The organism is Bradyrhizobium sp. UFLA05-109, assembly GCF_054185165.1.
Window position 1 is genome coordinate 56,803 of record NZ_JBBIAR010000026.1, and the last position, 57,671, is coordinate 114,473.

Genomic DNA, 57,671 nt, shown 5'->3' on the forward strand with positions numbered 1-57,671 from the left:
ATGCGCGCGGGCATCTCCAGCGCCGCCATGCCGGTATAGTGCATGGCCGCGACGCCGCCGCCGACGATGGCACCGCCGAGGAGAATCCAGGGCCTGCGCGTCGATGATACCGCGATGCTCAGGCCCACGAAGGTCACGGAGATCGCGAAGACCAGCGACAGGACCGTCACCGGAATGTTGTAGGCCGCGCCGGCGCCTGGGCCGTAAGCCAGCATCGCGATGAAATGCGTCGCCCAGATGCCGCAACCGCTGACGACGGCGTCGAGCGCAAGCCAGACCAAACGCGCAGAGCCCTGTGTGGCGCGCGCCCGATGAAACAGGCTGATCGCCGCGGCGCTGGCGAGCAGGCAGACCGCGCCGCCCAGCGCGACCAGGCGCCAGTCATGCTGATCTGTCAGGCAATAAAGAACTTGGTACATTTGGCAGGTCCATTTTCGGCACCTGCACTAAAGGGGGTGAGAGGTGGACAGTCGGTAACCGGCTACATCCCGGTTCGGCTCATGGTGAACGAAAGCTGTGAGCGCAGGGCAGCATACTCAGGGTTAACCATCGGCTGGCGCGCTATGCCAGATCGCCGTCGCGGCCAGCAGCAGGACCGCTGCCGCGATGATCAGCGACGCGTGCAGGCCGGTCATAAAGTTCCCCGCAACCAGCGAGCCGAACAGCGCAACCCCGAGCACGCTGCCGGTCTGCCGGGTCGCATTGAGCACGCCGGCCGCGATGCCCGAGCGGGCCTTCTCGACGCTGCCGAGCAGCGTCGAAGTCAGGGGCGGCACCAAAAGGCCGAGACCGCCGCTGATCGCGATCATCTGCACGGCGATCGCCCAATAGCTCGTGTCAGGAGCCATGCCGATCATGGCGAGGCAGCCCAGCGCCGAGACGCACGCACCCACGATCATGGTCCTGCAAGCTCCAATGCGCTCGGAAATGCGCGGCGCCAGCAAGTTCACCGGCAGCACCGCGCCCATCATCGGGACGAAGGCAAGCCCGGTCCACCAGGCCGACAGCCCGTTGACCTCCTGGAAGTAGAGGCTCAGCACGAAGATCAGGCCGTAGATCGCAACGTTCACGAGCAGGCCCACGAGCGAGGTCAGCGCGAACATGCGGTGGCCAAACAGCGACAGCGGTAGCATCGGCTGCGCCGCGCGCTGCTCCCGCCAGACGAACAGCGTGGCGAGGACAGTGGCCACGACGAAGGCTGCGATCACGGCAGGATGCGCCCAGCCGATCGCGCCACCTTCGATGATCGCGCCGGCGAGCGCGCCCAGTGCACCGATCGCCGCGCACTGGCCGGGCAGATCGACCTCGCGCGCGAGCGAGCGCGGGGTCTCATCGGTATAGCGCCAGGTCAGCCAGAGGCCGACAAGGCCTATCGGCAGGTTGACCAGGAAAATCGCCCGCCAGCCAACCAGCGTGATCAGGCCGCCGCCGACGAACGGCCCCGCGGTCAAGGTGAGGCTGGCGCCTGCGGCCCAGACTGCGACAGCGCGGCCGCGCTGCTTCTCGTCCGGATAAGCGTGGTTGAGCAGCGCCAGCGAATTCGGCACCAGGATCGCCGCCGCCAATCCCTGGATCAACCGCGCGCCGATCAAGACGACGGCGTTCGGCGACAGCGCGCAGGCGAGCGAGGCCGCGGTGAAGAGGGCGAAACCCGCCATGAAGACGCGCTTGGCGCCGATGCGATCGCCGAGCGCGCCGGCGGTCAGGATGAAGGCGGCAAAGGCGATGGTGTAGGCGCTCACCACCCATTGCAGTTCGGCGACCCCGCCGCCAAGCGCGGTGCCCATCGCATGAAGCGCGGTGTTGACGATGGTGACGTCGAGCTGCACCACGCCATAGCCGAGACTCATCGCAGCGAGCGTCAGCGAGGTGCCAAGGCGCGCGCGCGGTGCGCTTCCCGAGGACCCATAGTCGATATTGGTGGCGATATTGGTGCGCATGTTGCCATCCCGATTGCAGCCCCATGCGAAGACTACATGGCCCAACCCCAAGCATGATTCGATAAAAGTCGAATTATGGATGCTGAACTATTCGCTTGAGGAACGAACTCGCCACCTCTCCGGTGTCATCGCCCGCGAAGGCGGGCGATCCAGTATTCCAGAGACGGTGACGAATACGTAGAGGCCGCGGCGTACTGGATCCCCCGCTTTCGCGGCGGATGACATCTTAGAAAAACGCGCACGACTATCGCGCCGCGCGTCTCAGGAAGCCCCACTCAGCTCGCAGCGCGCAGGTTCACCTTGGTCTCGGCGATCGAGGTCAGCTTCTTGTCGGTCGCCTTCTCCTCCTCGAGCGTCTTGGCGAGTACCGTCGCGCAATCGTTGCGGCCGAGCTGCTTGGCCCAGGCGATCAGACTGCCGTAGCGGACGATCTCGTAGTGCTCGGCGGCCTGCGCGGCGTTGATGAGGGCCGCATCGAGCACCGCCTTGTCGGCGACTTCGCCGGCAGTGTCATCGGCCTCCTCGATGATGCCGTCGATCGCCGGGCAATCGACCGCCTTCACCTCGACGCCGTGCATCTTGAACACCTCCTCCAGCCGTTTCACGTGCTGCTTGGTTTCCTCGAGGTGCGTCAAAAAGCCCTGCTTCAACTGCGGATCGGTCGCCTTATTTGCCATTTTCGGCAACGCCTTGGTGAGCTGCTGCTCGGCGTAATAGATGTCCTGCAATTGATGCACGAACAGGTCGTTCATGGTCTTGATGTCCTTGGTGAACAGTCCCATCGTTCCAATCCTTGCACATTCGGGAACAGAGCGGCGCCGGCCTGCATGTGCAGGCCGCTTTATGCGCGGTGTTCGGTTGCTGATGCACCGCTAACCGGCACGCATGAGGGACGTTCCGAAGAGATCGGACACCTTGCGCTGGAACAAGGCGAACCGCGCTGCGGTTTGGCAAAATACGGGCAATGATACGGCAATGCCGCGACTCGCAATCCTTAACGCGCCGCAATGTGTAGGACGTATGACAAAAAGGGCTGTCCCAGCGCAGAACCTTCCGTTGTCAAGGGCTGCACAAACCGCTGTTTTTGCCTTAAGGAACTAGGATATGCCTTGCGATCAGTGCCAACCTTCAGGCTGCGATCGCACTCGATTGGCTCGCAGCTCAATTGGCTCGCAGCTCAATTGGGTAGGCTGTATGGTTAAGTGTGCCCCGCCGGGAGGATGAATGCAGGACGTGCTGCCCGCGCTGAAACGCGGCTTCAAGAGATGGATCGGCTGGCGACGGCTCGGCATTGCCGCGAGCGTCATGATCATCGCCTTCGCGATCACCACGCTGGTGCGCACCCTCAAGGGCATCGACACCGGCGTCATCCTGACCGCGTTAACCGAGATTCCCCGCGGCAATATCGGCCTTGCGGCGCTCTGCGTCTTTTTCGCCTTCTGTACGCTGACCTTCTACGACTTCTTTGCACTGCGAACGATTGGCAAGAAACACGTCCCCTACCGCATCGCAGCGCTGTCCAGCTTCACCTCCTATTCGATCGGCCACAACATCGGCGCGACCGTGTTCACCGGCGGGGCGATCCGCTTCCGGATCTATTCGGACTACGGGCTCAACGCGATTGACGTCGCAAAAATCTGCTTCCTCTCTGGCCTCACCTTCTGGCTCGGTAACATCTTCGTGCTCTCGATCGGCATGGCGATCCACCCCGATGCCGCCTCTGCGATGGACCAGCTCCCCTCAGCGATCAACCGCCTGATCGCCCTTGGCGGCCTTGCCTCGATCGCCGCCTATCTCGTTTGGCTATCAATGGGAGAGAAGCGCCGGGAGCTCGGTCAGAAGGGCTGGAAGGTCGTGCTGCCGTCGGCGCCGCTGACGCTGGTACAGATCCTGATCGGCGTGGTCGATCTCGGCTTCTGCGCGATGGCGATGTACCTCCTGGTGCCGTCCACCCCGCCGATCGATTTCATGTCGCTGGCTGTGGTGTTCATCCTGGCGACGCTGCTCGGCTTTGCCAGCCACGCCCCCGGGAGCATCGGCGTGTTCGACGCCGCCATGCTGCTGGCGCTCCCCGAGTTCGGCCGCGAGCAGCTCCTGGCGACCCTCCTGGTCTTCCGCATCCTCTATTTCATGATCCCGTTCGGCCTCGCCATTTCCATCATGGGAGCGCGCGAGCTTTGGATGAACGTCGTGGAGCCCTGGCAGGAACGCCGCAGGCTGGCGGAAGCCTGCGCGCAGGCCAACCTGCCCAAGCAGGTGACGCAGATGGAGCGCGAACGATCGCTGCGGCAGGCCAGCAAGCGTTGAGACGGTGGGCGGCGGCACCCCTGGACGGCAAGAGCTAAACTGGTCAGACAAACGTCGAAGGCAGGTCGAGAAAGCCTCTCTTATTTCCGCCTCAACTTTGACGTTGAAAGCGCGGGCCATGATCCGAGCCAATCTCCGCACCTTCCTCGCCGGCGCCCTGCTTGTCGGGATATTCGGCGCTCTGCCGCCTGAACGCGCTGCCGCACAGGACGGCAGCTTGCAGATCACCTGGGAGGTGCGCAACCGCTTCCGGCTGTTCCGCGAGGAGCGCGACTTCCTGCTCCATGTCGAGAACGCTCGCAACCGCAGCATTCTCGCGACCGAGCAGTCGCTGGAGATGCAAAGCGAGGGCCGCGGCTGGGCCCGCAACATGGTCAACCGCCTCTGCATCGACCTCCAGGGCCGGGTCAACCAGCCCTGCACCCGCGACAACGTCAAAGAGAACTACATCACCCCGATCGACCACCCGGTGACCGTGCGCCTGACCGGCGCCGTGCCGGTCGGGGCCACCTGCGCCTGGTCGTTCGACGACGGCGACGGACCGCAGGCCTCGACCTTCGACTGCGCCGAACCGGTGAACCTGCGCGTTCGCTATGGCAAGCAGACGGTGGCGACCGTCGACGTCTCCTCGGGCTCCGACCCGACCCAGCGCATCCAGGCCGAGATCCAGGTCCGCGACATCTTCATTGCGGGCTTAGGCGACAGCATCGCCTCCGGCGAAGGCAATCCGGACCGCCCCATCGCGCTGTCCGACGACGGTTTCTGCTTCCGCTCATATCTCGGCACCTCCGGCGGACAGTACTACCGGCCGAGCCGCGCCGGTTTCAAGGGCGGGCGAGCCTGCGAGGCGCCGGACACGCTCGCCAACTGGCAGCGCTACAACGCACTCTGGTTCAACGCCGCCTGCCATCGCTCGCTCTACAGCTACCAGAGCCGCACCGCGCTCGCGCTAGCGGTCCGCTATCCCCACATCGCAGTGACCTATCTGCCGCTCGCCTGCACCGGCGCGAGCATCAGTGACGGGCTGCTCGGCTCGCAGCGTGCGCGCGAATGCCCGCCCGGCAAGAGCGGCACCTGCCAGACCAGCGTCAATGCGCAAGTGGCCGAGCTGCGCGAGGCGGTCGCTGCGGCCAAAAAACGCCAGCCGGACCGCAAGCTCGACCTCGTGCTGCTCTCGATCGGCGCCAACGACGTCTATTTCTCCGGGCTCGTCGCCGACGTGATCGTGGACACCGCGACCGAACGCGCGCTGTTCACGCGCTCCGGCGTGATGGCTAGTGTCGACGACTCACGCGATGCGCTCGCGCGCGAGCTGCCCAGGAATTTCGTCAGGTTGCGCGAGGCCCTGAAGCCGCTGGTCGACGGCGACCTCTCGCATGTCGTCTATGTCTCCTACGCCAATCCGGCGCTCGCAGACGGCGGCGTACCCTGTCGCGGCGGCCGCGCCGGCTTCGACATCCATCCGGCCTTCAACGCCGATCCGCAGCGGCTTGCCCGGGTCTCGACCTATGTCGACACCGAATTCCTGCCGCAGCTCAAGGGGCTCGCGACCTGCACGCAAGGCGCGCTGTGCCGCGATCCCGAATCCGACCGCATGACCTTCGTCGATACGCATCAGGGAGTGTTCGCCGACCACGGTTTCTGCGCGCATGCCGGCACCGATCCCGAATTCGACCGCACCTGCTTTGCGGAGAACGGCCAGAGTTTTAACCCCGACATCGTCACCGCCGCGAGCCAGCCGATGCTCTGCGGCCGCGGCGCCTCCGAATATCGCGCCTATCTGCCGCGTGCCCGCTGGATCCGCGATGCCAATGACAGCTATTTCGCGGCGATGACCTATCCGCAAGGATTGCCCGCCGCGAGCCAGCCGAACGACATTCACGACGCCGCCTGGGGCGTGCTCTCCGCCGTCTATGGCGGCGCCGTACACCCGTCCGCCGAAGGCCACGCCGCGATGGCGGACGCGGCCCTGCCTGCCGCAAGCACGGTGCTCGGCCTCGACGCCGTGCCGCCCGGCTTCACCCGCGGCCTGCTGGCACCGCTGCTGCCGGGCCTGCGCCAGTAGACCGCGCTGCAAGCACACTCTCGGTGTCATCGTCCGCGGAAGCGGACGATCCAGTATTCTAGAGGCCGCGGCGCACTGGATTCCCCGCTTCCGGGGGGAATGACAGCGGCCCGCGAAAGTGACGTTCTTCCCCCTGCCGTTCCATCAATCCAAAAACGGTATCAATCGATACTCCCTTCAACTTGGACACTTTCCTGCGCGCCCCTCTAGGAGTCCTCCCTGAGGAAACATTTATTCTGAGGAGGCGCGCGCATGAGCGCAGTGGTGTCCGCAGCGGACGTGAAGAGGTCTCGCGTCAGGCTGTTTATCGTGACCATGCTGTTCCTAGTCACCACGGTCAATTATGCCGACCGTGCCACGCTATCGATCGCCGGCCCCGCGCTTGCCAAGGAACTGCATCTCGATCCCATCGCCATGGGCTACATCTTCTCGGCCTTCGGATGGTCCTATGTGATCGCCCAGGTGCCGGGCGGCTGGCTGCTCGACCGCTACGGCTCGCGCATCGTCTATGCCTTCAGCATCATCGTCTGGTCGCTGTTCACGCTGATGCAGGGCTGGGTCGGCTTCCTCGGCGCCGGCACCGCGGTCGCCATGCTGTTCGCGCTGCGTTTCCTGGTCGGCATTGCGGAGGCGCCCTCCTTCCCCGCCAACGCCCGCATCGTCGCGGCCTGGTTCCCGGGCAATGAGCGCGGCACCGCGTCGGCCTTCTTCAATTCCGGGCAGTACTTTGCGACCGTGATCTTCGCGCCGCTGATGGGCTGGATCGCCCATGATTACGGCTGGCGCTACGTGTTCTTCGTGATGGGCGCGCTCGGCGTCATCATGGGCCTCGTTTGGATCAAGACCATCTACGGTCCGAAGGAACACCCCTCGATCAACGAGGCCGAGTTCGACTACATCAAGGAGGGCGGCGCGCTGGTCGATCTCGACGCGCCCAAGGACGACCTGAAGGATGAGCGCGCGCCGGACTCAGGCCCGAAATGGGACCACATCCGCCAGCTTCTCTCCAACCGCATGATGCTCGGCGTGTATCTCGGCCAGTACTGCATCAACACGCTGACCTATTTCTTCCTGACCTGGTTCCCCGTGTACCTCGTCAAGGAGCGCGGCCTGTCGATCCTGCAGGCGGGCTTCGTCGCGACGCTTCCGGCCTTGTGCGGCTTCGTCGGCGGCGTGCTCGGCGGCATCATCTCGGACGCGATCCTGCGCAAGACGGGCTCGCTGACCATGGCCCGCAAGATCCCGATCGTCGGCGGCATGCTGCTGTCAATGGCGATCATCGGCTGCAACTATGTCGACGGGCAGGCGCTGGTGGTCGGCTTCATGGCGCTCGCCTTCTTCGGCAAGGGCATCGGCGCGCTCGGCTGGGCGGTCGTCTCCGACACCTCGCCCAAGGAAGCCGGCGGCGTCTCCGGCGGCCTTTTCAACACCTTCGGCAACCTCTCCTCGATCACCACCCCGATCGTGATCGGCTACATCGTGGCCGCGACCGGCTCGTTCAACGGCGCCCTCGTCTTCGTCGGCGTCAACGCGCTGGTCGCCGCGATCGCCTACCTCGTCGTCGTCGGCCAGATCCAGCGGGTGGTGCTCAAGCGTTCCTCCTGAGCGCTCCGGCAAAATCGGAGCGGACCAGGCAACTTGCGGCGGCTTCAAGGCCGCCGTCTTTGTTTCGGAGGTCATCGATGCTAGAAGTGCCAAGGAAACGCCTTATCCATCCAAGGCAAGTATCGATGTTCGACCTCAACCAGCTCCGCTGCTTCGTGACCGTGGCGGAGGAATTGCACTTCGGCCGCGCCGCCGCGCGGCTCAACATGACCCAGCCTCCGCTGTCCCGGCAGATCCAGGTTCTGGAGCACATCATCGATGCGCCGCTGCTGGAGCGCACCAGCCGCTCGGTGCGGCTGACGCCGGCCGGGCGCAGCTTCCTGCCCGAAGCCCGCCGCATCCTGAAGCTCGCAGAGAGCGCCTCGCAGGTCGCACGCCGCATCGCGCTCGGCAAGACCGGCTCGCTCAAGATCGGTTTCACGGCCGCGGCCGCTTACGGCTTCCTGCCCGAACTCGTCGCCGCCTGCCGCGCAAAACTGCCCGAGGTCGATTTCTCGCTGAAGGAGATGGTCTCTGGCGACCAGTTCGAGGCGCTCGCTTCGGGCCAAATCGATGCCGGCCTGTTGCGGCCGCCGATCGCGCGGCCGGAGCTTGCCAGCCGCCGCGTCGTTGCCGAGCCCCTGCTCGCCGCGATCCCGAAAAAGCACCCGCTGGCGAACGCCGAGTCCGTCACCATCAAGGATTTCGACGACCAGCCCTTCGTAATGTATTCGCCCTATGAGAGCCGTTACTTCCACGACCTTCTGGTCGCGCTCTTCACCCGCGCCGACGTGCTGCCGCGTTATGTCCAGCATTTGAGCCAGATCCACTCGATCCTCGCCATGGTGCGCGGCGGGCTCGGGCTTGCCATCGTGCCGGCGGCGGCCGCGAGCCTGAAGATCTCCGACGTCCGCCTGCGGCCGCTCAAACTGCGCACGCGCGTTCCGGTCGAGCTCTTCATGGTCTGGCGGCGCGAGGACGAGAACCCGCTGCTGTCCGCGCTGGTGAAAATCGCGGGCGAATTGGCCGCTGCGGAGACCATGGAAGATTGATGCTGAATACGCATCATTCGATATAGGCTTTGGCTTGGACGCGCATCGAACGGTCTCTTAAGTAATGTCCCATGGACGCGCGCTTGTCGCGCATCCTCCAGGACATCGGACGCCACATCGCGCGTCCCCCAGAACATCCGGTGCGCAAGCCCGCGCGCCGCATTCAAAACCCAGAGGGAGCAGCGCCCGTGAGCAAGATGACCCCGCAGGAGATGGCCCAGAAGATCGGCTCCGGCCTCCTGTCCTTCCCCGTCACGCCGTTCAAGGCTGACTACTCCTTCGACGAGGCAACCTACCGAGCCAACATGGACTGGCTGTGCGGCTATGACGTCGCCGGCCTGTTCGCTGCCGGCGGCACCGGCGAATTCTTCTCGCTGACGCCGACCGAGGTTCCGCAAGTGGTCAAGGTCGCCGTCGACGAGACCAAGGGCCGCGTGCCCGTGCTGGCTGGCACCGGCTATGGCACTGCGACCGCGCGCGAGATCGCGATCGGCGCTGAAAAGGCCGGCGCCGACGGCCTGCTCCTGCTGCCGCCCTATCTCACCCATTCCGAGCAGGAGGGCCTCGCCGCCCACGTCGAGGCGGTCTGCGCCGCCGTGAAGATCGGCGTCATCGTCTACAACCGCGACAACGCCATCCTCCAGCCCGACACGCTCGCGCGCCTCGCCGAGCGCTGCCCGAACCTCGTCGGCTACAAGGACGGCATCGGCGACATCGAGCTGATGACCCGCGTCTACACCAAGCTCGGCGATCGCCTGACCTATATCGGCGGCCTGCCCACGGCCGAGACCTTTGCCCTGCCCTATCTCGACATGGGCGTGACGACCTACTCGTCGGCCGTGTTCAACTTCGTGCCGGAGTTCGCAACCAAGTTCTACGCCGCCGTGCGCAAGCGCGATCACGAGGCCATTCACGCGGGCCTGAAGAACTTCATCCTGCCGCTGATCACGATCCGCAACCGCAAGAAAGGCTATGCAGTCTCGATCATCAAGGCGGGCATGAAGGTGATCGGCCGCGACTCCGGTCCTGTCCGCCCGCCGCTCACCGACCTCACTGAGCAGGAGATCGCGGAACTCACTGCGCTCGTGCAAAAGCTGCCCGCCGCGCAATCGGCACAACAGGCGGCAGAATAACGAAACGAAAAAAGGGAGGAGCTGCCGATGGTCGAAGTTTCCGGCGCGCCAGTCGCCAGCGCGTCAGTCGCCGGCGCACCAATCGTCACGTCGATGCAGGTGATCCCGGTCGCCGGCCGCGACGGCATGCTCCTCAACTTGAGCGGCGCGCACGCGCCGTTCTTTACCCGCAACATCGTCATCCTCACCGACAACTCCGGTCACACCGGCGTCGGCGAGGTGCCGGGCGGCGAGAAGATCCGCAAGACGCTTGAAGACGCCCGCGACCTGGTGATCGGCAAGACCGTTGGCGCGCTGAACAACATCCTCGCCGACATCCGCACCGCCTTTGCCGACCGCGATGCCGGCGGCCGCGGCAAGCAGACATTTGACCTGCGTGTGATGATCCACGCTGTGACCGCGGTGGAATCCGCGCTGCTCGATCTGCTCGGCCAGCACCTCGGCTTGCCCGTCGCAGCCCTGCTCGGTGAAGGCCAGCAGCGCAAGAGCGTCGAGACGCTCGGCTATCTCTTCTTCGTCGGCGACCGCCGCAAGACGAGTCTCGCTTATGTCGAGGGCGAGACCGGCAAACCGGAATGGTTCAACCTGCGCCATCAGGAAGCGATGACGCCGGAGACCGTCGTTCGCCTCGCGGAAGCGACCCACGATCACTATGGCTTTGCCGATTTCAAGCTGAAGGGCGGCGTCTTGCGCGGCGAGCAGGAGATCGAGGCCGTCACTGCCATCGCCAAGCGTTTTCCCAATGCGCGCGTCACGCTCGATCCGAACGGCGCCTGGTCGCTCGATGAGGCTGTCAGCCTCTGCAAGGACATGCACGGCATCCTCGCCTATGCCGAGGACCCCTGCGGCGCCGAAGCCGGCTTCTCCGGCCGCGAGATCATGGCCGAGTTCCGCCGCGCCACCGGGCTGCCGACCGCGACCAACATGATCGCCACCGACTGGCGCCAGCTGTCTCACGCATTGAGACTCGGCGCGGTCGACATTCCCCTCGCCGACCCCCACTTCTGGACCATGCAAGGCTCGGTGCGCGTCGCCCAGACCTGCCGCGACAACGGCCTGACCTGGGGCTCGCACTCCAACAACCATTTTGACATCTCGCTCGCCATGTTCACCCATGTCGGCGCCGCGGCCCCCGGCAAAGTCACCGCGATCGACACCCACTGGATCTGGCAGGACGGCCAGGCGCTCACCAAGGAGCCGCTCCAGATCAAGGGCGGCAAGATCGCGATACCCGACAAACCGGGCCTGGGCATCGAAATCGACCGGGCAGCCATCGAAGCCGCGCATGGCCTTTACAAGCAGCATGGACTTGGTGCCCGGGATGACGCTATTGCCATGCAGTACCTGATCCCCGGCTGGACCTTCGACGACAAGCGTCCTTGCCTCGTGCGCTAAAAACTTCCCTGGAGGAAAAAGATGACTGCGATCCTGAAGAATTTCATTGGTGGTGAATGGGTCGACGGCTCCGGCATCACCAGGAACATCAACCCCTCCAACACCAACGACGTCGTCGGCGAATATGCCAAGGCCGACAAGGCGCAGACCGAGAAGGCGATCGCGGCTGCCAAGGCCGCGTTCCCGGCCTGGGCGCGCTCGACGCCGCAGGAGCGCTTTGACGCGCTGACCAAGATCTCGACCGAAATCCTCGCCCGCAAGGAAGAGCTCGGCCGCCTGCTCGCCCGCGAGGAAGGCAAGACCCTGCCCGAGGGCATTGGCGAGGTCGCCCGCGCCGGCCAGATCTTCGCGTTTTTCGCCGGCGAAGCGCTTCGCCTGATCGGCGAGAAGGGCGCCTCCGTGCGTCCCGGCCTCGAGGTCGAGATCACTCGCGAGCCGGTCGGCGTCATCGGCATGATCACGCCCTGGAACTTCCCGATCGCGATCCCGGCCTGGAAGATCGCGCCCGCTCTCTGCTACGGCAACACCGTGGTGTTCAAGCCGGCTGAGCTCGTGCCGGGCTCGGGCCATGCATTGTCCGAGATCATCACCCGCTCCGGCATTCCGGCCGGCGTGTTCAACCTCGTCGTCGGCTCCGGCTCCGTGGTCGGCCAGACCCTGCTCGATCATCCCGACGTCGCCGCGATCTCGTTCACAGGCTCGGTGCAGACAGGGCGCAAGATCGCGCAGGCCTGCGTGCTCTCGAACCCCATGAAGAAGTTCCAGCTCGAGATGGGCGGCAAGAATCCGCTGGTCGTGCTCGATGATGCGGACCTCAAGACCGCCGTCGAGGTCGCCGTCAACGGCGCCTATTTCTCGACCGGCCAGCGCTGCACGGCGTCCTCGCGCCTGATCGTCACCGAAGGCATCCACGACCGCTTCGTCGCGGCGATGGCCGAGCGCCTGAAGGGCCTGTCGGTGGACGACGCGCTCAAGGCCGGAGTGCATATCGGCCCCGTGGTCGATCAAAGCCAGCTCGACCAGGACCTGCGCTACATCAAGATCGGCCAGGACGAAGGCGCCAAGCTCGCCTGGGGTGGCGAGTTGCTCAAGCGCGAGACCCCGGGCCACTACCTCCAGCCGGCGCTGTTCACGGAGGCCAACAACAACATGCGCATCGCGCGTGAGGAAATCTTCGGACCGGTCGCCGCAGTCATCCGCGCCAAGAACTACGAGGAGGCACTGGCGATCTCCAACGACACCGAGTTCGGCCTCGCCTCCGGCATCTGCACCACCAGCCTGAAGTACGCCACGCATTACAAGCGCAACAGCGAGTCCGGCATGGTGATGGTCAACCTGCCGACCGCCGGCGTCGACTATCACGTGCCCTTCGGCGGCCGGAAGGGCTCGAGCTACGGAGCCCGCGAGCAGGGTTCGTACGCCCGCGAGTTCTACACCACGGTGAAGACCGGCTACACGTTCCCTGGCTGATAGGCCGATCATTGTAGGGTGGGTTAGCGTCAGCGTAACCCACCTCTTTACTATCCCGAGCCGAGAGAAGTGGTGGGTTACGCTTCGCTAACCCACCCTACAAATGCTGGAGCCCGCATGGACCAGTCAGTCGCAGCGAAAGAGCAGCCCCTCTACATCAAGCTCAACGAGCGCGACAATGTCGCGATCGTGGTCAATGATTTCGGGCTTCCCGCCGGCTCCCGCTTTGCCTGCGGGCTGACGCTGCGCGCCTTCGTGCCGCAAGGACACAAGACGGCACTGGTCGATATCGCGCAAGATGCGCCGATCATCCGCTATGGCGAGGTGATCGGCTATGCGCTCTCGCCGATCCTGGCCGGCGAATGGGTCGACGAAGCGCGCATCCGCATGCCGGAGGCGCCCGCGCTCGACAAGCTCGAAATCGCCACCGCCGTCCCCGCTCCGCTGCCGCCGCTCGAAGGCTTTACCTTCGAAGGCTATCGCAATCCGGACGGCTCGGTCGGCACCAAAAACATCCTCGGCATCTCCTCTTCCGTGCAATGCGTCAAGGGCACGATGGAATATGCGGTGAAGCGCATCCGCACCGAGCTGTTGCCGAAATATCCGAACGTCGACGACGTTGTTCCCCTTACCCACGCCTATGGTTGTGGCGTCGCGATCACCGCGCCCGACGCCGTCGTGCCGATCCGCACGCTGCAAAACCTCGCGCTCAACCCCAACTTCGGCGGCGAGATCCTCGTCGTCGGCCTCGGCTGCGAGAAGCTCGCGCCCGAGCGGCTCGTGCCCGAAGGCGTGAATGATGCCATCGTGCGCATGCAGGACGAGGCCTTCGACGGCTTCGGTGCGATCGTCGATGCGATCATGACGCAGGCCGAGGCGCGCCTGAAGATCCTCAACGCGCGCAAGCGCGAGACCTGCCCGGCCTCCGATCTCGTCATCGGCCTGCAATGCGGCGGCAGCGACGCCTTCTCCGGCGTCACTGCAAATCCAGCCGTCGGCTATGCCGCGGATCTGCTGGTGCGCGCTGGCGCCACAGTGATGTTCTCGGAAGTCACCGAGGTGCGCGACGCCATCCAGCTGCTCACCCGCCGCGCCATCAACGAGGACGTCGGCCGCGCGCTTGTGCGCGAGATGGCCTGGTACGACTCTTACCTCGCCCGCGGCGGCGCCGACCGCAGCGCCAACACCACGCCCGGCAACAAGAAGGGCGGCCTTGCCAACATCGTCGAGAAGTCGCTCGGTTCGATCGTCAAGTCCGGCTCGTCCGCCATCACCGGCGTGCTGTCGCCCGGTGAGAAGGCGACGCAGAAGGGCATGCTGTTCGCGGCGACGCCGGCCTCCGACTTCATCTGCGGCACGCTTCAGCTCGCCTCCGGGATGACGCTGCAAGTATTCACCACCGGCCGCGGCACGCCCTACGGCCTCGCCGCAGCCCCCGTGATCAAGGTTGCAACGCGCAGCGAGCTTGCACGGCGCTGGAAGGACCTGATCGACTTCGACGCAGGCCGCATCGCGACCGGCGAGAAGACCATCGAGGAAACCGGCTGGGACCTGTTCCGCCTGATCCTCGATGTCGCCAGCGGCCGCACCAAGCCTTGGTCGGATCGCTGGGGCATCCACAACGATCTCACGCTGTTCAATCCTGCGCCCGTGACGTGACACCGCCACGTCACGCCGGCGACAGGACAGCAACGATCAAGAGGACTCTGAATGTCCCGTATCACCACCTTGCGCACCATCCGCATCGACGAGCGGCCGAACCTGATCTGGGTCGAGGTCGAGACCGATGAAGGGCTAACCGGCCTCGGTGAGAGCTTTCGCGGCGCGCAGGCAGTCGAGGCCGCCGTGCATGAGCTTGCGGCGCCCCTGGTGCTCGGCCAGGACTCCCGGCGGATCGAGGCGATCTCCCGCCAGTTGCTGACGCCCTATCTCGGCTTTCACAGCGTCAGCGCAGAGGTTCGCGCGGCGAGCGCCATCGACATCGCGCTGTGGGACATCAAGGGTCAGCGCCACGGCATTCCCGTGCACGAAGCGCTCGGCGGCGCGAGCCGGCTCGAGATCCGTGCATACAACACCTGCGCCGGCTATGCCTACAACACCAAGAGCGCCAAGCGCCGAGAGATCGGCACTGAGGATACTGCGCTTGGCCCCTATGACGACCAGATCGCCTTCATGCGCGACGCCGGCGCGCTTGCCGAGAGCCTCGTGAGTGAAGGCTACGGCGCCATGAAGATCTGGCCGTTCGATCCCTTTGCCGCGAATGGTGGCCATTCGATCACGCTGAGCGACCTCAAGACCGGCCTCGAGCCATTCCGGAAAATCCGCGCTGCCGTCAGCGACCGCATCGACATCATGTGCGAGCTGCACAGCCTGTGGGGCATGCAGGCGGCGGAGCGCATCTGCCGCGGCCTCGAAGATTACGGCGTGTTCTGGGTTGAGGATCCCCTCTGCAAGATGGACGACGCGCAGGGTCTCGCCGATCTCAGGCGCCGGGTGAAGACGCCGATATGCGGCAGCGAGACGCTTGCGGGTGCTGCAAGCTTCCGCAACCTGCTTGCCGTGGATGCGCTCGACGTGGTGATGCTCGACATCGCCTGGTGCGGGGGCTTGAGCGAGGCGCGCAAGATCGCAGCACTTGCAGAGGCCTACAACAAGCCGGTCGCGCCGCACGATTGCACCGGCCCGGTTGCGCTGATGGCCGGTCTGCATCTCGCCGTCCATGCGCCGACCGCGATCTTCCAGGAGGTCGTACGCGCGACCCTGTCCACCTGGTATCGCGATCTCGTGACGGAGCTTCCCGCCGTCCGCGACGGCATGGTGTCGGCGCCGCGTCGTCCCGGCCTCGGGCTCGCGCTCAATCCGGACTTGCGCGGGAGGCCGGACGCGACGGTACGCGAGTCCAAACTCGGCGCGTAACCGGCTCGCGACCGTCGCCTGTCCACGCCCGACAACAAGTCGGGCGCAAGCAGCCGCTTCGGCGTAGTCCAGCCAAGCCGCACCAAGGCGCCGCGCCGCATGCAAAGACCTAAAATGCCTCGAGCCGTCGCACCTCCTTTTCTGCAACCTTCACCAGCGGCTTCACGGCCTGATCCTCCCGACCCAGCACCACGCCGGACGCAAAGGCCCTAGCTCGCCCATTCCGGGCCGGCGTCTTGAGCGCAGCGTCAACAGCCATGTCGCGATGCGCGACAAAGTCGTTGAGCGCGCCAAGTGCGTTCTGGATCTTCTTCAGATGCCGGGACAACCCGGAAATCTCCTTCCGCTCGTGTCTGGACGGAAACAGACTTTCAAAGAACTCGAGTGCATATCTGATCTTCTTGGCCCTGATGCGCAGCTTGTGCCGTTCCCGGGCGGACATCTCGTCGAGATGCCGCCCGTGCTTGCGCAGCTTCTTGATGCGACGATGCAGCAGCCTGGCGGCGAATTTGCAGATCGGCGCCTTAGCATCTTCTGACGCAATCGTTTGGTCAGCTTCGATCCATTGCAGCGTGTCGACCAGCAGAGATCGGTAGCGCTGCCCGTTGACGGCTTCTTTTGCGCGCGCGAAGGCGCGCTCGCGCCTGGCACAGAACTCTTTCTTGATGGCCTTGCCGCCCCTGCGCAGCAACACGTCGCGCGTAGCGGGCTCGATATTTTCGGTCACGAAGACATCGAGCTCACGCGCGGGCGCGAGTTCGTTGGTGAGCCACTTCAGTTCGTGCTTGATCCTGTTCGTGCCGGTTCCAGACAGGATGTTCGAGAACAACGAGATCGCCGCGCGCAGGCGGCGCAATCCCACCCGCATCTGGTGAATTCCTTCCGGATCGCCATTGCGGACGGCGTCGGCGTTGCCTGAAAAATGGCGCGCGGTCGCGCGAGCGATGATCCGGAAGGCCTCACCGACCTTCAGACCGGAATTCAAAGCGATGCTTTCGGCGGAAAGAACCGGATGTTCTTCGCCGCGCGCAAGAGCATAACCCCGGTCCGACTTCGATCGCAGATCGAGCTCGGCTTGCGATTTCCGTTCGATCGACCTTGCGACGCGAAACAAATCGACGAGCCGGCCGCTCTTGAGTTCCAGTTCAAGCTCCTCAACCGGGCTGGAGCGTTGCCCGGCGACGATACGTCCGCGATCGATGGCGAGCTCGATCTCACTTCTCCTGGTACGAAGTGGCAGCGTGATGCGGTGCACCGATGTCTCGAACACGGGTTTCAGCTTGCGACGCAACTTCTCGGATGCAAACGGCTCGAGCGGAGTACCCTGCGCCTTGCCGAGGTTCGGCGCACCGTTCTTGATCTCCGCCTCCCATTCACCGCGGCCGAACTGCGCACCGTTGGCCGACTTGACCGTCTGGACGTGCTTGTCACCGTCATCGCGCACGCGGAGCGTGAGGCCATGCCGTTTCAGCTTGCATTTTCTGGTATCGAAGTAGGTCGACACCAGATCGTTCTCGGATCGCGGTCCGATTCTGCCGCCAGCCAAGCGCCCGTTCGCCAACGCCTTGTAATGGCGCACGGGCACGCGGAACTTCAGTTCGGCCTCGACAGCCATGTTGCTCTCCCGAGTTGGCTGCAGACAACGCGCGAGACACGAGCGGGGTACCACACGATGAGAGGCCACTCCGGGCGCGTAATTCGCCGAGCGACGCTTAGTCGCATGCGACGGATCCGCGAAACAGTCCTGAAACACAAGCGCGAGGCATTTCCGGATCGCTTCGTCGCGCTGATATCTCGCAACCAAATATCGCCGCTCATGCTTCGCAGATTTGCGAACCTATTCCGACATCGTCGCGACCAACTCAGCGATTGCAATCTTCCAAGGAGATTTAGACATGCGGATTCTTTCGACGATTGCCGTCGCCGGCATGATGATTGCAAGCGGTGCAAACGCATTTGCTGGCGAGCTTCCCTCTTACGAAGTGAAGTCATTGCCGATTTCGGCTGTGCAGGTGCAGGTGCTCGGCGCTGCCGGCGTGCAGGAGCAGGCGGCGACGCCGGTGCTGGCCGTCGCAGGCATGCCCGCCTCCCCTGCGCAGATCGCAGTGCTGTCGCCGCGCGTCAAGGTGGTCGCGAGCGCGACCGCGACGAACGAGCAGCGTTAAGCAGCGCACCGTCATTCCGGGGCACGCGAAGCGCGAACCCGAAATCACGATCTGCGTGATTGTGAGCGCAGCGAAGCAATCCAGAGGCTTATCCGCCGATAGATTCCTGGATCGCTTCGCTGCGCTCGCAACGACAGGATTGGGCGCGTGCTATCCACGACTCCAACTGTCATCGCCCGCGAAAGCGGGCGATCCAGTATTCCAGAGACAGTGCGAGGATACGGAGAAGCCGCGGCGTACTGGATTCCCGCCGGAGCCTGTCATCGGGCTCGCCGAAGGCGAGACCCGGTGGCGGGGAATGACAGCGATGCGCGGAGAAAGGCCGGAAACCAGCGTCGCGTCGGCGCCCCTACTGCTTCACCGGCGCCATCATCGCGCCGCCCTTCTTCGCGACGGGCGCGGGCGGCTTTGCGGCGACGGCTTGCGCGGGGAGATATTTTGCCAAGATGGCAGGATCGACCTGCGCGAGGTAGGTGTCCGGCAGGCGCGTCCAGCTCTCGTCCTTGCCGAGCAACGAGATGCCGAGGTAGCCGCGCAGGGTGAGCGTCTGACCATCCGGGCTGACCTTCATGTTCGCCTTCCAGATGTTGCCGTCGCGCGGATTGAGCACGTTACCACCTTCGTACTTCAGGCCGTCGCGCTTCATGTCGCGCACGAACGACAGGCCGAGCACCGGCGCGTTCTTGCGATCATCCGTGCATTTGGTGCAGGCCTCGTTCGGGTCATCGGTCGGACGCGGGAAGGTCTTTGCGATCACGCCTTCGAAGACGCCGTTGTGGTCGATGAACAGAAACCAACCGACCTGCTTGCCGTCCTCGATCTTCTGCCAGAGGCCCGCAGCCGTCGGCTGCTGGGCCTGCGCTGCGACGGGCTGTGACATCGCAGTCGATAGCGCGAGGCCGAGCGCGACGAGCGAGAGCAGTCGGAAGCTGGAAAAGATATTCCGCATAATGATCACCTGGCTTACCCACGACTGGAATGGCCGCAGACTAAGGCTATTTCGCGAAGGGTTCCAGCACCAGAACATGGCATGTGCCCTCCCCGTTCCGGCCCGGATCAGTTGACTCCGAGCTTCTTTTGCAAGCTGGACGAAGACGTCGTGTACTGGAACACCAGCCGCTTCTCCGGATAGACGTAACGATGGGCTTTCTGCGCCATCAGCGCGCCCTCATGGAAACCGCACAGGATCAGCTTGATCTTGCCCGGATAGGTGTTGATGTCGCCGATCGCGAAGATGCCGGGCACGTTGGTCTCGAACGCGCTGGTCTCGACCGGCACCAGATTGTTCTCGAGCGCAATGCCCCAGTTCGCGACCGGGCCAAGCTTCATTGTGAGCCCGAAGAACGGCAGCATGGTGTCGCAGACGATCTCGGCGACGCTGTTGTCATTGCCCTTGATCGTCGCGCCGGCGAGCTTGCCGTCAGCGCCGGACAGCGCGGTGACCTGACCGAGTTTCAAATCCATCTTGCCTGCGGCCACCAGCGCGCGCATCTGCTCGACGCTGTGGGGGGCGGCGCGGAATTCGTCGCGACGGTGGAGCAGCGTGATGCCTTTGGCCAGCGGATGCAGATTGAGCGTCCAGTCGAGCGCGGAATCGCCGCCGCCGACGATCAGTATTTCCTTGTCGCGAAACTGCTCCATCTTGCGCACGGAGTAATGCACCGAGGTTCCTTCATAGGCCTCGATCCCCGGCACCGGCGGACGCTTGGGTTGGAACGAGCCGCCGCCGGCGGCGATCACCACCACCTTGCATTCGAACACCTTGCCGGCATCGGTGGTAACGCGAAACGCGGGATCGCCGATCTTCTCTAACGTCTCCACCATCTCACCGAGATGGAAGGTCGGATGGAACGGCTTGATCTGCTCCATCAACGCGTCCGTGAGGCCCTGCCCCGAGACGTGCGGAATGCCGGGTATGTCGTAGATCGGCTTCTCCGGGTAGAGCTCGGCGCACTGGCCGCCGACCTTGTCGAGGATGTCGACGAAATGCGCCTTCATGTCGAGAAGGCCAAGCTCGAAGGCGGCGAACAGACCGCAGGGGCCAGCGCCAATAATCAGCACATCGGTTTTGATCGCGTCGCTCATGTCGTCTCTTTATCGGTCGTTGTCGGTTGGACGGCGCCCGGCAGGCAACGGAAAAGGGCAGTTCCTGTCTAGCCAACGAGGACGGCCCAGGGAAGGCATAAAAGCATTGGCCGCCTGCTGGCAGGGCTACTTGCCGGGTCAGGATAACTGGGCTGTAACGGCGGAGGAGATGAGGGAGATCAACAGTGAACGCACCAAGCCGCCTGGATTCAGCGCCGTGCCTTGCGGATTTCCCCTATCGCCTCAGCGACAATGTGCGCTTCGGCGATCTCGATCCCAACCAGCACGTCAACAACGCGGTCTATGCCACCTATTTCGAGACCGGCCGCGTCACGCTGATGAAGGACCCGAAGATCGGGCTGACGCCGCCGGGGCTCGCCTGGATCATGGTCCGACTCGACATCCATTTCCGCGCCGAGCTGCACTGGCCGGGGACGATCGAGCTGGGGCTCGGCGTCGTGAAACTGGGACGGACGTCAGTGACCTTCGAGCAGGTCGTGTTCTCCGAAGGCAGATGCATTGCCTCCGCGATGTCGGTCGGCGTCCTCATCGAAGAGGCCTCGCGGCGGCCGACGCCGCTCACCGCCGAGGTCATCGAGAAGCTCAAGCCCTGGCACAAGCGCGGCATCGAGGTCGCGCCACCGAAGCTCGAGATTTAGAAGTCAGGCTTGCCGTTCCGGCGTCGACACCACGAGCCCGTCGAGCTCGTCGGACACCTTGATCTGGCAGGACAGGCGCGAGTTCGGGCGCACGTCGAAGCCGAAGTCGAGCATGTCCTCTTCCATCGGCGTCGGGCTGCCGACCTTCTCGCGCCAGGCTTCGTCCACATAGACGTGGCAAGTCGCGCAGGCGCAGGCGCCGCCGCACTCGGCCTCGATGCCCGGAATGGCATTGCGGATGGCGCCTTCCATCACGGTCGCGCCGTTCTCGACTTCTACCGTGCGGGTTTCGCCCTTGTGGTCGACATAGTGGATTTTGGCCATGTGTGCTCGTGCTGCCGGAGTCTTTGGAATGAGGGAGGGTCCGGGCTGTCCTATAACGGGTCGCTTGGCGCCGCGCCATAGCGTTTTCGAGCGAAGTGGAGACCGGTTCGCGTGAAGAAAACGCGTCAGAACAAGAGACTTGAGCCCGGTTCTGACCACGTCAGAACTGGACACTAGTGCGGTCGCCCAAGGGCAGTTTGCGGAATTGAGGGCCGGCCTCAGGCCCGGCGCAGCATCGTCTCGATCGCTTCGCGGGCGTCGGCCACGGCCTCCTTCAGCACGGCGAAGGCGCGGGTCGGGTTGTTGCCGGTCCGGATCGCGCATTCGAGCTCAGCGGCAGCATCCGCCACCACAAAGGCGCCGATCCCGCGTGCCGAGCCCTTCAGCTTGTGCGCCAGAGCGGATGCATCTGCGGGAAGCGCCGCCATCGCCGCGATCAGCCGGTTCGACTGCTCCGCGAACATCGCGAGCACCTCGGATTCGAGCTCTGCATCCCCGAGGGTCATGCGCGCGAGATGGTCGAGATCGAGGGGATGGTCGAGCGGAGCAAGCGGCGGCGAGGGCATCCAGTCCATCCGTTGCAGATCAGGCGTCATGGCGCAGGCCCCGGCATCGCTGGCAACGCGCCAGTCCGGCGGCGAAGCTTTTCGGCCCTCACCCAACCATGGAAATGGTTAACGGAACGTTAGTCCGGTTTTACCCAATTCCGCCCGCATGTTGCCGAAAAGTTGCCGCAATCTCTAGAGTTCCGTGGAAAATTCCATTTATTGCTAAGGCCTTACGGCCCGATCCTGTTAACGATGATTAAGATTGTCTTAATCGCGGCCATTTCATTCGCAGCGCTCTGCCAATAGGATGTTGCGGAAATTGGCGGACAAGCCGTCTCGGGTGGGGGACGGCAATGAATCCGCGTAAGCGGCATGAACCGGTCTGTGGGCTTGCGCAACACGCAGGCTGCGCGGGGTGACGTGTACTAGTAGCGAGGGCTCAGACTGAACATGGCGAATACTCCCAAGAAGGTCAAAGACCCCACGGAAGTCGCGCTTTCTGCAATCCAGGAAGCCCTGAACATCAGCGACACTGCCGCGGACACCAGTCGCGCCTCCGCGGTGCGCACGGACAACGCGCCTCCCCTGCCGCCACCGACGCCGCCCTCCTTCGACGAGCCGACCTTCGAGGCGCGCCCTGCCGCGACCGAGCGACCGGTGTTCGACCCGATCGAGGAGCCGCGCACGCCGCGCCGCGCCGCCAATGACGACCGCGAGACCATCGGTCAGCTCCTCCAGGCACTTCAGAAGGGCCGCCCTGCCCGCAGCGTCTACACCTTCGCAACTGTCTTCGCCGGCATCTGGCTTGCGGCCTGCGCCGCGCTGACCGTCGGCTTCCTGCCCTCGATCCATGCCGCCATGGGCCAGAGCGGTGGCGTGCTGGTCATCGCCGGCCTCGTCGCGATGTTCTTCGCGCCCATCATGCTCTTCTACTTCCTCGCGAGCCTCGTTTGGCGCGGCCAGGAAATGCGCATGATCGCGCAGGCCATGGCGCAGGTTGCGATCCGCTTCTCCGAGCCGGAGGGGTCGGCTTCGGATTCCATGGTCACCGTCGGCCAGGCCATCCGCCGCGAGGTCGCGGCGATGGGCGACGGCATCGAGCGCGCGATCGCGCGCGCAGGTGAGCTCGAGACGCTGGTCGCGAACGAAGTCGCCGCCCTCGAGCGCGCCTATAGCGACAACGAAGTCCGCATCCGCGCCCTGCTCCAGGACATCGCGCATCAGCGCGACAACCTGGTCGGCCAGGCCGAGCAGGTCCGCAGCGCCATTTCCGGCGTGCAGATCGACCTGCGCCACGACATCGCGCTGATCTCGGACGCGATCGCCTCGCGCGTCGACGAGGTCGCCAAGTCCATCACCGGCGCACTGGAAGAGCGCGGCGCGCACATCACGCAGGCGTTGAGCAATGCCGGCGACAACATGATTCTCGCACTCGGCGAGCGCGGCGGCGACCTGCTCGACCGCCTCGAGGAGGCCAGCAACGAGACCACGCGCGCGGTGCTCGACGCCAGCGAGCGGCTGACCACCAGCCTCAACTTCAAGACCGGTCACGTCCACGACGAGTTCGTCGACCTCGCCGACCGCGTCCACGAGATGCTGAACGAGCGCATCGATCGCATCACCGGCGAGTTCGAGCAGCGTTCGTCCGCGATCGTCGACGGCATCTCCGAGCGCACCGAGCAGGTCCACGACTCCCTGAAGAACTCCTCCGACTCGCTCCTGCTCGAGCTCGAGCTGCGCTCCAACGACCTCTCGGCCAAGATCGACGACGCAGGCCACAGGCTCGCCGGCCACATCATGACGAGCGGCGACAAGGCGAGCGAGGCGCTCGATGCCACCGTCAACACCCTGGTCGCCAAGGTCGTCAGCCAGACCGAGACTGCGCACGATTCTCTCTCCTTGCAGATGAGCGCATTCGACGAGCTGGTGAAGAACCAGGGCGCCGATCTCGTGGAGAGGTTCGCTCGCGACTCCGGCACGCTGGGCGCGCTGATCACCCGCCACATCTCCGAGTTCGACCGCACGGTGAAGACCTTCGGCGGCGAGATCGTCGAGCGCATGGGACAGCGCACGACGGATATCGCCGAGACGCTGAAGACCTATGTCGACAATTTCGACACCCGCCTCACCTCGAACGGCGGCGAGATCACCGCGGCGCTCGACCAGCGCCTGGTGCAGTTCGAAACCACGCTCGGCGAACGCGTCACAAATCTCGATGGTTCGCTCAACAGCAGGCTCGCCAACTTCGACGGTGTGATCGAAGGCCACATCAAGACCCTCGACGATCAGCTCGGCGGCCGGGTCGTCGCGCTGGAACAGTCGTTCGACACCCGCGCGAAGTCGGTCACCGAGACGATCGACAACCGCCTCGGCGTACTCTCGACGTCCTTGACCGATGGTGCATCGCAAGCGATCCAGTCGATCGACTCGCGCCTCACCCACCTCACGGCGTCGCTGACCGATGGCGCGACACAGGCGATCCAGTCGATCGACGCCCGCTTGACGCACCTGACTACGTCCCTCACGGGCGGCGCGGCGGAAGCGCTGCAGTCGATGGATACGCGCTTCACCGAACTCACGCTCTCGCTGACCAATACGGCGGCGCAGGCGGTGCAGTCGGTCGACTCGCGGCTCACGCTGCTGACCTCGACCCTGTCCGACGGTACGGCCCAGGCGATCGAAGCCGTCGACCGCCGCATCAGCGGCGTGACCGAGACGATCGACGGCCGCAGCTCGCTTCTCGCCAGCACGGTCGCTGCGCGCTTCCAGGAAATCCACCAGTCCATCGAGACCAAGGTCGGCTCGGTCGCCAACGATATCGACGTCCGCGTTGCCCAGTTCGAGGACCTGCTCGGCTCGCGGGTCGAGGCCGTGGCCGGCCGCATCGAGAGCAGCGGACGCCAGGCCAGCGACGACCTGATGTCGCGCGCGGAGATGATCTCCACCACCATCCGTTCGCATGTCGAGGACGCCGAGCGTTCGCTGACCAACCTCGTGGTCAACACCAGCGAGACCATCCAGACCGGTGCCCGGACGGCGCAGCAGTCGCTGATGACGGTGTCGTCCGACGTCAATGCACAGCTGAAGATGACCTCGTCCGACGTCAATGCGCAGCTCAAGCTGACCTCGTCCGAGGTCGAGCGCGCGCTGACCGCCGTCGGCACGGGCGCTGCGAACTCGATCCTGACCAGCGCCCGCGAGGCGCAGTCGACCCTGGTGTCCGCATCGGGCGAAGCCGCCAACCAGATCAGGTCCCTGTCGGCCGACGTCGAACGCACCCTGTCGGCGGCGGGCTCGGCCACCGCAGCTTCGATCCTGGCCGGCGCGCGCGAGGTGCAGACGTCCCTCATCACCGCCTCCTCGGATGCCGCCAACCACGTCAAGACGCTCACGGCCGACGTGCAGCGCTCGCTGTCGCTGGCGGGCAACTCGACGGCTGAAGCCATCACCGCCGGCGCACGCGACGCGCAGAGCACGCTGATCGCGGCCTCGACCGAGACGTCGAACCAGATCAAGGCGCTGTCCTCCGACGTGCAGCGCTCGCTCTCGATGGCCGGCACCTCGACGGCCGAGTCGATCACGGCCGGCGCGCGCGAGGCGCAAAACACCCTCGTCACCGCGTCCTCGGATGCGGCGAGCCAGGTGAAGTCGCTCGCGGCCGAAGTTCAGCGCTCGCTGTCGCAGGCTGGCCAGTCCACCGCGGAGACGATCACGACCAGCGCCCGTGACGCGCAGAGCACCCTTCTCGCGGTCTCGGCCGAGCAGACCGGCCAGGTCAAATCGCTCGCGGCCGAGATGCAGCGTTCGCTGGCCATGGCCGGCGGCGCCACCATCGAGGCGCTCACGGCCGGCGTCCGCGACGCGCAAGGAACGCTCGTCACCGCCTCCTCGGATGCGGCGAGCCAGATCAAGTCGCTCTCGTCCGACATCGAGCGGACGCTCACCGCAGTCGGCGCCGACACCGCGGCGGCGATCCTCAACAGCGCACGCGAGGCGCAGTCGTCGCTGACCGCGACGTCGGCGGATGCGGCAAGCCAGATTCGCGCGATCTCGACCGACATCGAGCGGGCGCTTGGCACGGCGACCTCGAACGCCACCAACGACATCCAGACCAGCGCGCTCAATGCGCAGAACGCGCTGATATCAGCCTCGAACGAGGCGAGCTCACGGGTCAAGTCGAGCTCCGCCGACGTCGAGCGCTCGGTGCTCGCCGCCAGCGGCTCGTTCGGCCAGGCCATGACGGCCAAGACCGACGAGATCGTGACCTATGTGCAGCAGCAGGCCGACCGGCTGGCGAACTTGATCGACGCCAAGCGCGGCACGCTGGTGGACGCGATCGGCTCGAAGACCAGCCAGCTCACGCTCGACATCGACCGCGTCACCTCCGACGCGCTGAAGTCGATCGAGACGCGCGGCCAGGCGTTCTCGCAGTCGATGTCGGGCAACGGCAACGAGGTTGCGCGCACCATCAACGCGGCGAGCGAAGTCGCGACCGGAGCGGTCAACAAGTCGCTCAGGGACCTCGAGCAGACCTCGCGCGCGGCGATCGACCAGTCGCGCCAGGTTTCGATCGCGGCGGTCACCGAGATGCAGGAAACCAGCAAGATCCTGCGCACCGACACCGTCGCCCTGTTCGAGCGCCTGCGCGAAGGCAACATCCTCCTCCAGGAGGTGCTGACCGGTGCCCACGACAACCTCAACTCGCTCGAGCGTGCGCTGGTGACCCGCGTCGCCGACTTCGTCTCGGCGATGAACGACGTCACCGCACGCAATGGCGCGGCGACGCAGAACCTCGAAGAGCAGCTCAGCGTCTTCAATACCAAGACCACGAAGGCGCTGGTCGACCTCGGCGAGCTCTCGACCCAGTTCGACGCGCACGGCAAGGCGCTGGTCGATGCCGCTGCCGTCGTCGAGCACAGCAACAAGAACACCACCGCCTCGCTCGCCGAGCGCAAGCAGGCGCTGGAATCGCTGGTCACCACGATCGACCTGCGTACCGCCGACCTCGACCAGCGGCTGTCGCGCTTCACCGGCCTGCTCGATGAATCGCTTGCCGCGGCCGAAGAGCGCGCCCGCGACATCGCGCGCGTCGTGGCGGAAACCGCCGGTGCGGGATCTGCCGCGATTACCCGCCAGTTCGAGGCAGTGCGCGTGGCTTCCGAAGAGGAGCACCGCCAGACCATCGATGCCATGCACGACATCTACCGCCAGACCACCGACGAGGCGGACACGATGTTCAAGCAGTCGGCCGAGAAGTTCGGCAACCTCGTCGCCAGCATGAAGCAGATGGCGTTCGAGATGCACAACGAGCTCGAGGCTACGCGCAACGAGCTGCGCCGCGGCGTGCTCGAGATGCCGCAGGAGGCCGCCGAGAGCACCGCGCAGATGCGCAAGGTGATCGTCGACCAGATCGAGGCGCTCGCCGAGCTCAACCGCATCGTCGCCCAGCACGGCCGTGGCCTCGACGTCACGACCGCGGGCCGCGCCTCGGTTGCGCGTCAGGAAGAACCGATGCTGGCGACCGCCGTCAGCCGCGGCACCGAAACGCGCGTGCGCGACACCGGCAGCGCGTCGACCCTGCCGCCGCCGGACCTCGGCGTGCCCGCCTCGCGCCGCACCGAAGCCCCTCCGGTCGCACCGGCCGGCAACGACCAGGGCCGCGACGGCTGGCTGTCGGATCTGTTGAACCGCGCCGATACCGGCCCGGCAGCTCCGACGGGCCGTGAGGCGCCGCGCGGCCGTCCGCAACAGTCGCCGCAAGCCCCGCAGAATGGCGGCAATCCGCTGGAGTCGCTGTCACTCGACATCAGCCGGCTGATGGACCGCAATCTCGCCGCCGAGATGTGGGACCGCTACCAGCGCGGTGAGAACAAGGCCTTCACCAAGCGCCTCTACACGCCCGCCGGCCAGAAGGCTTTTGACGAGGTCGCCCGCAAGTATCGCGCCGACCGCAACTTCAAGGGCACGGTCGACCGCTACATCGCGGAGTTCGAACGCCTCCTCGACGAAGTCGCCCGCGACGGCCGCGGCCCGCAGGAGCTGCGCAGCCACCTGACCTCGGAGACGGGCCTCGTCTACACCCTGCTCGCTCACTCGGCAGGACGGCTGGGGTAGGCGGTCATACTCGGGAATAGCAAAATGAAAACGGAGGCCTCACAGCCTCCGTTTTTGTTTTAGCCCGCCTGCCCGAACGACAGCCGCTCGGCCAGCACGGCCGCCTGGGTGCGCGAGCCAACCCCGAGCTTGCGCAAAATGGTCGAGACATGGCCCTTCACGGTCTGCTCGGCGATGTCGAGCTCCCCGGCGATCTGCTTGTTGAGCTTGCCCTCGACGATCATCGCCAGAATCCGCAGCTGCTGCGCCGAGAGCGAGGCCATCCGTGCAGCGAGCTCGATATCGGCGCTCTGGATCGAGCCTCTTCCTCCGACATTGGGCGGCATCCAGATCTCACCGGCGAGGATCCTGCTGATCGCCTCGGCCATCTCCGGCAGGCTGAGCGATTTCGGGATGTAGCCGGATGCGCCATAGGCGATGGCGCGGCGGATCGTGGCGGCGTCCTGCCGCGCCGAGATGATCGCGACCGGCACCGTCGGGAACTGCGCCGACAGGATGAACAACGCAGCAAATCCCTGAATGCCCGGCATCGTCAAATCCCAGAGAATCAGGTCGATCTCCTCCGACTGGGCCGACAGCACGCCGAGCGCTTCGTCGAGCGACTGGCTCGCGATGATCTCGAGATCAGGCAGAACGGTCGACAGCGCGCTGCGCAGCGCAGCCTGCACCAGCGGATGATCGTCGCCGATAAGGATGCGCGTGGTCATGCCGAGGAAGATCCCTGTCTGGTCGCGAACTGCCGGCTCAGCACCTCACCTCCGAGGAAGCGCCGGAGCGCGGCGGGCTTCACCGGCTTGAGGAGGAGCTCGCAGCCACGCGCCCTCGCCTCCTTGCGCACCGCCTCGCTGCGATCCCCGGTGACGACCAGCGCGCGGAAATCGAGATCCGCCTTCTGCCTGAGATCGTCGAGAAAGTCCAAGCCGCTGCGGGATTCATCGAGATGGTAGTCGAGCAGCACGACATCCGGCCTGCAATTCATCGCGGCGTCCATCGCTCTTGCGGCGTCGGCCGCGACGACCACGCGATGACCCCAGCCGGTCAGCAGCGCCGCAAGACCGTCGAGAATGGTCGCATCGTTATCGAGACACAGGATCGTCAGCGATCGCACCGTCATCGGCGGCGCAACGTCCGCAGGCTCGCGCTGAAGCGGCATCCCCGGCCCGCGCGCAAGCGGCACGGTGACGGCGAAGCAGGAGCCATGTCCCGGACGCGAGCGGACCTCGACCGCATGGCCAAGAAGGCGCGAGACGCGGTCGACGATTGCAAGACCAAGGCCCAAGCCTTTCTCCGATCCAGGCGCGAGCCGCTGGAACTCCTCAAAGATGCGCTTCTGGTCCTCCGAAGCGATGCCGACACCGGTATCCCACACCTCGATGCGCAGATCAGCGCCGCACCGCCGGCAGCCGAGGAGAATGCGCCCTTTCGGCGTATAGCGCAGCGCGTTCGACAGCAGGTTCTGCAGGATCCGGCGCAGCAGATGCGGATCGCTGCGCACGGCAAGCTTGCAATTGACGACGCGCAGAGCGAGGCCGCGTTCGCGCGCTAGGGCCGAGAACTCCACATTGAGCTGCACGAGAAGATCGGCGATCGGGAACTCCGTCGGCTCGGCGCGAACGGCACGGGAATCATAGGAGGAGATATCGAGCAGCGTATCGAGCACGTGCTCGGTCGAGCGCAATGCGGTGATCGCACTGCCGGCAAGGACGCGTTCCTTGTCGCCTGTGCCGGATTGCAGACTATCGTCGAGCGCTGACAGGAACAGCCGGGCCGCATTCAGCGGTTGCAGCAGATCGTGGCTCGCGGCCGCGAGGAAGCGCGTCTTGCCGAGATTGGCCTGCTCGGCCTCCGCCTTGGCCTGTTCGAGCGCCTCACGCAGCTCGAGATCCTCGTTGGCGCGGCGCAGGGCTTCCGCTGCGCGGTGTCGCTCGGTGACGTCGGTATAGGTCGAGACATAGCCGCCCTCGGCGATGCGATCGTAGACGATCTCGAGCACCGTGCCGTCGGGCCGCGTGCGCTCGTAGAGATAGGGCCATGTCTGCGCCGAGACGTCGCGATTGACCAGCAGCGCGGCGAATTCGGAGGCGGCATATTCGCCGCGGTCGACGTTGAAGCCGATCAGGTCCGCCAGCGGCAGGCCGACGCGCACGAGATCCGGCGGCAGGTCCAAGAGCTCGATGAAGCGGCCGTTCCAGGCCGTGATGTTGAAGTCGGCATCGAACGCGCAGATTCCCTGCGGCACGCTTTCCAGCGTGCTCTGCAACAGGCTGCGGTTGAAGCGCAAGGCCTCCGAAGCCTCATCCAGCATCGCCATCGCTGCGCGGCGCGACAGCGAGTGCCCCTCCAGCGAGGCCGCGATCACCACGCGCGCGGAGGCCGCGCCGATTGCGCCGGCAAGCAGGTTCTCGGTGAAGCGGATCGAATCGAGATCGACGAGGCCCGACGGATCGAGGCGTGGCCCACGGCCCGATCCGCGCGCCGCGAAATAGCCGTCGAAGGCGGACGCGCCGCGCTCGGCACCGACGAAGCGCAGCGCAAGTGCACGGAGATCATCGAGGCGGACCACTACGCGGGAGGACAGTTTTGGAATGGACTCGCGGACCACGCCGTCGGCAAACGCCGCCGCCTGGTTGCGCTCGACGGTGGATTGCCGTCCGAGCGCAGAGAACAGCAGGAAGCAGACGAGGTTGGCCCCGAGGCTCCAGAGCGTGGCATGCGAGATCGGATCAAGCCCTTCAAGACCAAACAGCGCATTGGGCCTCAGCGTAGCGATCTGCCACGGTCCTTGGCGAACGATCTCCTCGACTGCGGGCCAAAGCGGCGCAGCCGAGGGAAGCAGCAGCGTATAGGCCCAGATGCAAAATCCGACCGCGATCCCGATCGACGCGCCGGCCTTGTTGGCGCGTGGCCAGAACAGTCCGCCAACGAAGGCCGGCCCGAATTGCGCGACCGCGACGAAAGACAGAAGACCGATCACGGTCAGCGGGTAGGCCTGGTTGACCAGGCGATGCATGAGATAGGCGAGCAGCAGGATGCCGAGGATCGAGAGCCGGCGTACCGCCACCAGCACGGAAGCGACCGGCCGGCTCTGCGCGCGCAGGCCAAAGAACCGCGAGCGCAGCAGCATCGGCATGATGACGTCGTTGCACAGCATGGTGCTGAGCGCGACGGAGGTCATGATCACCATGCCGGTGGCCGCCGACAGCCCGCCCAGGAAAGCGATCAGACTGACGGCGTTCGCGCCCGCCGCGATCGGCAGCGAGATCACGTAGGTGTCCGGGTCCATCATCGCGCCGAACCTGCCGAGGCCGGCGGCAGCGATCGGCAGGATCAGCAGGCTGAACAGCGCGAGATAGGCCGGATAGAGCCACGCCGCCGTGCGCGAGTGGCCGGGCGCCTCGTTCTCGACGACCGCGACGTGAAACGCCTGTGGCAGGCACAAAAAGGCGATCGCCGAGATGATGATCGTCGAGGGCCACACCGGCTCCGTCGGGTCGAAGGTCAGGATCGTCGAAAGCTGCGGCTCCGACTGAAATTGCGACAGCAGTCCGCCCGGCCCGCCTGACAGGCCGAACAGCACGAACAGTGCGACGATCAGGAACGCGACCAGCTTGACGACGCTTTCGAACGCGATCGCAAGCATCAAGCCGCGATGATGCTCGCTGGCGTGGACATGCCGGACGCCGAACACGATCGCAAACAGCGCCATCGACGCCGCGACCCCGAACGCCGAGTCCTGCCAGAAGCGCAGCGCCTCGCCGCCGGCCCGCTCCGGCTGGAGGATCAGATAATCAAAGCTCTTGCCGACGGCTTTGAGCTGAAGCGCGATGTAAGGGAGCACGCCCAGCAGAGACGCGAGCGTCACGAATGCCGCAAGCACCTGGCTCTTGCCGTAGCGCGCGGCGATGAAGTCGGAGATCGAGGTGACGTTCTGCGCCTTGGCAATGCCGATCACCTTGGCGAGCAGCCTCTGGCCGAACAGCAGCACCAGCGTGGGGCCGACATAGATGGTGACGAAGTCCAGTCCCGTCGTCGCGGCACGACCGACCGAGCCGTAGAAGCTCCACGAGGTGTTGTAGACCGCAAGCGTCAGGCAGTAGCTGACTGCAGCGGCCCAGGATTTGGGCGAAACCAGCGGCCCACCTGCGCTCCGCCGATCGCCCCACCAGGCAATCAGAAACAGCGTGGTTACATAGCCGGCTGCGACCGTGAGAACGAACCACGCCTGCAAGGAATCCTCACTCGAGACAGTCGGATCCGCCCGCGACAGGCGGGTCCGGAGAGCGGGCGGATACTAGAGCGTTTTCAATCGCATGGAAGGTTTTTTCAACTCCGGAGAAAGACCGGCTAAGCCCTGCCAGAGGATCGGCGGCCGGGCGACCGGCCGCCGATCAGAGGACGTGTCAGGCAGCTTCCCGGGACAGCCGCCCCTGCGGCAGGCCCTTGAGCGCGAGGTTCACCACAACCGAGACCACGATGTTGAGGGCGAGCGCGAGCAGCCCGGTGTAGATCGCGACGGTGCCGGCGCCGAAGTCGATGCCGTGCAGCGGCTTCAGTCCGTCCGACCAGGCGAGCCACGATCCACCGGCAAGGCCAACGGCCCAACCGGTCAGGAGCGCCGTGCTCGAGAACCAGTTCAGGTAGAGCCCGAAGATCAGCGCCGGCAGCGTCTGGAGGATCCAGAGGCCGCCGAGCAGTTGCAAATCGAGCGCGAACTGCGTCGGCATCAGGAGGATGGCGAGCAGCGCCCCGACCTTCACCAGCATGGAGGTGATCTTGGCGACCTTCGCTTCACCCGCCGGCGTCACCTTCGGATCGACCCAGACCTTCCAGAAGTTGCGGGTGAACAGGTTGGCCGCGCCGATGCTCATGACGGCCGCCGGCACGAGTGCTCCGATCGCGATGGCTGCGAAGGCAAAGCCGGCGAACCAGCTCGGAAACAGCGTCTTGAACAGCGCCGGCACGACGTCGTTGTTGCTCGCAAGCTTGAGGCCTGCGGCGTGCCCCATATAGCCGAGCAACGCAAGCAGGCCGAGCAGCAGCGTGTAGGCAGGTAGCAGCATCGCATTCTTGCGAATGGTGTTGCCGCCGGACGACGCGAAGATGCCGGTCAGCGTGTGCGGGTACATGAAAGCAGCAAGCGCCGAGCCCAGCGCCAGCGAGGCATAAGGCACGATCTGCGCCGGCGACAACAGGACGCCGCCCGAGCCCTTTGCCGCAAAGGCCGCATCAGCCGCGGTGAAGATCGCGCCGTAACCGCCAAGCTTCGACGGCACGATCGCGATCGCGGCGATCACCACGATGTAGATCATGATGTCCTTGACGAAGGCGATCAGCGCCGGTGCGCGCAAGCCCGACGAATAGGTGTAGAGCGCGAGCACCAGGAAGGCGAGCACGAGCGGCACCTCGCCATGCAGCCCCAGCGCCTTAATCGCCACCTCCATGCCGATGAGCTGAAGCGCGATGTAGGGCATCGTCGCCAGCACGCCCGTTGCCGCGACGGCAAGCTCGAGCCCGCGCGATCCGTAAGCGCCGCGCACCACGTCGCCCGCGGTGACGTAGCCGCGATCCTTGGCGACCTTCCACAGCACCGGCATCACCGCGAAGACGAAAGGATAGACGATGATGGTGTAGGGCAGCGCGAAGAAGCCGTAGGCGCCGACCGCGTAGACCAGCGCCGGAACGGCGATCACCGTGTAGGCGGTGTAGAAGTCGCCGCCGACCAGGAACCAGGTGATCCAGGTCCCGAACTTGCGGCCGCCGAGGCCCCACTCGTCGAGATGGGCGAGCGTCTCGGGCTTGCGCCAGCGCGAGGCGACGAAGCCCATGCCGGTGACGAGGACGAACAATGCGAGGAAGACGGCGAACGCCGCGCTATCGACATCAGTCAACATGGCGCACGCTCCTGTAGACGATGAAGGTGAGGAGCGAGGTCAGCGGCACCCAGGCGAGCTGGTACCAGTAGAAGAACGGGAAGCCGAACAGATAGGGCTCCCGGATATTGTAGAACGGCACGATCATCAGCCCGATGAACGGCAACAGCAGCAACAGGCGTATCACGCTCTCTCCTCCCCTGTGAGTGACAACGACGCGCTTTGCTTGAGCGCGACTTGAGCGCGATGTAGCTGAGATCGGCCGCCGGCCCTCCCCCTACCTTGGCGCGGCCAGACCCCCGTACTTTCGTATCGCGGGACTAACTTCACAGGTGCCGGGAATGCACGAGCGCGCGCGACGGCGAGGCGGCGCGACGCTGGTCGTCGTGGTGCGACCGGTGATGAGTTGGCGGAGAGAGGCCGCTACTGCCGCTTCTGCCCCTGCGCTGCCTGAGCTGGCGCTGTGGCGCGCGCATTCGTAGGTGCTGGTGCGGGCTTCGGCGGCTCGGCCGGCGGCGGGGCCTGTTGCGCGCTGCTGTTGCTGGCGCCGAACAGGACGCGGGTCGGGTTGCGATCGAAATTGTTCACGGCGCGGCTGATGTCGCCGAGGGTACGGCGGCCGTCGGTCATCAGCGCGCCGGAGCGCTTGTCGAAATCATCCGCAAGTTCGCGGATCGACTTCACGGCCTGGAAGAGCTCACCACCATCCTTGCCGCCGGCGAGCGTGTTGAGGCCGAGCATGAGGTTGTCGGCCTTCAGCATGACGCCGTCGACCTTGGCCATGACCGCATCGACGCGCTCGGAATTGCGCGCGAGCGAGTTGGTGAACGTTTCGAGATTCTTGAGCGAGTTCTTTACCGACTCCTGGTTGTCGGCGACGAGCTTGTTGATGTTCTGGAGCGTGCCGCGGATCGCTTCCGTGACGTCCTGAAGCTTGTTCGGGTCGGCGGTGAGCGTCGGGATACCGTCCTCGTCGAGCGGCGGCGCCGGGGCCGCCTCATCGCCGCCCTTCAGCGAGATCGCGGCGACGCCGGTCAGGCCCTGGAATTCGAGGCCGACCAGGGTGTCCTTGCGGATCGGAGCATTGTTCTCGACCATGGCGAGTGCGACAACCCGACGCGGGTTGTCCAGCTTCACCGAGACCACTTCACCTACCCGGATACCATTGAAATTGACGCTGCCGCCGTTGCGCAGGCCCGCCGCCGGCCCCTCGAAGACGACGCGCAGCGGGCTGCGCTGCTTGGTGGTGTGCAGCGACTGGAACCACAGCACGAAGCCGATTGCCGCGGCGATCACCGCCAGCGTGAACGACCCGATCAGCACGTAATTCGCCCGCGTTTCCATCAAGTGCTCCGGATACTCAGCTCATGACCGCGCGGGCGCGCTTGCCATGGAAATATTGCCTCAGCCAGGGATGCTGCGAGGCCTGCATGTCGGCGATCGACCCTGCAGCAATGATCTTACCGTTCCCTAAAACGGCGATGCGGTCGCACGCCGTATAAAGGCTGTCGAGGTCGTGCGTTACCATGAAAACGGTCAGGCCCAAAGTGCGCTGGAGCGTCCTGACCAGCTCATCGAAATCGCCGGCACCGATCGGATCGAGGCCCGAGGTCGGCTCGTCCAGGAAGACGAGTTCGGGGTCGAGCGCCAGCGCACGGGCCAGCGCGACACGCTTGATCATGCCGCCCGACAGCTCCGACGGGAAGCGCTCGGCGACCTCCGGCTTCAGGCCCACCATGGCGAGCTTGGCCATGGTGATCTCGTCCATCAGGCGCTGCGAGACCTTCAGATATTCCCGCATCGGAAATTGGATGTTCTGCCGCACCGTCAGCGAGGAGAACAGCGCCCCCTGCTGAAACAGCACACCCCAGCGCCGTTCGACGCCGCGGCGCTGCGAGCTATTCGACGAATCCAGATCCACGCCGAACACTTCGATGCGGCCGGCGACCTTCGAGACGAGGCCGATGATGGTGCGCGTCAGCACCGACTTGCCGGCACCGGAGGGGCCGACGAAGCCGAGTATCTCGCCGCGCTTGACGTCGAGGTTCAGCCCGTCGAGCACGCGCGTCGCACCGAACTGCACGGTGATGTCGCGGACGCGGATGATGGGGTCTTGAATCTTGTCTTGATTCTCTTGCGCCATCATCACATCCCGATCGATGCAAAGAAGATCGCGAACACGCCATCCATGACGATCACGAAGAAGATGCCCTTCACGACCGACGAGGTCGTGTGCTGTCCGAGCGATTCCGCGCTGCCCTGCACCGCAAGGCCTTCGACGCAGGCGACGATGCCGATCACCGCTGCCATCACCGGCGCCTTGACGATGCCGACGATGAAATGATCGATCGAGATCGCATCGCGTAAGCGCAGCAGGAAGGCTTCGGGATCGACGCCGCCATAGAGCCAGGCGACGAGCCCGCCGCCGTAGAGTGCGGCCATCGCGCCGAGGAAGGCGAGGATCGGCAGCGCCAGCACCAGCGCCAGCATGCGCGGCAGCACCAGGACCTCGATCGGATCGAACCCCATGGTGCGCAGCGCGTCGATCTCCTCGCGCATCTTCATCGAGCCGAGCTCGGCGGTGTAGGCGCTGCCGGAGCGTCCGGCGATCATGATCGCGACCAAGAGCACGCCGATCTCGCGCAGCACCAGCACGCCCAGCATGTCGACGACGAAGATGTCGGCGCCGAACCTGCGGAAATGGAAGATGCCCTGCTGGGCGATGATGCAGCCGATCAGGAAGGTGATCAGCACGATGATCGGCACCGCGCGCCAGCAGACCTGCTCGAGATGATGCACGGTCGAGGTCAGGCGGAACGAGCGCGGACGGATCAGCACGCGACCGCTGGCCGCGAGCACCGCACCGAGCATGTCGACGAGATCGGTCACGGTCCCGGTGAGGCCGGCGACGGCGCGGCCGATCTGCTCCAGCATGCCGGTGATGGTGATGGCACCGGCCTCGACGACCGGCGTCGCCTTGACCCTCCGCACCTCGTCGACGAGGCTCGAATAATTTGCCGACAGGCCCGCGATCTGGGTCTCGACTGCGCCTTGCGTCAGGCTTCGGCGCAGCCGCTCGATCAGCCAGGCGCCGAAGGTGTCGAGCTTGGCGACTTCGGAGACGTCGATGAAGATGTTCGGCCGGCTGCCGGCGAGCTTCTCGGCATCAGCCACCATCCGCTCGAGGGCCGGCGCGAAGCTCGCGGTCCACGTTCCCGTGGCGCAAAGTGCCAGCGCGTTGCCCTTTGCAATCCGCTCCAGCTTTGGATCACCGTTCAAGATGTCCGCTCCCTTGCGAAAGGGTCGGATGAGAAGAGATGGTTGCGCACGCGCCCTTACCTTGAAGAAGGTATCCCCAACCAGCCATAGTTAGTTGCATCAGGTAACCAGCCGGTTCAGAAATTGCCAGAGTTCTAAATGACTTCCAGCAAACTTCCAATGTTGCGGGTGCGAATCGAGCGCTTCCCGATCGCCGGCCTCTTCACAATCAGCCGGGGCGCCAAGACGGAGGCCGTGACCGTCGTTGCCGAGGTGGGCCGGGGCGGCCTGACCGGCCGCGGCGAATGCGTGCCCTATGCGCGCTATGGGGAGACCCCGGAGGCGACGCTGAGGGCGATCCAGGCCATGCAGGAGGCGATCGGGGGCGGACTGGACCGGCGCGCCCTGCAAGCCGCGATGCCCTCCGGGGCGGCCCGCAACGCAGTGGATTGCGCCCTGATCGATCTGGAGGCCAAGGAGGCGGGCCTGCGGGCGTGGAACCTGCTCGACCGGCCGGTTCCGGGGGAGCGCACGACCGCCTACACGATCTCGCTGGGTTCCCCAGAGGCAATGGCGGAGGCGACCGCCAGGGCCGCGCACCGCTCGCTCCTGAAGATCAAGCTCGGCGGCGAAGGCGACCCTGAAAGGATCGCCGCAGTCCGGAAGGCAGCTCCCGAATCGGAACTGATCGTCGACGCCAACGAGGCCTGGACGTCAGCCAATCTGGAGCGGAACCTTTCCGCCTGCGCCGAGGTCGGCGTCATCCTGGTGGAGCAGCCGCTGCCGGCCGGCCAGGACGAGGCGCTGGCGCGCATCAAGCGGCCGCTCGCCGTCTGCGCCGACGAGAGCGTGCACGACCGCTCCTCGCTCGCGCCGCTGCGGGAGCGCTACGACGCCGTCAACATCAAGCTCGACAAGACCGGCGGCCTCACCGAGGCGCTCGCCATGGCCGATGCGGCGCAGGCGCTGGGCTTCGAGATCATGGTCGGCTGCATGGTCGCGACCTCGTTGTCGATGGCACCCGCAATGCTGGTGACGCCACAGGCGCGGTTCGTCGATCTCGACGGGCCGCTGCTGCTCGCGCGGGATCGCGATCACGGCCTGCGCTATGACGAGAGCCTCGTCTATCCGCCGGAGGCCTCGCTCTGGGGGTGAGCGAAGAGGCGATGCCGTGCGGTCCACATCAGCATCGCGCCCGTGCCGGCCATCGTAGCCATCAGGTAATAAAGCGCCTCGCCATAGCGCGCGTAGATCGCGCCCGAGATGATCGAGGTCGTCGAGCTCAACAACCCGCTGATTGCCGCGTAATAGCCCTGCCCGCGCGCCATCTGATGCGCTGGCACGTGACGCACCAGCAGGGTCATCACGCCAACCTGGGTGAGGCCGAAGCTCAATCCGTGCGCGAGCTGGACGATCGCAAGCACCGCGACCGGCGGCTCCTGCGCGGTAATCGACCAACGCGCCACTGCGCTCACGCCTCCGATCACGACCAGCAGCGCCGGATGCAGCGAAAGCCGCGGCGACACCGCAAAGACGATGATCTCCGCGAGCACGCCGAGCGCCCAAAGGCCGGCGATCGTCAGCCCGCCGAGCCCATGAGCCTGCCAGTTGATCGAGGCAAAGGTGTAGTAGGCGGTATGACTGCTCTGGATCAGCGCCGCCGAGGCGATGATCGCAAGGAAGCTCGCATCGCGCAGCAGGCGCTTGCCACCATGCGCGGTGGCGCTCTTTCGTCGCGTGTCGTCCAATGGCTGAAGCGAAAGGCCGGTGAAGGCCGTGATCACCGCAAGCGCGACGATGATCCAGATCAGTTCGCGCGCGGCGATGACGTCGACCAGAAGCCCACAGGCGAGCGCGCCTGCGATGAAGGCCACCGAGCCCCACAGCCGCAATGGCCCGTAGTCGAGCTTATAGCGGGCAACGCCGCGCAGCGCATAGGCGTCCGTCAGCGGCAGCTGCGGCGTCCAGAAGCAGCAGGTGACGATATAGAGCAGCAGCACCGGCAGGGGTTGATGCTGCGTGCCAGCCAGCGCGAAGCCGATCGCCGAGGCGAATGCGGTCAGGATCAGCGCGGCGCGCACGGCCTGATGCCGCTCGGCGATGCCGGTCACGAAGGGCAGTGTAGTGAAGCGCGTCACCGCAGGGACCGCGCTGATGATTCCGATCCAGGCCGGCTCGATGCCGACCGCCTTCAGCCACACCGTGAAGAAGGGCAGATGCGTGCCGAGGACGGCGAACGAGACGCTGTAGAACAGCGCCAGGCGCACGGCGAATCGCCGGCCTTGCGTTGCTGCGATGGGGATTTGTGATTCGCTCTTCATCAAACCAATTGCGATTCGGTCGATATCGTGGTGATCGTTACTGTAACGCGCACTGATTTGCGCGACGAGATTGCCATGGCCACAGAAGCATTCGCCCTCTCGCCTATGTCTGCCCGCGCGGCCGAGCCGAACGAGCAGGATTACGATGCGATCCGCGAGGCCTTCATGGAGACCGCGCGCGGCCGCTGGTTCCTCGGCGAATACGCCAAGCGCAACCGCAACGCCGATACGCGCATGGTGCTCGATGCGGTCGCGAAAATCGAGGAAACCCTTGCAGCGCAGCGCCAGCCTGTCGTCGAGGACCGGCTGCCCGAGGCGCTCGTGGCGATCCGCCGGGCGATTCGCGAGGCCGAGACGATCGCGATCGCGGCCGTCGATCCGGCCCTGCTCGAGACCAGCCTCGGGCCGATCCATCGCGGTGTACGCATCATCAGGGAGATCTCCTGGCGCTGGCGCGAGATCGGCGCCGATGGGCGAATCTGCGACCTGATTGATTCGCAGCTCGCGGCCATCGAAGCCGCCTGCGGTCAGACGTCGACGGTCGACCCCCGCACGGAGCTCAAGGCCGCTTTCGATCTGCTCAGGGACCACATCGAGCGCGTCGAAACGGGAGGCGCGGCGGCGCCTTCCCCCCCGCCTGCTCCGGCGCCCGAGATGCTCGCGATGGCGGACGCCGAAACGGCGATGTCGGCAAGCGAGCCACCCGCAGCGGAGATGCCGCACGAGGCCGTGGCCGTCGCCGGGTCCGGGACCACCGTTGCCGCGGGCGAGGTCGCCGACGAGGTGGCGATCAACGAGACGACGGACGTCGCCAGCGAGCACGAACCGGTCGAGGTCGCAGGAGGCCACGTCGCAGTCGGAGAGAGCGCTGCCGAGGCTGCCCCCATCGCGGAAGCCGTCGACGCGTTCGCGATCGATGCCGCAGCCGAGGCGGAAGACGAAGCGATTCTCGAGCGGATCGCGATGGAGATGGCTGCGCCCGATCCCGAGTTCGACGAGGCGACCGCCGAGCCTGTTGAAGTCGCAGCCCCTGTCGAGACGCCCGTCGCCGCCGCGTCGGTCTTGTCCGAGCCAGTCTTGCCAGAGCCAGCCTTGCAAGAGCCGGTTTCGCAAGAGCCAGACTTGCAAGAGCCAGACTTGCAAGAGCCGATCGCAGCCCAATCGATCGCACCAGTCGCGCCATTCGAGCCCACCGTCGCGATCATCGAACGTCCGGCGCCAGCAGAGGCCTTGGCAGCTCTGCATGCGACGCTGCAAGCCGCCTCGCAGATCTCGCCCCTTCCCATGCCCTCGCCGCTGGAGCCGTCGCTCGGCTCGACGATCCTTGCGAGCGGCATGCTGCAAAAGCCCCGCGCTGCCGCCAACGATCCGCTGGCGCCGATCCGCCGCATGACCCAGGCCGAGAAGATCGCGTTCTTCTCCTGAGGCGAGGTCGCTGCGAGCCCAATAACGAATTCAACGAATTCGAGGCACGCGCTTACCGCATTCTCGCTGTCGTCGCCCGGCTCGACCGGGCGATCCAGTATTCCAGAGGCGGTAGTGACAGGGCCGAGAAGCCGCGGGGTACTGGATGCCCCGCCTGCGCCTGCGCGGGGCATGACACCGAACGCGGGCTTCTCTGTAGTTGAAGGCGCGCCAGGTCAAGAAGCGGTTCCCAGCGTGACTCAGATCACGTTCGGCGCCATCGTGATCTGCATCACGTATCCCTCCCTTGAACGCGGTCTAGCGTCGCCGCAACCAATCTCTGTTCGAGATTAGTCGCTGGGAGCACGCTCATGTTCCGCTTGAAGTCTTTCCTGATTTGCGCGGGATTGCTCGGAAGCCTGTTCGGCTTCGCGTGCAGTCCTGTCTCCGCACAGACCGCCACGCAAGGCAATCCGGCACCGACTGCACTGCAAGGCCCGGAGCAGCGGGTCGCACTGGTGATCGGAAATTCGAACTACAAGAACGCCCCGCAGCTCGCCAACCCCGACAATGACGCGCAGTCGATGGCGCAATTCCTGAACTCGGCGGGGTTCGAGGTGATTTCCGCAACCGACCTGACCCAGAACGACATGCTGAGGGTCGTGCAGGACTTTTCTGCAAAGGTCGCCTCGCGCGGCCCCAACACGGTGGCGATGGTCTACTACGCCGGCCACGGCGTGCAGCTCGCCGGCGAGAACTATCTCGTGCCGGTGGATGCGAAAGTCTCGAACCCCACCGAGCTCGTCAACAACTCGGTCCGTCTCGTCGACGTGATGTCGACGCTGGAGACGATCCCGAGCCGCATGCGTATCGTCATTCTCGATGCCTGCCGCAACAATCCGTTCCCATCCCTGATCGATGCCAATCGCGGTCTTGCCATTGTCGATGCGCCGAACGGCTCGATCGTCGGCTATTCGACCGCGCCCGGTGCAGAAGCACTCGATGGCAAGGGCGATCACAGCCCCTACACCCAGGCCTTCCTGAACGTCGCGCGTGAACCAAATGTGCCGATCGAGCAGCTGTTCAAGCGGGTGCGGCTGGAGGTGAACCACACCACTGACGGCCAGCAGACGCCGTGGGAAAGCTCGTCGCTGACGAGCGACTTCTATTTCTTCGGTGACACCGCGGTTGCCGCCAACCGTGCGCCGATGAACGCGCCGGTCGTGCAGATGGCGTCCAATCTGCCGAGCCGCTCCGCGCAGCAGGCCTACGACTACGTGCTCTCCGAGGGCAATCCCGAGTACTATCAGGAGTTCGTCCGGATGTACCCGCATGACCCGCTGTGCGACCATATCCGTTGGTTGCTCGCCAACCTGCTGATGGCGGAAGCCTGGCACAAGGCCGTTCTCGCCAACTCGCCGATCGCCTACAAGAACTTCTACGACAGTTACGCCAAGAGCCCCTATGCGATGCCGGCATTGAAGCTCCAGATCGAGCCGAAGCAGATCCCGCTGATGCAGGCGACACATTTCCTCGCGCCGCAGACCATTGCGCCGACGCTGAAGCCCGGCAATCTCGGGCCGACCAAGTACACCCCGCTCATCCAGCAGGGCAATGGGGGCGCGCTGAACCACGGCAACAAGCCGATCGACAGCAACGCCACCGGCAAGCTCGGCACGCCGCCCTCCAACAACCAGCCGAACACCACGCCGTCACAGCTCCCGGGCAAGATCGTCACCCTGCCAGCGCCCACCAACAGCACGACCAACAACGGCACCGTGGGCAAGGTCGTGACGCTGCCGGCCACGACCGTGGGCAAGGGCGGTTCGAACGTCGACATAACGAACATCGACGTGAAAACCAACAAAGTCGAGACCCAGAACCAGCCGATCCGGACCGGCAACGGCAATCCCGGAATCGTCAAGCCCAGCACCAATCCGCCGAGCAACGTTCAGGGAGAGACCAACCGTCCGCAACTGAACACGGTGCCCAGCCGGTCGGTGATGAGCACCAACTTCAAGCCGCAATATGCCCAGACGATGAATCGGGCACCGGCGAACGTCGGCATGACTCGCCGCATCGGCTTCATGCACTGATCACTGCTGACTGCGACAACGGCGAAGGGCGAAGCAGCGATGCTCCGCCCTTTCCTATTTGCAGATCGAGACAGGCGAGCGTGGCGTCAGGCCACGAGCTCCGCGAACAGGTCGGCATCGACATTGCCGCCCGAGAGCACGATGACGACGTTCTTGCCGGCAATATCGAGGCGGCCTGCGAGCAGCGCGGCGAGGCCAACGGCGCCGCCGGGCTCGACCACCAGCTTCAGCTCGCGATAGGCAAACCCCACGGCCGCGCCGACCTCCGCATCGGAGGCGGTGACGCCGCGCGACAACAGTTTTCCGTTGATCGCGAAAGTCATCTCGCCGGGGATCAGTGCCATCAGCGCGTCGCAGATCGTGCGCCCGGCGGGCGCATGCGCCTCGCGGTGACCGACGGCAAGCGAGAGCTTGTGATCGTCGAATGCTTCGGGCTCGGCTACGACGAGCTGGGCCTGCGGATAGCGCGCTTTCACTGCGGTCGCTACGCCCGCGATCAAGCCGCCGCCGGAGGCCGGGGCAACCACGATGTCCGGCGCAATACCGAGCGCCGCCATGTCCTCGGCGATCTCGCGGCCCGCGGTGCCCTGCCCCGCGATGACGAAGGGATCGTCATAAGGCCTGACCAGCGTTGCGCCGCGCTTCTCGGCAATGCCGCGCGCGATCGCCTCGCGATCGTCACGGTCGCGATCGTACAGCACGACCTCGGCGCCGTAGGATTTGGTGCGCTCGCGCTTGGACAGCGGCGCATCCGACGGCATCACGATGGTCGCCTGCATGTCGAGGATCTTTGCCGCGGCCGCCACGCCTTGCGCATGATTGCCCGAGGAGAACGCCACCACGCCGCCGCTGCGCTTGTCCTGCGGTATAGAGGACACCTTGTTGAAGGCGCCACGGAACTTGAAGGAGCCGGTCCGCTGCAACATCTCCGGCTTCAGGAACACTTTTGCGCCGACGCGCTCGTTGAGCACGGGGAAGGACAAAAGCGGGGTGCGGATGGCGAAGGGCGCGATCACGCGCGCTGCGGCATCGATATCGGCGGGGCCGACCGGGAGGGGCTGTTCCGTCATGGGCAATTTGTATCCCGCCCCTTGACGGCTGGGAAGACACCGCCGCGTGAGGGCGTAGTCCTAGAGCATGATCCGGACCCGAAGGGCCGCGTTAGCGCTGTGAAGCGGTTTTCCCTCGCGACAAACGCGGAACGCGTTTGCGCGGAGATCATGCTCAAACAATAACCTAAAGCGCGATGACCATTCGTTCCAATCTCATCGCGCTTTAGGCGACGAAACGCGGCTGATCCGGCTCTTGGGCGTGCGGCAGCACGGCGCCGACGGCCCGGATGCTGTCGACGAAGGCGCGCGCCGATGCCTCCCAGGTATGGTTGGCGGCGAATTCGACGCAGTCCTGCCTCGAAATGTCGAGCGCCGCGAGGCAGGCGCTGCGCAGATCCTCGTCCAGCACCCCGACCGGCGCATCGCCAATCACGTCCCGCGGACCCTTCACCGGGAAGGCTGCCACCGGCAGGCCGCTCGCCAGCGCTTCGAGGAGCACGAGGCCAAACGTGTCGGTCCGGCTCGGAAACACGAACACGTCGGCCGCGGCATAGATTTCGGCCAGCGCCTCGCCGTGCTTTTCCCCCAAGAAGATTGCCTGGGGATAGGCCTGCTCCAGGCCGGCGCGCGCCGGACCGTCGCCGACGATCACCTTGGTGCCGGGCAGCTCGAGGTCGAGGAACGCCTGGAGATTCTTCTCCACCGCGACCCGGCCGACGCAGAGGAACACCGGCGCGGGGAAGCAGAGATCGATGGCGCGGGGATAGAACAGCTTGTTGTCGACACCGCGCGGCCACAGCACGACATTGTCGAAACCGCGCTCGCTGAGCTCGCGCGCCAGCGCCGGGGTAGCGGCCATCACGGCGCGGCTGGGCGCGTGAAAACGGCGCAGCGCCCGCCAGATCAGCGAGCCCGGAACCGGCACCCTGGCGCGGACATATTCGGGGAAGCGGGTGTGGAAGCTCGTCGTGAACGGCAGCTTGTGCTGCCGGCAATAGCGGCGGACCATGACGCCAATCGGCCCCTCGGTCGCGATATGGATGCTGTCGGGACGCGCCTCCTCGATCAGCTTCGCGATCCTCGCCGGCCGCGGCATCGCCAGGCGCACGTCGCGATAGCTCGGCATCGCGAAGGTACGGAACGATTGCGGGGTGAGGAAGGAGAACTCGACGTCCAGCGCCCTCGCAGCGTCAGCGAGCTTGGTCAGCGTCCGAACCACACCGTTGACTTGCGGGTGCCAGGCGTCGGTCGCGACCAGGATGCGCATCATGCGGCTCTTGCCGCGACCTGTGGAACGGCCGCAGGCTTCTGCAACTGATCCGCCCAGGTGATGATCTCGAAATGGCCGTCATCGTGCTCGACGAGCGCGGTGCAGCTCTCGACCCAGTCGCCACAATTCATGTAGCGGATGCCGTTCTCGTCGCGGATCACGGCATAGTGGATGTGGCCGCAGATCACGCCGTCGGCGTCGTGGCGCCGGGCTTCGGCGGACAGCGCCTGCTCGAACGCGCCGATATAGTTGACCGCGTTCTTGACCTTCTGCTTGGCCCATTGCGACAGCGACCAATAGGGCACGCCGAACATGCGGCGGAAGAAGTTGACGAAGCGATTCATCTGGATCGCGAAGTCGTAGGCCTTGTCGCCGAGATGAGCGAGCCAGCGCGCGTTCTGCACCACGAGGTCGAAGATGTCGCCGTGGATGACGAGGTAGCGCTTGCCGTCGACGCCGGTGTGCACGGTGTTCTCGACGACGTCGATGCCGCCGAAATGCGTGCCGTAATAGTTGCGCAGGAATTCGTCGTGATTGCCGGGCACGTAGATGACCTTGGCGCCCTTGCGCGCCTTGCGCAGCAGCTTTTGCACCAGGTCGTTATGCGATTGCGGCCAGTGCCAGCTCGATTTCAGCGCCCAGCCATCGACGATGTCGCCAACGAGATAAATCGTGTCGGCATCGTGGTAGCGCAGGAAGTCCAGCAGAAGGTCGGCTTGCGAGCCGCGGGCCCCGAGATGAACGTCGGAGATGAACAACGTGCGAAAGCGCCGCTCCGGGCTCTCGTCACTCACATCGTAACTTCCCATGCGCCAGCCTGTAACAATATCCCGTGACAGGGGGATGACCGATTGAACCTGTGAGGCACCCTCAGATACGAATCAAACCTTGCCTCGCCCCCTTCGCGGATATCAGCCGCATGCGACAATCAGGCGACATGGCGCGGCAGAGGCCTCCGCAAAACTCCGGGAACCCATAGGTTTATTGGTTAACGCCAGCGGCCGCCGCGCACTGCCGTCGCCATCGCGGCCGAGGTCAATAGAACTTGTGGAAATGATGGATCGGCCCATGGCCGTGACCGACGCTGAAGCGATCGGCAGCCGTAATCGCCGCGCTGATCCAGGCCTTGGCGTTGCGCACGGCCTGCTCGAGTGGCTCGCCCCGGGCGAGGCCCGCCGCAACCGCCGAGGATAGTGAGCAGCCGGTGCCATGGGTGTTTGGGGTCGCAACCCGCGGCGCGGCGAGCGCAATCACGCCGTCCGCGCTGACGAGATAGTCGATGCTCTCGGCGCCCTGCCCGTGCCCGCCCTTGATCAGCACCGCGCGACAACCAAGCGCGAGCAGGCGACGCCCCTGGCTCTCGATCTCGGCCTCGCTCTCCGCGACCTGCTCGTCCAGCAGTGCGGCAGCCTCGGGCAGGTTCGGCGTGATCACCGATGCGAGCGGCATGAGTTTTGTGCGCAACGCCTCGACGGCTTCTGCCGCCAGCAGCCGGTCGCCGGAGGTTGCGACCATCACGGGATCGAGCACGACATGCCGTGGCGACCATCGCGCGAGGCTGGAGGCGATTGCATCGATGCTGGCCGCCTGCGCCACCATGCCGATCTTGACCGCGCCGACATCGAGATCGGAGAACACCGCATCGATCTGCGCGGTCACGAACGCGGCGGGCACCGCATGAATGCCGGTCACGCCTTTGGTGTTTTGCGCGGTCAGAGCCGTGATCGCGGAGGCGCCATAGACGCCGAGCGCCGCAAACGTCTTCAGGTCGGCCTGGATGCCGGCGCCGCCGCTCGAATCGGAGCCCGCGATGGTGAGCGCTATGGGCGTCGTCATGGCGCGGCTTTCGGATGGATCGGGGGCATGGTCTGTCCTAACGCGCATACCCGGGGGTAGCAAGTTCGCTTGCTAAAGCCGGCCGATTTTGGCCTATTAGCCGCCAAATCATGCCTTCGGAGCAACCGCGATGGTTCCTTTCTTCGTCCAGATCAAATGCAAGCTCGGCCAGTCCTACACGGTCGCCAACGCGCTCGCCGAAGCCGAGATCGCCTCCGAGATCTATTCCACGGCGGGCCACTATGACCTCCTGGTGAAGTTCTATGTCGACAAGGACACCGACATCGGCCACTTCATCAACGAGAAGGTGCAGATCCTGCCGGGCATCCAGGACACCCTCACCATCATCACCTTCAAGGCGTTTGGCGGCCGCTAACTGTCCTGCTTCCGCTTCGGCGGCGGCTTGGGTCCCTCGACCGGCGGCAGCGATTTCAGATATTCGGCCATCGCGGTGCGGTCCTCGGGCGTGAGCCGCGCGAGATTCTTGATCACCGGCCGCATCGCGCCGGAGGCGCTGTCGCCCTCGGGCATGTCGCCGGTCTCGAGGAAGTCGGCGATGTCCTTCTCGCTCCAGTCGCCGATGCCCTTTTGCGTGATGTTCGGCACCCAGCCCTCACCGTCCGGACTGGGGCCACCGGCAAAGCGTTGCGACGTCATGAGGCCGCCGAGCAGATTGCGCGGGCTATGGCATTCGGCGCAGTGGCCAAAACTGTTCACGAGATAGGCGCCGCGATTCCATTTCGGCGAGCGCTGAGCAACCGCGACGAACGGCTTGCTGTCCATGAACAGCCATTTCCAGACGCCGACATTGCGGCGGATGTTGAAGGGAAACGGCAGATCGTGATCGCGCACCTTGCCCGGCACGGCGGGCAGCGTCTTCAGAAAGGCGAAGAGATCGCGGACATCGTCCACCTTCGCATGCGCGTAGGACGTATAGGGAAATGCCGGGAAGTAATGCGCGCCATCAGGCGAAACGCCTTTCATCACCGCATTGACGAAATCGGCCTCGCTCCAGCGTCCGATGCCGTCGGCCGAATCCTGCGAGATGTTGGGCGCGTAGAAGGTGCCGAACGGCGAGCCGATCGCAAGCCCGCCGCCGAGCCGCAGGCGGTCGGGCTGGCCCGGCACCGCATGGCAGGCCGAGCAGCCGCCGGCGTTGAACAGCTCCTCACCGTTGGCAAGATCGGGCGCGCGCGAGGCTGCAGGTAGCGCCATGGCGACCGGCGCCGTGAGCCACCAATAGAGCGCGAGGCCGAGACCGGCGGCAAGCAGCGCAGCAATGATCGTTCGTCGCAACATTCACGAAACCCATCGATGTCCGACGAACTTAAGGCTGCGGCTACCGCCGCTCCAGCCACGAATAATTTAGATGGTTTGAACGCTTGAGGGGAATAAATTCCAAGTCGCGCTGTTTGGACGTTTGCCACCTTTCGAGGTCAACAGGGAGAGAACCATGAACAAGCCCCTTTTTGCCACGCTCGCGCTGACGGCTGCCGTTGCGTTTGCCGGACCCGCCTGCGCGGAGAAACTGAAGGCGACGCTGGACGGCAAGGCCGAGGTGCCAGCGACGACCAGCAGCGGCACCGGCACGGCCGATCTCGACTATGACGCCGCCAGCAAGAAACTCTCCTGGACCGTCACTTATTCCGGGCTCTCGGGCCCCGCGACTGCCGCTCACTTCCACGGCCCTGCCGAAACCGGCAAGAATGCCGGCGTCGCGGTTGCGATCCCGAATGCGGCGTCGAGCCCCGTCAAGGGCGAAGCGACGCTCACCGACGCGCAAGCGGCCGATCTGCTCAGCGGCAAGTACTACGTCAACATCCACACTGCAGCGAACCCGGGCGGCGAGATCCGCGGCCAAGTGACGAAGTAAGCGCTGCGAAACGTTTCCGCACACAAGGCCGGACGCTCGCAGGAGCGCCCGGCCTTTTCAAGCCAGCGATCGAAGACATCGCGCGCCCGCTTCGATGGAGTCATGACGAGCCCTGCATGTATCGAACAGGGTTCTCCGGGTCCGACGTGAAGACGTCGGCAACTTCCGTGAACAGCAGTGACATCGCATTCTGCTTCAGATCATCGAACCTCTCGAAACTGAAATTGTTGCCGCCCATTCGTAATTCGCCGAGTCGTCCCGCATATCCGCTTACGATCGGCGCGCCCTGCCTGGTCACCGCCACGTACACGCTGATGTAGTTCTTCTGAAGAGCAACACCGATCACCGGCCATTCGGTGCTCTTCCCGGATTTGATCGCATAGCGAAATTTTCCATAGCCGATCATCTTCATCCGCATACCCGCCTCTCCCGCTGGTGTTCCCCTATGGAAAAACCGCTTGAGGGCCGGAGCAGCCTGAACGATCAGCCTGTGGAGGTTGACCAGGTCATGCTTTCGCTCCGGATCGAAATCGAGATAGGCCTGCAATGTGTCTGCCGTTACGCGGAACATGTGAGTCTCGACTGCTGTGGTTGAGCCAATACGCTGTCGGCGAATGGAGTTTTGCTCCACCCGAAGTTTGCCACGCGCCGACACCGCCTGCTTGATCGAAATTGATCACCACCAGACGCCGACGCGCAGCTTGCCTTGCCCATTGGAAATTCGATGGTTTGACCGGTGATTTCGGGTTATGGTCGTTGGTCGCACGCTTTGCGCAGGCGGCCGACTTTTTCGAACACGATGCAGAGTTCGCGCCGGGTTGCCGTTTGAATGGCTGAGCCAAGCGACGGCGCGTGACAAGGTCAGGTCATGGGCGTGTCGACCGATTTCCTCAACGGAGGCGGAAACATGGGCGCGCTGATGCGCGCTCACGATTGGTCGATGTCCCCGCTCGGTCTACCAGACCAATGGCCGGATACGCTCAAGTCAACAGTCGCAACTTGCCTCAATTCCCGCTTCCCAATGGTCGTCTGGTGGGGGCCGCAACTCATCATGCTGTACAACGATGCGTGGCAGCCGATCCTGGGCGAGACCAAGCATCCCCATGGCCTCGGCCGGCCGGGCGCGGACTCCTGGCCCGACACCTGGTCGATAGTCGGTCAGCAATTCGAAAGCGCCCTCAAAGGCGTCGCGAACTGGTCGGAAGACCTGCTGCTGGCGAGCGACCGCCACGGATACATGCAGGAATGCTATTTCACGTATTCACATAGTCCGCTGATCGATGCGACCGGCAAGATCGTCGGCGTCCTCACGGCCGTCGTTGAAACGACCGCGCGCATCCTGACCGAGCGCAGGATGCGCGTCCTGGGCGCGCTGTCCAAAGCAACGATCGAAGCAACGACGGGTGCCGTGCCGATCGAGGAGACCTGTCAGAATCTCCTGGATCTGCTCTGCTGCAACAATCCCGACATCCCGTTCGCCGTTCAATACAACGCCGACGAGAACGGGCACGCTCGACTCGTCGCCGCAAGCCAAATCGATTGCGCGCTGTTTCCGTCCTCGGTATCGGCCCTATCACCCGACGATGAATGGGGCATCGTCAACGTCCTCAATACGCGTACGCTGCGGATCATCGAGCGATCGCCCGAACCGCGGCCCGCGCTGCCAGGCGGCGCCTGGCCTGAGCCAACGACGCAACTCGTCGCATTGCCGCTTTTGCGCAAGAGCCCCGGTAACAACCTGGTAGGCGCGTTGCTCATCGGCGCCAATTCGCGCCTGCGTCTCGATTCAGAATATCTTGATTTCCTGATGCTGGTCGCCGCCGAACTTGCGGGATCGATATCGGCCCTCCAGAGCATCGAGACGGAACAGCGCTCCGCGCGAGCCAAGGAGCTTCTCGTGCGAGAATTGCAGCACCGAAGTCGCAATTTGCTCGCGGTGGTCCGGTCAATCTCGGAACGGACGCGTGCGGCGAGCACCTCGCTCGACGATTATGCAAGCGACTTCAATGGGCGCCTGGCCGCGCTTTCGCGGGTTCAGGGCCTTCTCTCCCGCGAGGCGTCGGAAGCGATTGGCCTTGATGAGCTCGTGCACATGGAAATGAATTCGCTGGGCGTGGCGGACTCCTCCGACGTCTCGATCGGCGGCCCGAACCTGGCCCTTCCCCGGGATTCCGTGCAGATGCTTTCGCTCGCTCTGCATGAACTGGGGACCAATTCCATCAAGCACGGTGTCCTCAATGGCTCCGGCGGCACCCTGGAGATCCGATGGCAGCTGGCAAGCACCGACAAGCCCGCTCTGCGTTTCGAATGGAGCGAACACAGACTCAAGCTCGCCGGACTGGTCGTATCGCATCGACATGGATTCGGCAGGACCCTGCTCGAACAGGGACTGCCCGGGCAGCTTGGGGCGACGACGCGGTTCGATTTGCGGCCCGAGGGCTTGCAGTGCGTTATCGAACTACCCGTTGAACCCGCAACGTGACGGCTGGGGAATAAGGCGAGCGATACCGATCCCACTCGCCCCACCTATCCCTCCGGGCTGCATGCGCAGCGTCAGCCACGCCGTGCGGCCTTGATCGCGGCGACGTCGATCTTCGTCATGCCCATCATCGCTTCGAATGCGCGCTTTGCTTCGGCACCGCCGGCCGCCAGCGCCTCCATCAGGACGCGCGGCGTGATTTGCCAGGAAATGCCCCACTTGTCCTTGCACCAGCCGCACGCGCTTTCCTGCCCGCCATTGCCGACGATGGCGTTCCAATAGCGGTCGGTCTCCTCCTGATCGTCGGTCGCGATCTGGAACGAGAAGGCTTCGTTATGTTTAAACATGGGACCGCCGTTGAGGCCGAGACAGGGCACGCCCGCGACCGTGAATTCGACCGTCAGCACATCACCCGCCTTGCCGGATGGGTAGTCACTGGGAGCGCGGCGGACAGCGCTCACTTTGCTGTCGGGGAACGTCTCGGCGTAGAAGCGGGCAGCAGCTTCGGCATCCTTGTCGTACCAGAGGCAAATCGTGTTCTTTGCCATTCGCAAGTCCTTTCAGTTCCACTCCAATCAGGTTCATTCCCCATCCCCGTCCGAGACAGGCAGTCTTGTCGATGCGCTCCAACCCTGTCCTTTGCCTAGCCATCATATCGTCGCAGCCAATGGCAATTTCTTGACTCGTCCCGCGTCAGCCATCAGATTTCGGACATACACTCGCGCGCGTTGCTCGAATCGAGCCGACGTCCACGGCTCTACCGAACGGGTGGTGTCGATCCATGAGCTTTATCATGCTGGCGACCAGGGGACTTGTGCGCGGGAAAGCTGGCGCGCTGCTCGCGCTTGTGTCGTCAGTCGTCGCGGCCGCGGCGCTTGTCTCGTCCTCCGGATCGGTCGTCGCACAAACCGACATGGAAAAGCAGGCTCAGTGCGAGCTGTCCTTCATCCGCGACACGCGATCGCCATTGGCGATCCAATACATTCGCTCCGCCTGCAACTGGCTCGCTCTCAACGGCGACTCCCTGTTGAACGAACGAAGCAAGGGCTACTATGCCTGCCTCGTGCAGCAGCTCTCGGGCGCCCAGGCCAATGAAGCCGCGGCCGCGATCATCTCGGCATGTCGCACCTCAAACCCGCTTTGACTCGCCGATCGCGCGCCTAGCGCATGATCCGGAAAAGTGTGGAGCGGTTTTCCCTCGCGACAAACGCGGAACGCGTTTGCGCGGAGATCATGCTCAAACAACAACCTGAAGCGCGATGACGATTCATCCTAATCTCATGCGCTTTTAGGCCGCGCTCAACGCCTGGGTGAGGTCCGCGATCAGATCCGAGGGATTTTCGATGCCGATCGAGAGCCGGATCGTGGAATCCAGAACGCCGATCTTCTTGCGGATATCGGCTGGAACGCCGGAATGGGTCATCGTCGCAGGCAGGCTGGCCAGCGATTCCGTTCCGCCCAAGCTCACCGCCAGCTTGAGGATTTGCAGCGCGTTCAAAAATTTCACGGCCGCTTCCTTGCCCCCAACGATGTCGAAGGAGAACGTCGATCCCGCGCCCAGGCACTGCCTTGCGAATACACGTCCGGCCGCCGAGGCCTCTTCGTGATGACCGAGGTAGTGAACCTTCGCCACCTTGGGGTGGTCGCGCAGGAAGTCCGCCACAAGGCGCGCGTTGCTGTCGGCTCTCTCCATGCGGATGCTCAGCGTCTCCAGGGAACGGCTGATCATCCAGCACGAATGCGGATCGAGTTGCGTGCCGATGGCGCCGCGCAGCGCCTTGATGCCCTTGATGACGGCCTTTGCGCCGAGCGCGGCGCCGGCGATGAGGTCGGAGTGACCACCGACATATTTGGTCAGCGAGTACAACGAAATATCCGCGCCGTGCTCGATCGGCCGCTGAAACACCGGTCCAAGCAGCGTGTTGTCGCACGCGATGATCGGCGTGTGGCCCTGGGCGTTCCCGATCGCGTCGGCAACGCGGCGGATCATCGCGATATCGACGAGGCCATTGGTCGGGTTGGCCGGGGTTTCGATGATGATCAAAGAAACACGGCCCTTGCGCATGGCCTCGTCGGAGGCCTGCTTGACCACGGCTTCGTCGATGCCATCGGCGAAGCCGACGGCGCCGATCGAGAGGCGCGCAAGCGTGTTCGTCAGCAGGGTTTCCGTCCCGCCATAGAGCGGCTGGGAGTGCAGAATGACGTCGCCCGGGCGGACGAAAGCGAGGATCGTCGTCGCGATCGCCGCCATGCCGGATGAGAACAGCGCACAGCTCTCGGTACGCTCATAGACCGATAGCCGGTCCTCGACGATCTCGCTGTTGGGATGATTGAACCGCGAATAGACCAGGCCCGCCCCCATCCCTTCCGGCGGCTCGCGCCGGCCAGAGACGAAATCGAAGAAGTCCTGCCCGTCCTCGGCCGTCCTGAACACGAAGGTCGAGGTCAAGAACACCGGCGGCTTGATCGCGCCTTCCGAGAGTTGCGGATCATAGCCATAGGTCAGCATCAAGGTTTCCGGATGCAGCATATGGTTGCCGATGTGGGTCTTGGACGGGAACGGTTTTGCCATGGCCTGTCTCGCTGTTCTCGATTCGGATCCTCGCCGTGCGTTGGAACCCTGCAAAGGAAAGGCGGTCAGGAGCTGGATGCGCCGGCATCCAACGACTCATCGTCAACGTCGCGGCGGCTGGCGATCAGGATAGCGCATACGCGACGCTATGGCAGCGATCGGTCAGGCGTGGCGGACAGATTTTCTCTGTTGGGTTTTCGTAGCCCGGATGAAGCGCAGCGTAATCCGGGACAAACCGAACGGCTCGCGCGTGCTCCCGGATTTCGCTGCGCTCCATCCGGGCTACAAGCTACGAGCTCTACCGGTCCGCAAGGGGCCGACCGGCTACTTCAGCTTCACGCGGTACGTGTCGTGGCAGTCGGTGCAGCGGTCGTTGATGCTGGTGTAGGCGGCCTTCAGGCTCGCGAGGTCCTTGACCTTGCCCTTGACGTCCGCGATCGCCTTCTGCACCGGTGGTATCTTGGAGTCGAAATCGGCCTTGTTCTGCCAGACTTTTGGCGACGCGCCGTAGGTCGCATTCACCACGTCCTGCTTGGGATTGACCTCGAAGGTCTTGGCGATCTTGGCGACATCGGCTTCGAGGTTCGTCAGCGCCTCATCGACGGCCTTCTGGTTGTAGTGAATGTCGCCCTTGGTCATCTTCAGGATGACGCCATACATGCTCTTGGCCTGCGAGCGCATCAGATTGTCCTGCTGAACGGCAATCTCCTGCTGCGCCATCACGGCGCCCGCACCCAGCAACAAGGTGCCCACGACAACAATCGTCCGTTTCATCTGGTCTTTCTCCGGGCTCGCAGACGTTTCACGAGCATGATCCGGAAAGGTGTGACGCAGTTTTCCGAAAAGATCATGCTCAAACAACAACCTAGGGCCGCCCACCCGTTCCACGGGAAACGCGGCCCATCCCCTGAATAGAACCCCGCCGCGGGGTTTTATTCCCGCGTGCGAAGATCACGCATTTAGAGGCTGTGACGACGGCGGTGCTCGTTGATCGCGATCCACACCCGCTCCGGGGTTGCCGGCATGTCGATGTGGTCGATCTTGTATTCGCGCCAGAGGCCGTCGACGATGGCATTGACGACCGCGGGGCACGAGCCGATCGCACCGGCCTCGCCCGCACCCTTCACCCCCAGCGGATTGGTCTTGCAGGGAACGTTGTGGGTCTCGAACACGAACGCCGGACCATCGGCCGCGCGCGGCAGCGCGTAGTCCATATAGGTGCCGGTGACGAGCTGGCCGTCCCCCGCGCCATAGACCACCTGCTCCATCAGGGCCTGGCCGATGCCCTGCATGGCGCCGCCATGCACCTGACCGGCAAGCAGCAGCGGATTGAGCGTCTTGCCGAAATCGTCGACGATCACGTAGTTGACGATCTTGATCACGCCGGTGGCCGGATCGATCTCGACCTCCGCCAGATGCGTACCGTTCGGATACGTGCCGTCGGCGCTTGCGAAGGTCGCACTGCCGTTCATCTTCGATGGGTCGGCGCCGGGGCGCTTGGCGAGATCGGCAAAGGAGATCGAGCGGTCGGTGCCGGCGATGCGGATCGCGCCGGCCGAAATCTCGAGGTCGCCTGCGCTGGCCTCCAGCGCCTGCGCCGCGATCTCCTTCAGCTTCTTGCCCAGCTCGCCCGTGGCACGCTCCACGCAGACGCCACCTGTGGGGATCGAGGCCGAGCCGCCGGTGCCGAGCCCGGTCGCGATCTCGTCGGTGTCACCCTGGTGGATATGCACGCGCTCCGGCGGTAGGCCAAACTGCTCGGCAACGATCTGGGCGTAAGCCGTCTGGTGACCCTGCCCGCTCGATTGCGTGCCGATCAGGACGGTGACGTCGCCATTGGGGTCGAGCCGCACGTTGGCCGTCTCTTCGCCCATCACGCCACAGATCTCGACATAGCTCGCGAGGCCAATGCCGCGGACCAGGCCCTGCTTCTTGGCCGCCTTGGCGCGCTTTCCGAACTCCTTCCACTCCGCGATCTCCATCGCGCGCTTGAGATGCGCGGCGAAGTCGCCGGAATCATAGACCTTTCCGGTGGCGGTCTTGTAAGGCAGCGCCTTCGGCTGGATGAAGTTCTTCCGACGAATGGCATCGGGCGTCATGTCGAGCTTGCGCGCGCAGGCATCGACGAGGCGCTCGATGACATAGGCCGCCTCGGGCCGGCCCGCGCCGCGATAGGCATCGACCGGCACGCTGTGGGTGAAGATGGTGCGCACGCGGCAGTGGAAAGCCTGGATGTCGTAGAGGCCCGGCAGCATGCCGGCGCCGCCGTGCGGGATATAGGGCCCGAAGGTCGACAGATACGCCCCCATGTCGCCCATGAGATCGCAGTCCATCGCGAGGAACTTGCCGTCCTCGGCCAGCGCCATCTTTGCGTTGGTGACGTTGTCGCGGCCCTGCGCATCGCCCACGAAATGCTCTGAGCGGTCGGCCGCCCATTTCACCGCCTTCTTCAGCTTTCGCGCGGCGACCGCCATCAGGGCGTATTCGCGATACGGAAACAGCTTTGTGCCGAAACCGCCGCCGACGTCGGGGCAGATCGCCCGCATCTTGTCGGTCGGAATGTTGAGCACGTTCTGGCAGAGGATGTCGCGCAGGCGGTGGCTACCCTGGCTGCCGACCGTCAGCGTCAGATGGTCGCGCTTGGCGTCGTATTCGCAGACGGCCGCACGCGTTTCCATGAAGCTTGCGACCACGCGCGGATTGACGATGGAGATTTCAGCGACCGCATGCGCTTTCGCAAAGGCGGCTTCGGTTGCGGCCTTGTCGCCGATCGAGACGTCGAACAGCACGTTGCCGGGCTTGTCCGGCCAGACCTGCGGCGCGCCCTGCTTCACGGCATTGACGACGCCGGTCACCGCCGGCTGCGGCGTCCACTTGACCTCGATCGCCTCGATCGCGTCGCGGGCCTGGTCGATGGTCTCGGCTACCACGAAGGCAATGGAATCGCCGACATGGCGCACCTCGTCCTTCGCAAGGATCGGGTAAGGCGGACCGGTGAACGGATCCGTTTCGAGATTGAACAGGCACGGCAGATTGCCGAGATCCCCGACGTCGTCGGCGGTCAGGATCAGCGCGACGCCGGGCAGCGCGCTGGCGCGGCTCACATCGATCGTATACTTGGCGTGCGCGTGCGGCGAGCGCAGCATCAGGCAGCGCAAGGCCGCGTGCGGCGCATAGTCGTCGGTGTAGCGGCCCTTGCCGCGGATCAGTACGTCATCCTCCTTGCGCAGCACGCTTTGGCCAACGCCGAACTTGATGGGAGCAGCCATTTTCTCTCCATGCCCTCATGGTTGTTTTGCCGCATATTGCAGCGGAACGGCGGGCAGCGCAAACGGCTTTAGCCATGCATGAAGGTCGCAGGCCGGGAAATGGCACCGCTCACCCGTCATAGCGGGAGTGCGCGAAAGGGCCCCGGCCCGCTCATTTCGCCTTGGAGGATGGGCGCAAAGGCTTCGGAGCGGCCACGATTGTTCGCCAAGCGCAATCCGCTCCCGACGCTTGATCCGTTACATCACACCACGGCCCCATAGATACCTCGTGCTATCTCTCAGCGTATCGATAGCTCGCTGACCGGTGATGTAGTCGACTTCAGCGCGCGTCAAGCCGATGTCCATCAGCTCCCTGTCACTCAGATCTTGCAAGGTGGTTCGTGAGCTCTGGCGTTGGCGCCGCTCCTGAAACGCACGCCAATATCGTTGAAGCAAGCCGAGGATGCTCCGCGTTGGTGCGATGGAAGGGGCGAGGCTGAGCTCTGCGGCATCGCGCCCGGTCTCGGACGTGATGTTCGTCTGTTGGGGTGGCATCGGATGCTCCTGCTGTTGTGCCGGCAGGGAGCGTGGCCAAACAAAAGGCCCCGTCCGATGCCGGCGGGGCCTGGTGAAAA

General features: G+C 64.8%; 46 protein-coding genes (1 of these 46 running past the window's edge). 19 read left to right on the plus strand and 27 right to left on the minus strand.

The features are described 5' to 3' along the window. The 3 genes from Q3C01_RS20255 to Q3C01_RS20265 form a co-directional block, all read right to left on the minus strand. A protein-coding gene (locus Q3C01_RS20255; RefSeq protein ID WP_458147072.1) for a putative bifunctional diguanylate cyclase/phosphodiesterase crosses the window boundary here: on the minus strand, positions 1 to 419 show its 5' portion. The gene continues 1,978 nt to the left of window position 1, outside the view; 419 of the gene's 2,397 nt are visible here — the first part of the coding sequence; it begins with the start codon at positions 417 to 419; the stop codon falls past the left edge of the window. A gap of 123 nt (positions 420 to 542) precedes the next feature. Continuing rightward, positions 543 to 1,940 (minus strand): MFS transporter, encoded by a 1,398-nt coding sequence (locus Q3C01_RS20260; RefSeq protein WP_458147073.1) that lies wholly within the window; start codon positions 1,938 to 1,940, stop codon positions 543 to 545. A 275-nt stretch (positions 1,941 to 2,215) separates the two neighbouring features. Continuing rightward, positions 2,216 to 2,722, minus strand: a complete 507-nt coding sequence (locus tag Q3C01_RS20265) for a YciE/YciF ferroxidase family protein (RefSeq protein WP_458147074.1) — start codon at positions 2,720 to 2,722, stop codon at positions 2,216 to 2,218. Positions 2,723 to 3,164: 442 nt separating this feature from the next. On the opposite strand from Q3C01_RS20265, the gene Q3C01_RS20270 reads away from it, so the two are divergent. The 9 genes from Q3C01_RS20270 to Q3C01_RS20310 all read left to right on the plus strand — a co-directional run bounded on the left by Q3C01_RS20270 (position 3,165) and on the right by Q3C01_RS20310 (position 15,862). Continuing rightward, entirely contained in the window at positions 3,165 to 4,247 is a 1,083-nt protein-coding gene (locus Q3C01_RS20270) for a lysylphosphatidylglycerol synthase transmembrane domain-containing protein (protein WP_458147075.1), read from the plus strand. Between the two features lie 118 nt (positions 4,248 to 4,365). Further along, positions 4,366 to 6,312 carry an SGNH/GDSL hydrolase family protein gene (locus Q3C01_RS20275; RefSeq protein ID WP_458147076.1) on the plus strand — a complete coding sequence of 649 codons (1,947 nt, stop codon included), beginning with the start codon at positions 4,366 to 4,368 and terminating at the stop codon, positions 6,310 to 6,312. A 252-nt stretch (positions 6,313 to 6,564) separates the two neighbouring features. Further along, complete coding sequence (locus Q3C01_RS20280; RefSeq protein WP_458147077.1) at positions 6,565 to 7,917, plus strand: MFS transporter; 1,353 nt, start codon at positions 6,565 to 6,567, stop codon at positions 7,915 to 7,917. Positions 7,918 to 8,042: 125 nt separating this feature from the next. Further along, the gene (locus Q3C01_RS20285; protein WP_458147078.1) at positions 8,043 to 8,948 is read left to right on the plus strand and encodes a LysR family transcriptional regulator; all 906 of its coding nucleotides are present in this window, start codon (positions 8,043 to 8,045) and stop codon (positions 8,946 to 8,948) included. A 188-nt stretch (positions 8,949 to 9,136) separates the two neighbouring features. Beyond that, positions 9,137 to 10,081 (plus strand): 5-dehydro-4-deoxyglucarate dehydratase, encoded by a 945-nt coding sequence (kdgD, locus tag Q3C01_RS20290; protein ID WP_458147079.1) that lies wholly within the window; start codon positions 9,137 to 9,139, stop codon positions 10,079 to 10,081. A gap of 27 nt (positions 10,082 to 10,108) precedes the next feature. Next, positions 10,109 to 11,476 carry a glucarate dehydratase gene (gudD, locus tag Q3C01_RS20295; RefSeq protein WP_458147080.1) on the plus strand — a complete coding sequence of 456 codons (1,368 nt, stop codon included), beginning with the start codon at positions 10,109 to 10,111 and terminating at the stop codon, positions 11,474 to 11,476. A 21-nt stretch (positions 11,477 to 11,497) separates the two neighbouring features. Continuing rightward, positions 11,498 to 12,946, plus strand: a complete 1,449-nt coding sequence (locus Q3C01_RS20300) for an aldehyde dehydrogenase family protein (protein WP_458147081.1) — start codon at positions 11,498 to 11,500, stop codon at positions 12,944 to 12,946. Positions 12,947 to 13,063: 117 nt separating this feature from the next. After that, on the plus strand, positions 13,064 to 14,605 hold the full coding sequence (gene garD / locus Q3C01_RS20305) for a galactarate dehydratase (protein WP_458147082.1): 1,542 nt from the start codon (positions 13,064 to 13,066) through the stop codon (positions 14,603 to 14,605). 51 nt (positions 14,606 to 14,656) lie between these two features. Further along, positions 14,657 to 15,862: a mandelate racemase/muconate lactonizing enzyme family protein gene (locus Q3C01_RS20310; protein ID WP_458147083.1), complete on the plus strand. Its 1,206-nt coding sequence runs from the start codon at positions 14,657 to 14,659 to the stop codon at positions 15,860 to 15,862. Positions 15,863 to 15,971: 109 nt separating this feature from the next. Here Q3C01_RS20310 and Q3C01_RS20315 read toward each other — a convergent pair whose 3' ends face one another. Next, entirely contained in the window at positions 15,972 to 17,477 is a 1,506-nt protein-coding gene (locus Q3C01_RS20315; RefSeq protein ID WP_458147084.1) for a CYTH and CHAD domain-containing protein, read from the minus strand. A gap of 280 nt (positions 17,478 to 17,757) precedes the next feature. Between Q3C01_RS20315 and Q3C01_RS20320 the strand changes: the two genes are divergently transcribed. After that, positions 17,758 to 18,027, plus strand: a complete 270-nt coding sequence (locus Q3C01_RS20320) for a hypothetical protein (protein WP_458147085.1) — start codon at positions 17,758 to 17,760, stop codon at positions 18,025 to 18,027. Between the two features lie 349 nt (positions 18,028 to 18,376). Here the strand turns inward: Q3C01_RS20320 and Q3C01_RS20325 are convergent, their stop codons facing one another. Next, positions 18,377 to 18,976, minus strand: coding sequence for a DUF2147 domain-containing protein (locus tag Q3C01_RS20325; protein WP_458147086.1), 600 nt, complete (start codon positions 18,974 to 18,976; stop codon positions 18,377 to 18,379). A gap of 107 nt (positions 18,977 to 19,083) precedes the next feature. Continuing rightward, complete coding sequence (locus Q3C01_RS20330; protein WP_458147087.1) at positions 19,084 to 20,112, minus strand: NAD(P)/FAD-dependent oxidoreductase; 1,029 nt, start codon at positions 20,110 to 20,112, stop codon at positions 19,084 to 19,086. 185 nt (positions 20,113 to 20,297) lie between these two features. Here Q3C01_RS20330 and Q3C01_RS20335 point away from each other — a divergent pair, with 185 nt between their 5' ends. Continuing rightward, positions 20,298 to 20,771: an acyl-CoA thioesterase gene (locus Q3C01_RS20335; RefSeq protein ID WP_458147088.1), complete on the plus strand. Its 474-nt coding sequence runs from the start codon at positions 20,298 to 20,300 to the stop codon at positions 20,769 to 20,771. A gap of 3 nt (positions 20,772 to 20,774) precedes the next feature. Here Q3C01_RS20335 and Q3C01_RS20340 read toward each other — a convergent pair whose 3' ends face one another. Both Q3C01_RS20340 and Q3C01_RS20345 read right to left on the minus strand, forming a co-directional pair. Further along, a complete protein-coding gene (locus Q3C01_RS20340) occupies positions 20,775 to 21,095 on the minus strand; it encodes a 2Fe-2S iron-sulfur cluster-binding protein (protein WP_027528626.1) in 321 nt (106 codons plus the stop codon). A gap of 218 nt (positions 21,096 to 21,313) precedes the next feature. Continuing rightward, positions 21,314 to 21,691: an Hpt domain-containing protein gene (locus Q3C01_RS20345; protein WP_458147089.1), complete on the minus strand. Its 378-nt coding sequence runs from the start codon at positions 21,689 to 21,691 to the stop codon at positions 21,314 to 21,316. A gap of 402 nt (positions 21,692 to 22,093) precedes the next feature. On the opposite strand from Q3C01_RS20345, the gene Q3C01_RS20350 reads away from it, so the two are divergent. Beyond that, positions 22,094 to 27,757 carry an apolipoprotein A-IV repeat region-like domain-containing protein gene (locus Q3C01_RS20350; protein ID WP_458147090.1) on the plus strand — a complete coding sequence of 1,888 codons (5,664 nt, stop codon included), beginning with the start codon at positions 22,094 to 22,096 and terminating at the stop codon, positions 27,755 to 27,757. A gap of 59 nt (positions 27,758 to 27,816) precedes the next feature. On the opposite strand, the gene Q3C01_RS20355 is transcribed toward Q3C01_RS20350, so the two are convergent. The 7 genes from Q3C01_RS20355 to Q3C01_RS20385 form a co-directional block, all read right to left on the minus strand. Beyond that, positions 27,817 to 28,464: a response regulator gene (locus tag Q3C01_RS20355; protein ID WP_458147091.1), complete on the minus strand. Its 648-nt coding sequence runs from the start codon at positions 28,462 to 28,464 to the stop codon at positions 27,817 to 27,819. Then, the gene (locus tag Q3C01_RS20360; protein WP_458147092.1) at positions 28,461 to 31,985 is read right to left on the minus strand and encodes a hybrid sensor histidine kinase/response regulator; all 3,525 of its coding nucleotides are present in this window, start codon (positions 31,983 to 31,985) and stop codon (positions 28,461 to 28,463) included. Before Q3C01_RS20360 ends, Q3C01_RS20355 begins: the two co-directional genes overlap by 4 nt. Before the next feature lie 172 nt (positions 31,986 to 32,157). Next, entirely contained in the window at positions 32,158 to 33,648 is a 1,491-nt protein-coding gene (gene mctP / locus Q3C01_RS20365) for a monocarboxylate uptake permease MctP (protein WP_458147093.1), read from the minus strand. Continuing rightward, on the minus strand, positions 33,638 to 33,814 hold the full coding sequence (locus Q3C01_RS20370; protein ID WP_458147094.1) for a DUF3311 domain-containing protein: 177 nt from the start codon (positions 33,812 to 33,814) through the stop codon (positions 33,638 to 33,640). The genes mctP and Q3C01_RS20370 overlap by 11 nt, the downstream gene beginning before the upstream one ends. A 236-nt stretch (positions 33,815 to 34,050) precedes the next feature. Then, on the minus strand, positions 34,051 to 34,971 hold the full coding sequence (locus tag Q3C01_RS20375) for an MlaD family protein (protein WP_458147095.1): 921 nt from the start codon (positions 34,969 to 34,971) through the stop codon (positions 34,051 to 34,053). Positions 34,972 to 34,987: 16 nt separating this feature from the next. Next, a complete protein-coding gene (locus Q3C01_RS20380; protein ID WP_458147096.1) occupies positions 34,988 to 35,770 on the minus strand; it encodes an ABC transporter ATP-binding protein in 783 nt (260 codons plus the stop codon). Between the two features lie 2 nt (positions 35,771 to 35,772). Then, positions 35,773 to 36,906, minus strand: a complete 1,134-nt coding sequence (locus Q3C01_RS20385) for an MlaE family ABC transporter permease (protein ID WP_458147097.1) — start codon at positions 36,904 to 36,906, stop codon at positions 35,773 to 35,775. Positions 36,907 to 37,044: 138 nt separating this feature from the next. On the opposite strand from Q3C01_RS20385, the gene dgcA reads away from it, so the two are divergent. Beyond that, on the plus strand, positions 37,045 to 38,040 hold the full coding sequence (dgcA, locus tag Q3C01_RS20390; RefSeq protein ID WP_458147098.1) for an N-acetyl-D-Glu racemase DgcA: 996 nt from the start codon (positions 37,045 to 37,047) through the stop codon (positions 38,038 to 38,040). Here the strand turns inward: dgcA and Q3C01_RS20395 are convergent. After that, positions 38,010 to 39,206, minus strand: a complete 1,197-nt coding sequence (locus Q3C01_RS20395) for an MFS transporter (RefSeq protein ID WP_458147099.1) — start codon at positions 39,204 to 39,206, stop codon at positions 38,010 to 38,012. The two genes, dgcA and Q3C01_RS20395, sit on opposite strands and share 31 nt — an antisense overlap. A 75-nt stretch (positions 39,207 to 39,281) precedes the next feature. Here Q3C01_RS20395 and Q3C01_RS20400 point away from each other — a divergent pair, with 75 nt between their 5' ends. Next, entirely contained in the window at positions 39,282 to 40,631 is a 1,350-nt protein-coding gene (locus Q3C01_RS20400; protein ID WP_458147100.1) for a hypothetical protein, read from the plus strand. A 350-nt stretch (positions 40,632 to 40,981) separates the two neighbouring features. Further along, positions 40,982 to 42,706, plus strand: coding sequence for a caspase family protein (locus Q3C01_RS20405; protein WP_458147101.1), 1,725 nt, complete (start codon positions 40,982 to 40,984; stop codon positions 42,704 to 42,706). An 86-nt stretch (positions 42,707 to 42,792) separates the two neighbouring features. Here Q3C01_RS20405 and Q3C01_RS20410 read toward each other — a convergent pair whose 3' ends face one another. The 4 genes from Q3C01_RS20410 to thiD all read right to left on the minus strand — a co-directional run bounded on the left by Q3C01_RS20410 (position 42,793) and on the right by thiD (position 46,864). Continuing rightward, positions 42,793 to 43,776 carry a threonine/serine dehydratase family protein gene (locus Q3C01_RS20410; protein WP_458147102.1) on the minus strand — a complete coding sequence of 328 codons (984 nt, stop codon included), beginning with the start codon at positions 43,774 to 43,776 and terminating at the stop codon, positions 42,793 to 42,795. A 205-nt stretch (positions 43,777 to 43,981) separates the two neighbouring features. Continuing rightward, a complete protein-coding gene (locus Q3C01_RS20415) occupies positions 43,982 to 45,025 on the minus strand; it encodes a glycosyltransferase family 4 protein (protein WP_458147116.1) in 1,044 nt (347 codons plus the stop codon). Continuing rightward, on the minus strand, positions 45,025 to 45,837 hold the full coding sequence (locus Q3C01_RS20420) for a UDP-2,3-diacylglucosamine diphosphatase (protein WP_449383358.1): 813 nt from the start codon (positions 45,835 to 45,837) through the stop codon (positions 45,025 to 45,027). The genes Q3C01_RS20415 and Q3C01_RS20420 overlap by 1 nt, the downstream gene beginning before the upstream one ends. Before the next feature lie 226 nt (positions 45,838 to 46,063). After that, positions 46,064 to 46,864 carry a bifunctional hydroxymethylpyrimidine kinase/phosphomethylpyrimidine kinase gene (thiD, locus tag Q3C01_RS20425; protein ID WP_458147103.1) on the minus strand — a complete coding sequence of 267 codons (801 nt, stop codon included), beginning with the start codon at positions 46,862 to 46,864 and terminating at the stop codon, positions 46,064 to 46,066. Positions 46,865 to 46,994: 130 nt separating this feature from the next. Between thiD and Q3C01_RS20430 the strand changes: the two genes are divergently transcribed. After that, positions 46,995 to 47,240 carry an Lrp/AsnC ligand binding domain-containing protein gene (locus Q3C01_RS20430; RefSeq protein WP_027528612.1) on the plus strand — a complete coding sequence of 82 codons (246 nt, stop codon included), beginning with the start codon at positions 46,995 to 46,997 and terminating at the stop codon, positions 47,238 to 47,240. On the opposite strand, the gene Q3C01_RS20435 is transcribed toward Q3C01_RS20430, so the two are convergent. Continuing rightward, positions 47,237 to 48,163: a c-type cytochrome gene (locus Q3C01_RS20435; RefSeq protein ID WP_458147104.1), complete on the minus strand. Its 927-nt coding sequence runs from the start codon at positions 48,161 to 48,163 to the stop codon at positions 47,237 to 47,239. The two genes, Q3C01_RS20430 and Q3C01_RS20435, sit on opposite strands and share 4 nt — an antisense overlap. A gap of 154 nt (positions 48,164 to 48,317) precedes the next feature. Between Q3C01_RS20435 and Q3C01_RS20440 the strand changes: the two genes are divergently transcribed. Beyond that, positions 48,318 to 48,737: a CHRD domain-containing protein gene (locus Q3C01_RS20440; RefSeq protein WP_458147105.1), complete on the plus strand. Its 420-nt coding sequence runs from the start codon at positions 48,318 to 48,320 to the stop codon at positions 48,735 to 48,737. Positions 48,738 to 48,837: 100 nt separating this feature from the next. On the opposite strand, the gene Q3C01_RS20445 is transcribed toward Q3C01_RS20440, so the two are convergent. Continuing rightward, positions 48,838 to 49,308 (minus strand): hypothetical protein, encoded by a 471-nt coding sequence (locus tag Q3C01_RS20445; protein ID WP_458147106.1) that lies wholly within the window; start codon positions 49,306 to 49,308, stop codon positions 48,838 to 48,840. Positions 49,309 to 49,644: 336 nt separating this feature from the next. Here Q3C01_RS20445 and Q3C01_RS20450 point away from each other — a divergent pair, with 336 nt between their 5' ends. After that, the gene (locus Q3C01_RS20450) at positions 49,645 to 51,219 is read left to right on the plus strand and encodes a PAS domain-containing sensor histidine kinase (RefSeq protein ID WP_458147107.1); all 1,575 of its coding nucleotides are present in this window, start codon (positions 49,645 to 49,647) and stop codon (positions 51,217 to 51,219) included. A 71-nt stretch (positions 51,220 to 51,290) separates the two neighbouring features. Here the strand turns inward: Q3C01_RS20450 and Q3C01_RS20455 are convergent, their stop codons facing one another. Then, complete coding sequence (locus Q3C01_RS20455) at positions 51,291 to 51,764, minus strand: VOC family protein (protein WP_458147108.1); 474 nt, start codon at positions 51,762 to 51,764, stop codon at positions 51,291 to 51,293. Positions 51,765 to 51,997: 233 nt separating this feature from the next. Here Q3C01_RS20455 and Q3C01_RS20460 point away from each other — a divergent pair, with 233 nt between their 5' ends. Further along, on the plus strand, positions 51,998 to 52,360 hold the full coding sequence (locus Q3C01_RS20460) for a VF_A0006 family four-cysteine protein (RefSeq protein ID WP_458147109.1): 363 nt from the start codon (positions 51,998 to 52,000) through the stop codon (positions 52,358 to 52,360). A 144-nt stretch (positions 52,361 to 52,504) separates the two neighbouring features. On the opposite strand, the gene Q3C01_RS20465 is transcribed toward Q3C01_RS20460, so the two are convergent. From Q3C01_RS20465 to Q3C01_RS20480, 4 genes are all read right to left on the minus strand, one after another. Next, positions 52,505 to 53,788 (minus strand): cystathionine gamma-synthase family protein, encoded by a 1,284-nt coding sequence (locus Q3C01_RS20465; protein ID WP_458147110.1) that lies wholly within the window; start codon positions 53,786 to 53,788, stop codon positions 52,505 to 52,507. Between the two features lie 324 nt (positions 53,789 to 54,112). Beyond that, positions 54,113 to 54,562, minus strand: coding sequence for a c-type cytochrome (locus Q3C01_RS20470; RefSeq protein WP_458147111.1), 450 nt, complete (start codon positions 54,560 to 54,562; stop codon positions 54,113 to 54,115). Between the two features lie 185 nt (positions 54,563 to 54,747). Continuing rightward, a complete protein-coding gene (locus Q3C01_RS20475; RefSeq protein WP_458147112.1) occupies positions 54,748 to 57,057 on the minus strand; it encodes a xanthine dehydrogenase family protein molybdopterin-binding subunit in 2,310 nt (769 codons plus the stop codon). A gap of 237 nt (positions 57,058 to 57,294) precedes the next feature. Further along, on the minus strand, positions 57,295 to 57,591 hold the full coding sequence (locus Q3C01_RS20480) for a DUF1127 domain-containing protein (RefSeq protein WP_458147113.1): 297 nt from the start codon (positions 57,589 to 57,591) through the stop codon (positions 57,295 to 57,297). Positions 57,592 to 57,671 lie beyond the last annotated feature (80 nt).

Coding starts and splice junctions, on each gene's coding strand:
- Q3C01_RS20260 (WP_458147073.1), bottom strand. CDS start 1,940: ATGCGCACCAATATCGCCACCAATATCGACTATGGGTCCTCGGGAAGC.
- Q3C01_RS20265 (WP_458147074.1), bottom strand. CDS start 2,722: ATGGGACTGTTCACCAAGGACATCAAGACCATGAACGACCTGTTCGTG.
- Q3C01_RS20270 (WP_458147075.1), top strand. CDS start 3,165: ATGCAGGACGTGCTGCCCGCGCTGAAACGCGGCTTCAAGAGATGGATC.
- Q3C01_RS20275 (WP_458147076.1), top strand. CDS start 4,366: ATGATCCGAGCCAATCTCCGCACCTTCCTCGCCGGCGCCCTGCTTGTC.
- Q3C01_RS20280 (WP_458147077.1), top strand. CDS start 6,565: ATGAGCGCAGTGGTGTCCGCAGCGGACGTGAAGAGGTCTCGCGTCAGG.
- Q3C01_RS20285 (WP_458147078.1), top strand. CDS start 8,043: ATGTTCGACCTCAACCAGCTCCGCTGCTTCGTGACCGTGGCGGAGGAA.
- gudD (WP_458147080.1), top strand. CDS start 10,109: ATGGTCGAAGTTTCCGGCGCGCCAGTCGCCAGCGCGTCAGTCGCCGGC.
- Q3C01_RS20300 (WP_458147081.1), top strand. CDS start 11,498: ATGACTGCGATCCTGAAGAATTTCATTGGTGGTGAATGGGTCGACGGC.
- garD (WP_458147082.1), top strand. CDS start 13,064: ATGGACCAGTCAGTCGCAGCGAAAGAGCAGCCCCTCTACATCAAGCTC.
- Q3C01_RS20310 (WP_458147083.1), top strand. CDS start 14,657: ATGTCCCGTATCACCACCTTGCGCACCATCCGCATCGACGAGCGGCCG.
- Q3C01_RS20315 (WP_458147084.1), bottom strand. CDS start 17,477: ATGGCTGTCGAGGCCGAACTGAAGTTCCGCGTGCCCGTGCGCCATTAC.
- Q3C01_RS20320 (WP_458147085.1), top strand. CDS start 17,758: ATGCGGATTCTTTCGACGATTGCCGTCGCCGGCATGATGATTGCAAGC.
- Q3C01_RS20325 (WP_458147086.1), bottom strand. CDS start 18,976: ATGCGGAATATCTTTTCCAGCTTCCGACTGCTCTCGCTCGTCGCGCTC.
- Q3C01_RS20330 (WP_458147087.1), bottom strand. CDS start 20,112: ATGAGCGACGCGATCAAAACCGATGTGCTGATTATTGGCGCTGGCCCC.
- Q3C01_RS20340 (WP_027528626.1), bottom strand. CDS start 21,095: ATGGCCAAAATCCACTATGTCGACCACAAGGGCGAAACCCGCACGGTA.
- Q3C01_RS20345 (WP_458147089.1), bottom strand. CDS start 21,691: ATGACGCCTGATCTGCAACGGATGGACTGGATGCCCTCGCCGCCGCTT.
- Q3C01_RS20350 (WP_458147090.1), top strand. CDS start 22,094: ATGGCGAATACTCCCAAGAAGGTCAAAGACCCCACGGAAGTCGCGCTT.
- Q3C01_RS20355 (WP_458147091.1), bottom strand. CDS start 28,464: ATGACCACGCGCATCCTTATCGGCGACGATCATCCGCTGGTGCAGGCT.
- mctP (WP_458147093.1), bottom strand. CDS start 33,648: ATGTTGACTGATGTCGATAGCGCGGCGTTCGCCGTCTTCCTCGCATTG.
- Q3C01_RS20375 (WP_458147095.1), bottom strand. CDS start 34,971: ATGGAAACGCGGGCGAATTACGTGCTGATCGGGTCGTTCACGCTGGCG.
- Q3C01_RS20380 (WP_458147096.1), bottom strand. CDS start 35,770: ATGGCGCAAGAGAATCAAGACAAGATTCAAGACCCCATCATCCGCGTC.
- dgcA (WP_458147098.1), top strand. CDS start 37,045: ATGACTTCCAGCAAACTTCCAATGTTGCGGGTGCGAATCGAGCGCTTC.
- Q3C01_RS20395 (WP_458147099.1), bottom strand. CDS start 39,206: ATGAAGAGCGAATCACAAATCCCCATCGCAGCAACGCAAGGCCGGCGA.
- Q3C01_RS20400 (WP_458147100.1), top strand. CDS start 39,282: ATGGCCACAGAAGCATTCGCCCTCTCGCCTATGTCTGCCCGCGCGGCC.
- Q3C01_RS20405 (WP_458147101.1), top strand. CDS start 40,982: ATGTTCCGCTTGAAGTCTTTCCTGATTTGCGCGGGATTGCTCGGAAGC.
- Q3C01_RS20410 (WP_458147102.1), bottom strand. CDS start 43,776: ATGACGGAACAGCCCCTCCCGGTCGGCCCCGCCGATATCGATGCCGCA.
- Q3C01_RS20415 (WP_458147116.1), bottom strand. CDS start 45,025: ATGCGCATCCTGGTCGCGACCGACGCCTGGCACCCGCAAGTCAACGGT.
- Q3C01_RS20420 (WP_449383358.1), bottom strand. CDS start 45,837: ATGGGAAGTTACGATGTGAGTGACGAGAGCCCGGAGCGGCGCTTTCGC.
- thiD (WP_458147103.1), bottom strand. CDS start 46,864: ATGACGACGCCCATAGCGCTCACCATCGCGGGCTCCGATTCGAGCGGC.
- Q3C01_RS20430 (WP_027528612.1), top strand. CDS start 46,995: ATGGTTCCTTTCTTCGTCCAGATCAAATGCAAGCTCGGCCAGTCCTAC.
- Q3C01_RS20435 (WP_458147104.1), bottom strand. CDS start 48,163: ATGTTGCGACGAACGATCATTGCTGCGCTGCTTGCCGCCGGTCTCGGC.
- Q3C01_RS20440 (WP_458147105.1), top strand. CDS start 48,318: ATGAACAAGCCCCTTTTTGCCACGCTCGCGCTGACGGCTGCCGTTGCG.
- Q3C01_RS20445 (WP_458147106.1), bottom strand. CDS start 49,308: ATGTTCCGCGTAACGGCAGACACATTGCAGGCCTATCTCGATTTCGAT.
- Q3C01_RS20450 (WP_458147107.1), top strand. CDS start 49,645: ATGGGCGCGCTGATGCGCGCTCACGATTGGTCGATGTCCCCGCTCGGT.
- Q3C01_RS20455 (WP_458147108.1), bottom strand. CDS start 51,764: ATGGCAAAGAACACGATTTGCCTCTGGTACGACAAGGATGCCGAAGCT.
- Q3C01_RS20460 (WP_458147109.1), top strand. CDS start 51,998: ATGAGCTTTATCATGCTGGCGACCAGGGGACTTGTGCGCGGGAAAGCT.
- Q3C01_RS20465 (WP_458147110.1), bottom strand. CDS start 53,788: ATGGCAAAACCGTTCCCGTCCAAGACCCACATCGGCAACCATATGCTG.
- Q3C01_RS20470 (WP_458147111.1), bottom strand. CDS start 54,562: ATGAAACGGACGATTGTTGTCGTGGGCACCTTGTTGCTGGGTGCGGGC.
- Q3C01_RS20475 (WP_458147112.1), bottom strand. CDS start 57,057: ATGGCTGCTCCCATCAAGTTCGGCGTTGGCCAAAGCGTGCTGCGCAAG.
- Q3C01_RS20480 (WP_458147113.1), bottom strand. CDS start 57,591: ATGCCACCCCAACAGACGAACATCACGTCCGAGACCGGGCGCGATGCC.